Origin of the sequence: Streptomyces sp. NPDC048696 (assembly GCF_043198895.1) — a bacterium.
Classification (GTDB): domain Bacteria; phylum Actinomycetota; class Actinomycetes; order Streptomycetales; family Streptomycetaceae; genus Streptomyces.
Window position 1 is genome coordinate 519,709 of record NZ_JBICVJ010000004.1, and the last position, 47,184, is coordinate 566,892.

Here is a 47,184-nt window from a genome sequence, read left to right on the forward strand (position 1 = left end):
TTCGTTCCTTATGGCCGGATTTCTCAGAAAGCTCTCATCTGCCGACGGGGGCCGTACCCGGCGCCGCCGCGGTCAGTCCTTCAGGGTGAGGACGACCTCGTCGATCTCCGCACCCCGGGCGTTCGCGAAGCCCCGGTCACGGCCGACGATCACGAAGCCGCACTTCTCCAGGACCCGGATCGAGGCCGCGTTGTCGGCGGCAGCGCGCGCGTGGAGCGGGCGCTGCGGGGCGAGGGCGACCAGCGCGGACAGGGCCGCGCTCGCGATGCCGCGCCCCCAGTGCGCCCGGTCCACCCAGTACGTCACCTCGCGCTCGTCCGGCGGCCCGTACACCGCCGCGTGGCCCGCGACCTCGCCGTCGGCGAGCACCGTCCGTATCAGTGTGTCCGAGGTCCGGATGCGGGCCCAGTGCGCGTCGAAGCGGGCCCGGTCGGTGGGGTCCTCGGGGCCGAAGGCCGCCATCCGGACCGACTCCGGGTCGCTCATCTGCCCGAAGAACAGGGGTAGATCGCTGTCCCGCACCTCACGCAGGACGACGGCCGGCCGGGGGCGTTCGAGGTTCGTGGAAGACATGCGTCAGAGCCTACGGGTGGCCAGTGTCAGTCGGTCGCGCGCGTCGAACAGGGCGTCCTTGACCATCTGTTCATGTGCCGGGGTCAGCCGCGCGACCGGCACCGAGCAGCTGATCGCGTCGCGCGCGGGCGTCCGGTACGGGATGGCGACGCCGAAGCAGCGCAGGCCCAGCGTGTTCTCCTCGCGGTCCACCGCGTACCCCTGCTCGCGGATCTGGTGCAGCTCCTCGATGAGCTTCTCGCGGTCGGTGATGGTGTGCTCGGTCAGCTGCTGAAGGGTCTGGGGGAGCAGCTTGCGCACCTGCTCGTCGGTGTGGGTGGCCAGCAGCGCCTTGCCCAGCGAGGTGGAGTGCGCGGGCAGCCGTCGCCCCACGCGCGTGAAGGGCCGCAGGTAGTGCTGTGACTGGCGGGTGGCCAGATAGACCACGTTGGTGCCGTCGAGGCGGGCGAGGTGGATGGTCTCCGTGGTGTCGTCGGAGAGCCGGTCGAGCGTCGCGCGCGCGGCCGCGACGACCTCGTCGCCGTCGATGTAGGAGGTGCCCACGAGCAGCGCCCGCACACCGATCCCGTACCGGGTGCCGGTGGCGTCGGTCTCCACCCAGCCGAGCTCCACCAGGGTGCGCAGCAGCATGTAGAGGCTGGACTTGGGGTATCCGACCGCCTCCTGGACCGAGGCCAGGGAGTGCATTCCGGGGCGCCCCGCGAAATACTCCAGCAACTCCACCGTACGCACGGCGGACTTGACCTGGGCCCCGCCCGTCTCGGCAGTCGACATCCGACCTCGCCCCTTCTTGTCTGCGCGTCTTGCCAACGCAGAACGCCCGTCAATAGAGTCCAGCATATTCACCAGCAGGAATCTTGTTCAGAATACCGAACAAGTGGTGGTGAGCGGCAGTGTCAGCAGGGACAAACCAGCAGGACTACGGGCAGAACGCGGACGGTACGCGCGCGTGGCACGGACCAGTACGCGGACAGTACGCGGGCGGAACCGGAAGCCGGAAGGACATCGCGGTGAGCACAGCACCAGTCTGGAGTGTCGACCCCCGTACCGGGAAGCCGCGGGAGGAAGTCGCGGCGGAGGCGACGGAGGCGGAGGTCGACGAGGCGGTACGGGCCGCCTGGGCGGCGCGCGGCGCGCTCGCCGACCGGAGCCTGCGGGCCGCCCTGCTGCGGACCGCCGCCGATCTCCTCGACGGGAGCGGGGAGCACGTGGTGGAGGCCGCCGACGCCGAGACGGCCCTCGGACCCGTCCGGCTCACCGGTGAACTCGCGCGCACCACCGCCCAGTTGCGGGCCTTCGCGGACGTCGTGGACGAGGGCGCCTTCCTCGACGTACGCATCGACCACGCGGACGCGGACCGCACTCCGCCATGGCCCGATCTGCGGCGGATGAAGGTGCCGCTGGGGGTGGTCGCGGTCTACTCGGCGTCCAACTTCCCGCTCGCCTTCTCCGTCCCCGGCGGCGACACGGCGAGCGCGCTCGCGGCCGGGTGCCCGGTGGTGGTCAAGGCCCATCCGGCCCATCCGGCCACGTCCGAGCTGTGCGTGTCGCTGCTGCGGCGCGCTGCGCTGCGGGTGGGGCTGCCGGCGGACGTGATCGCGCTGGTCCACGGCTTCGACGCGGGCGTCGCGCTGGTACGTCATCCGCTGGTCGCGGCGGCCGGTTTCACCGGGTCGGTACGGGGCGGGCGCGCTCTCTTCGACGCGGCGGCGGCGCGGCCGGTGCCGATCCCCTTCCACGGCGAGCTGGGGTCGTTGAACCCGGTCGTGGTCACCGAGGCGGCGGCGCGGGAGCGGGGCGAGGAGATCGGGGCGGGTCTTGGGGCGTCGATGACGCTGGGCGTCGGCCAGTTCTGCACCAAGCCGGGGTTCGTGCTGGCTCCGGCCGGGGCGGACGGCGACGCGCTGGTGAAGGCGCTGACGGCGGCGGTCAGCGACTGTGAGGCGGGGGTGATGCTCGACCACCGGATGCGGGACGCGTTCGTGGCGGGGGTCGCGGAGCGGGCCGCGCTCGACGGGGTCGGGTCGCCGGTGACGCCGGGGGCGGGCGGGGAGCACACGGTGAGCGCGGGGTTCCTGACGGTGCCGGCGGCACTTCTGGCGTCGGCCGGGCCGCACGATCTGCTGCTGGAGGAGTGCTTCGGTCCGGTGACGGTGGTCGCGCGATATGAGCACCTGTCCGAAATCGGAGCGGTGCTCTCGCGGTTGCCGGGGAATCTGACGGCGACGCTTCAGGTGTCGGCGGGGGAGGCGGCGGGGCGCGACGGCGAGGCGGCGGACCTGCTCGCCTCGCTGTCGGGGCTGGCGGGACGGGTACTGGTGGACGGGTGGCCGACGGGGGTGGCGGTGGCGCCGGCCCAGCATCACGGCGGGCCGTACCCGGCGACGACGTCGACGTCCACGTCGGTGGGGGCGACGGCGATCGAGCGATGGCTGCGCCCGGTGACGTACCAGAGCACGCCGGAGGCGTTGCTGCCGGTGGAGTTGCGGGAGGGGGCGGTGGGAGTGCCGCGGTGGGTGGACGGTCGCTTCTCCCCCACCCCGCCCGTTTCCTGAAGCCCTGGGCGGGCGGCCGGGTGGTGGGTTGAGGTGGGGGGAAGGGGAGAGGTCGTCCCGGGGGCTCCGCCCCCGGACCCCCCGGCGGGGCCTGCGGCCCCTGCACCCCGCTTTGGGGCTGCGCCCCTGGATCCCGAGGGGGCTTTGCCCCGTCCCCCGCTGAGGCCGCCGCCTCAGCCCGCCCCTACGGGGCTCCGCCCTCGTCCCCCGGCGGGGCCTGCGGCCCCTGCACCCCGCTCAGGGGCTGCGCCCCTGGACCCCCCCACGCAGGGCTCCGCCCCTGCCTCCCCGCAGGGCTCCGCCCCTGCACCCCTGCGGGGCTCCGCCCCCGCCCGCGGGCAGGGTGGGGGCGCAGCCCGTGGGTCAGGCTCGTGCTCGCTGCCTCGTTACCGGCTCCTGGAGTTCCGTTACCCAGGCCGTCTCGTCCTCCGGGCACTCCAGCGTGACCTCCCGGGGGTACGCCGTCGACTCGTAGCCGTGGGATTCGACCCAGTGGGCCAGGGTCTGGACCGTGGGCAGGACCGTGTTCATCGCGCCGCGGTGGACGATCGTCGCCGCCTGGTCGACCGCCGGGAGGTCGTGGACGCGCAGGCCGTCCGTGTCGCTCGGCTCCGCCGCCACCTGGACGCCCGCGTGGACGGTGATCGCGCCGCCGCCCCGGGGCGCGTCCTCGTACCAGGCGATCCCCGGGCCCGTCGGGGCGATGCCCGCCGCCTTCAGGCGCTCGAACAGTTCGCCGTACAGGGGCCTGATCACCGCGGTGATGTGGTGCGGGCGAAACTCTCGGCGGTGCCGGTCAGTTCGGCCACCCGGACCGGCGGGAGGTTCTTCAGGACTACGTCGTCGGTGGGCATGTGACCCTCGCTCTCGATCGACCGGAGCCTCGCCTCGACCTGGACCAGCCGGTCCGCCGCCTCCTGCATCGCCGCCTCCAGCTCGGCCCGCCGCAGCCGCAGCATGCCGCGCAGTTCCTCCGTACTCACCCGTTCGTCCAGGATCTCCCGTACCTGGGAGAGGGTGAGTCCGAGGTCCTTCAGCGCGATGACGCGGTTCAGGCGGGCCAGTTGGGCGGCGGTGTAGAAGCGGTAGCCGGTGGCCGGGTCGACATGGGCCGGGCGCAGCAGTCCGGTGGCGTCGTAGTGACGCAGCATCCGGACCGATACGCGGCCGTGCCGGGCGAAGTCTCCGATGGTGAACATGATGTCTCCGAGTTCACGGCCTGACACGGTGTGAGGGTCAAGCCCACACGTAGAGCGCCCCGCACCTTACTTCTTTCCCATCCGCACCTTCAGCGTCACCAGCACCGTCACCGCGAACAGCCCCGCCGACACCGCCAGGCTCACCCGCATCCCGGGGACGAACCCGCCGCCACCCGCCACCAGCGCGCCCGACATCGCCACGCTCAGCGCGCCCGCGACCTGGCGGCCCGCGTTCAGCACCCCGGCCGCGAGGCCGGCCCGCTCCTGCGGCAGGGCCTCCATCATCGCGGCCGTCAGCGCCGGGACGGACAGGCCGCAGCCGAGCGCGAGGGGGATCATCAGGAAGGCGGCGAGCAGGGCGGGCGTGTGCTCGTCGGGTACGAGCAGCAGGAGCAGGCCCGCGATCGCGACCAGCTGGCCGATCAGCATCGGGCGGCGCGGCCCGTAGCGGTTGGAGAGCTTGCCCGAGAGGACGTTCGTCAGCGGGATCAGAGCCGTCATCGGCAGGAACATCAGCCCCGCCGTCAGCGCCGACTCGCCCCGGGTCCGCTGGAAGTACAGGCTGAAGACGAAGATCACGCCGTAGAACGCCACGCTCGCCGCCGCGCCCACCGACACCGCGAGCGCCACCGTCGGCGTACGGAACAGGCCGAGCGGGACCACCGGGTGGGCCGCGCGCGACTCGATCAGCAGGAACGCCACCGCCGCCACGACCGCGATCGCGCCCGCCGTCATCCGTACCGTGCCCTGCTCGATCACCGCGAAGGCGAGCGCGGCGAGCGCCACCACCGCCGTCAGCTGGCCCGGCAGGTCGAGCGGGGCGGGACGCGGGGCCGTGCGCGGGGCGCGGGCCATGAGGGCCAGGGCCGCCAGACCCAGCGGGAGGTTGATGAAGAAGATGCCCCGCCAGTCCCACACGGTGGTCAGCGCGCCGCCCGCCACCGGGCCCAGCGCCACCGCCACCGAGCCGCCCGCCGCCCACAGCGCCACCGCGCGGGCCCGCCGCGCCGGGTCCGGGTAGGCCTGGCGCACGAGGGCGAGCGAGGCGGGCAGGACCACGGCGGCCGCCGTGCCCTGGACCGTACGGGCGCCGATCAGCACGCCCAGGTTCGGGGCGAGACCGCAGGCGACGGAGGCGAGGGTGAAGACGACCGTGCCGAGCGCGTACGCCTTGGCCGAGCCGATCCGGTCGGCGAAGGCGCCGGTCGAGAGCATCAGGGCGGCGAAGGCCAGGGTGTAGGCGTCCACCACCCACTGGAGCCCGGACATCCCGCCGCCGAGGTCGGAGCCGATCGCGGGCAGGGCCACGTTCACCACGGACGCGTCGAGGGTGATCAGCGCGAAGCCGAGGAGGGCGGCGGCGAGGGTGATGCCGGGGGCGGAGGTCCGAGGGGTCTCGGGTGCCTTGTGGTGCGCCAACTCGCGGTCTGCGGGGGCGGCTTGCGGTACGACGTTGGTTGACATGCCCTCAGCTTGGCGATCGCGCCCGGGTTACAGTAGTGACCTGAATGCCATGCACCCGGAGGTTCTGGCCATGAGTGCCGCAGGTTCAGTGAGCAGCGAGAGTTCCGTGAGCAGCAAGAGTTCCGCGAGCGGCAGCGGTTCCGCGACTGCGTCGGACGGCCGGCGGCCGCATCGCCTCGTCGTCGTCGCGCCCTCCCCGGTCTCGATGTTCAACCTCGCCATTCCCGAACTGCTCTTCGCCAAGGTGGAGATCGACGGCGCTCCCGGGTACGAGCTGACGGTCTGCACCCCGGATCCGGGGCCGATCGCGACCACCGGCGGGCTCGACCTCCAGGTGAGCCGGGGCCTGGACGCCGTCGCGGACGCCGACACCGTGCTGGTCGCGGGCACCGGACAGCGGTACGTGCCCGACCCGCGCACCGTCGAGGCGGTCCGGCGCGCCGCGGCCCGGGGCCGGCGGATCACCTCCATCTGCAGCGGCGCCTTCGTGCTGGCCGAGGCGGGACTGCTCGACGGGCGCAGCGCCACCACGTACTGGGAGCTCGCCGACGAGCTGCGCCGCCGCTATCCCTCCCTCGCCCTGAAGGGTGACGTCCTCTACGTGGAGGACGGGAACGTGATGACGTCCTCCGGGTACGCGGCCGGGATCGACATGTGCCTCCACATCATCCGTACCGACTACGGCGCCGCCGTCGCCAACCAGGTCGCCAGAGCCGCGCTCGTGGCGCCGGTGCGGCCCGGCGGGCAGACCCAGTTCACCCAGACCCCGCTGCCCGCCGAGCGGGGAGTGGTCTGCGCCGACACCCGGGGCTGGGCGATGCGCAACCTGGACAAGCCGCTGACGCTCACCGATCTGGCCCGGCACGCGGGCGTGAGCGTGCGCACCCTGACCCGGCGCTTCCACGCCGAGAGCGGTGTCAGCCCGCTCCAGTGGCTGCTGCACCAGCGCGTCGAGCGGGCCAAGGAGCTCCTGGAGACCACCACGCTCGGCATGGACCAGATCGCCGAGGCCAGCGGCCTGGGCAGCGCCGACTCGCTCCGCGCGCACCTGGTCCGCCGCACCGGTCTCACCCCGAGCTCCTACCGGGCCACCTTCAACCAGTTGGAGGCCGCCCGCTGACCTGTGGGAGGCCGCCTCCTGACCTGCGGGAATGCGAAGGCGGCCGCCATGGTTGTAATACTTGAAAGTCATACAAAATCGGGGTCGGAACCGGGCCCGTGACCGAGTCGGAGAGAAGTGACATGCGCGTCGAGATCTGGAGCGACATCGCCTGCCCGTGGTGCTACATAGGCAAGGCCCGCTTCGAGAAGGGCCTGGCGGAGTTCGCCCACCGCGACGACATCGAGGTGGTGCACCGATCCTTCGAGCTCGACCCGAACCGCCCGAAGGGCGACGTCGGCCCGGTGATCCCGATGCTGGCCAAGAAGTACGGCCGTACCCTGGACGAGGCCCGGGGCATGGAGGAGCACGTCGCCTCCAACGCGCGCGCCGAAGGTCTCGGCTACCTCACCGAGGGCCGCGACCACGGCAACACCTTCGACATCCACCGCCTGCTGCACCTGGCCAAGGCGCGCGGCCGCCAGGACGCGCTGCTGGACCTGGCCTACCGGGCCAACTTCGCCGAGGAGCGCTCCGTCTTCGACGCCGAGGTCCTGGTCGAGCTCGCCGTGGAGGCGGGCCTCGACGCGGACGAGGTGCGAGCCGTGCTCGCCGACGAGAGCGCGTACGCCGACGAGGTGCGGGCGGACGAGGCCGAGGCCGCCGCTCTCGGCGCCAACGCCGTGCCGTTCTTCGTCGTCGACCGCAAGTACGGCATCTCCGGCGGCCAGCCCGCCGAGGTCTTCACCCAGGCCCTCGAACAGGCCTGGCAGGAGCACCGCCCGGTGCTCGCCACCCTGGGCTCCACGCCCGCCGAGGGCGAGGTCTGCGGCCCGGACGGCTGCGCGGTCCCCGGCGCGTGACGCGTCTGCCCGATGGGCTCATCGGGCCCAACGCGTAAGCAGCCCTTGATGGTTCCCCTCAGCCCTTGTCGATCGACATCGATTGACCCGGGGCCGAGGGGGCCGCAGGGTGGGATCATGGAAATCCTGGAGCCCCTGGCGGGCGACGCGTTCGCACCCGAGACGACCTATCTGAACACTTCCAGCACCGGGCTGCTGCCCCGGCGGGCCGTCGAGGCCGCCACCCGGCTCCTCGGCGAGAACGCGGCGGGCACCCGGCTGGGTGCGGGTGGCTTCGACGAGCTCGCCGCCGTACGGGCCTCCTTCGCCCGGCTCACCGGGGTCGGCGTCGACCGGGTCGCGCTCGGCTCGTCGGTCGCCGTCCATGTCGCACTGATCGCCCACTCGCTGCCCGCCGGATCCGAAGTCCTCGCCCCCGAGCACGAGTTCAGCTCGGTCGTCCAGCCGTTCGCGGTCCGGGGCGACCTCAAGATGCGGTACGTCCCGCTGGAGTCCCTTGCCGAGGCGGTACGGCCCAGCACCTCGCTGGTCGCCTTCTCCTCCGTCCAGTCGGCCGACGGACGGGTCGCGGACCTCGCGGCCGTACGGGAGGCGGCGGCCGCGCACGGGGCCCGTACGCTCCTCGACGCCAGCCAGTCGGCGGGCTGGCTGCCGCTGGACGCGGGCGCGTACGACTACACGGTCACCGCCGGGTTCAAGTTCCTGACGTGCCCGCGCGGCACCTCGTTCCTCACCGTCACCGAGGAGGCGCAGGAGCGGCTGGCGCCGCTGCACTCGGGGTGGTTCGCCGCCGAGGACCTGAGCGACAACTACGGCCCGGTGTCCGAACTCGCCGCCTCCGCGCGGCGGTACGACGAGCCCGGCTCCTTCCTCTCCTACCACGCGGCCGCCGAGTCCCTGGCGCTGCTCGAATCGGTGGGCATCGACGCGGTGCACGCCCACGACCTGGCCCTCGCGGACCGGCTGCGGGCGGGCCTCGCCGACCTCGGCCACCGGTCGGTCGCCGACGACTCGGCCGGCGTCGCCGTGCCGGGCCTCGGCGGCGCGCAGCCGGAGCTGCTGCGGGCCGGGGTCTACGCCTCCGCCCGCGGCGGCAATCTGCGGTTCGCGGTCCACCTGTACAACGCGTCGGCGGACGTGGACCGGGCGCTGGACGTGCTGTCCGCCCTGTGACCTCCCGCACCGGCGATAACCAGTGGTCGCGGCCGGGTCCCACGGGGGAGGATCCGGCCGTGATCACGGACAGCGAGAACGACGCACGGGTGCGCGCGGCCGCCCGGAACAACGCCGAGTGGTGCGCGGCCCTGTGCCGGGCGCACGGCATCACGGGCGAGACCGGCCCGTACGCCTGGACGAGCCCGCGCCGCACCCCGCCGCTCTATCCGGACGCGGTGACCCTCGCCCCCGACGCCTCGCCGCGCGAGATCGTCGGGCGGATCGACGCCTCGCCGGGTGCCTCGGTCAAGGACAGCTTCGCCACCCTGGACCTGACGGACGAGGGCTTCGAGGTCCTGTTCGGCGCCGAGTGGATCCACCGGGCCGCGCCCGAGGCGGCCGACCCCGGCTGGGAACAGGTGCGTACGGAAGGGGAGTTGGCGCGCTGGGAGGACGCCTGGGCGGGCGGGGAGGGCGACGGTCTTTTCCCGGCCGCGCTGCTCGCCGACGAGGACCAGCTCTTCCTCGCGGCCCGGGACGCGGACGGCGAGATCGTCGCGGGCGCGATCGCCACCCGCGGCGAATCGGTGGCCGGGATCTCCAACCTCTTCGCGGCCGACGGCGACCTGGACACGGCCTGGGCCGGGTGCCTCGCCTCACTCGCGCGGCACTGGCCCGGCCTGCCGGTCGTCGGCTACGAGAGCGGCGACGACCTGGCGGCCGCCGTCCGCGCCGGGTTCACCCCGGTCGGCGGGCTCAGGATCTGGCTGCGTCGCTGAGCGGTTCGCCGTACCAGCGCCAGGAGTCCTGGTGCGGAAGGTCCGGCAGGTCCGCCCGGCCGGTGGCCCACAGCAGCACCCGCCACCGGTCCGGATCCGTCGGCACCTCGCGGAACAGCCGCGCCAGCACCCGGTCGCACAGCCCGCCGGGCGGCGCCCAGGCCACGTCGAGGCCCTGCGCCACGTCGTACGTGTGCAGCAGGGTCTCGACGACGCCCATCGCCGCGAAGCCCTCCGGGTCCGAGATGCCGAAGACGTGGTGGGCCCGGACGTCCGGGGACGCGGTGCGGACCATCGCGGTCAGCAGTGCCCCGCTCGCCTCCAGGGTCTGGAGCAGCCCGGCGGGCCCGGCCGCGCGGTCCGCGTGCACCGCGTTGCGCGGCCCGCCGGGACGTTTCGCCTCCCACAGGTACGGCACGTCGCCGTCGAGCGGCGGCTGCTGCGGGCCGAGCTGCACGGCGTACGCGAACAGGTCGTCCGACAGATGCTCGACGGTCTCCCAGCAGTCCCAGTCCAGCGAGCCGGCCGGCACGCTCCAGTCCCCGGCGAGCCCGGCCCGCAGCGCGGTGACCGAGAGCCGCACGGAGTGTTCGACGTCGTCCGCGGTGACGGGAGTCCGGGAAGATTCATCAGCCATGGGCCGACCGTACCAACGATCACGCTCACCTCACGGGCGTGAAGTCCCTCGCCCCGATGAACTCCGGTCGCCTGATCGGGGCCGCGAAGGGCTCGACCGCCGTGTTCTCCACGCTGTTGAAGACGATGAACACATTGCTGCGCGGATACGGGGTGATGTTGTCCCCGGAGCCGTGCATGCAGTTGCAGTCGAACCAGGTCGCCGAGCCCGCGCGGCCGGTGAACAGCCGGATCCCGTGCCGGTCCGCCATCTTGGTCAGCGCCTCGTCGGACGGCGTGCCCGCGTCCTGCATCCGCAGCGACTTCTTGTAGTTGTCGCGCGGTGTGGCACCCGCGCAGCCCAGGAAGTCCCGGTGCGAGCCGGGCATGATCATGAGGCCGCCGTTGGTGTCGTGGTTCTCGGTGAGCGCGATCGACACCGAGACGGTCCGCATGTTCGCCAGGCCGTCCTCGGCGTGCCAGGTCTCGAAGTCCGAGTGCCAGTAGAAGCCCGACGCCCCGAACCCCGGCTTGACGTTGACGCGCGACTGATGGACGTACACATCGGAGCCGAGGATGCGCCGGGCGGTGCCGACCACCCGCTCGTCGCGCACCAGGCCCGCGAAGATCTCGCTGATCCGGTGCACCTCGAAGACCGACCGCACCGCCCCGGTCTGCGGCTCGGTGATCGCCCGCTCGTCCGCGCGTACCGCGGGATCGGCGATCAGGCGGTCCAACTCGCGCCGGTAGAAGGCGGTTTCGTCGTCCGAGAGCAGCTGGTCGACGGTGAGGAAGCCGTCCTGCTCATACGATTCGAGTCCGGCGGAGGGGCCCCAGACGACGGGGTCCTGGCGCGGGGTGACGACCTCGGTGGCGCCACGGGTGGGGTACAGGTCCGACATGGTTCAGGCCTCCTCGGTCAGCAGGGGGTAGACACCGTTCTCGTCGTGGTCCTCCCGTCCCGTGACGGGCGGGTTGAAGACGCAGACGCAGCGGAAGTCGGTCTTCGGGCGCAGGGTGTGCCGCTCATGGCCGTTGAGCAGGTACATCGTGCCCGGCGCGATCCAGTGGGTCTCGCCGCTCTCGTGGTCGGTGAGCTCGGCCTCGCCCTCGACGCAGAGCACGGCCTCGATGTGGTTGGCGTACCACATGGACGTCTCCGTACCGGCGTACAGGACCGTCTCGTGCAGGGAGAAGCCGACCTTCTCCTTGGCGAGCACGATCCGCTTGCTCTCCCAGGTGCCGGAGGCGGCGCGGACATGGCGGTCGGTGTTCTCGATGTCCTTCAACGAGCGGACTATCACGGTGGGTCGGCGCCTTTCTTGTGGGGGGACTTGTGGGGGGGGGGAGCGGGGTTCAGGAAGCGGTCTCGTGGACCGCGCGGGCCAGGGTGCGCAGCCCATCGTCCAGCTCTTCCGGGGTCACCGTGAGCGGCGGCAGCAGCTTGACGACCTCGCTGCGCGGGCCGGACGTCTCGATGAGCAGCCCGAGTTCGAAGGCGCGCCGCGCCACCGCCCCCGCGCGGTGCTCGTCGTGGAACTCCAGGCCCCAGACCAGGCCGTGGCCCCGGTACTCCTTGACGTCGACCAGGTTCTCCTCGGTGATCGAGATCAGCGCCTGCTCGACCTGCTCGCCGCGCGCCCGGGTCTGCTTCTCCAGCGACGACCCGTCGGTCCAGTACGCCTCAAGGGCCGCGGTCGCGGTCACGAAGGCCGGGTTGTTGCCCCGGAACGTGCCGTTGTGCTCGCCCGGCTCCCAGATGTCGAGCTCGGGCTTGAACAGGCACAGCGACATGGGCAGCCCGTACCCGCTGATCGACTTCGACAGGGTGACGATGTCCGGGGTGATGCCCGCCTCCTCGAAGGAGAAGAACGCGCCGGTGCGGCCGCAGCCCATCTGGATGTCGTCGACGATCAGGAGCATGTCGCGGCGCCGGCACAGGTCGGCGAGCGCGCGCAGCCACTCGGGCCGGGCCACGTTGATGCCGCCCTCGCCCTGCACGGTCTCGACGATGACGGCGGCGGGCTTGTTCAGGCCCGAGCCCTCGTCCTCAAGGAGTCGTTCGAACCAGAGGAAGTCCGGGGTCTGCCCGTCCAGGTAGTTGTCGAACGGCATGGGGGTGCCGTGGACCAGCGGAATGCCCGCACCGGCCCGCTTGAAGGCGTTGCCGGTGACGGCGAGCGAGCCGAGCGACATCCCGTGGAAGGCGTTGGTGAAGGAGACGACCGATTCGCGGCCCTTCACCTTCCGGACCAGCTTCAGCGCCGCCTCGACCGCGTTGGTGCCGGTCGGGCCCGGGAACATCACCTTGTACGGCAGGTCGCGCGGGCGCAGGATCACGTTCTGGAAGGTCTCCAGGAACGTGCGTTTGGCGGTGGTCGCCATGTCCAGGCCGTGGGTGATGCCGTCGCGTTCGAGATGGTCGAGCAGGGCGCGTTTCAACACCGGGTTGTTGTGGCCGTAGTTGAGTGATCCGGCCCCGGCGAAGAAGTCGAGGTACTCATGGCCGTCCTCGTCGGTGAGCCGGGCGCCCCGGGCCCGGTCGAAGACGGCGGGCCAGCCTCGGCAGTAGCTGCGCACCTCCGACTCCAGGGTCTCGAAGACGCTCAGGGCGGGCGGGGTGATGGTCACAGTCGTACTCCCAGGTCGATCCGGTAGAGGACTTCGGGCTGATGGCCGTCCTCGGGGAACAGCACGCGCTCGAAGAGGACTTCGCGGTGCGGCGCGGTGCCGCGCCGCTCGGCGAACGCGGTGAACAGCCGGTCGGACGCGGTGTTGTCGGGGGTGACGGTCGTCTCGACCAGACGCACCCCGTGCGAGTCGGCGACCTTCGAGGCCAGCGCTTCGAGCAGGGTGCCCGCGAGGCCGCGGCCGCGCTGCTCGCGGTCGACGGCGACCTGCCAGACCACGAGGGTCTGCGGGCGCTCCGGCCTGATGTATCCGGTGACGAAGGCGACCGGTTCACCGGCGCCGTCGCGCGCCACCAGGGAGGTGGCGGCGAAGTCGCGGCACCAGAGCAGATAGCTGTACGAGGAGTTGAGGTCCAGTACCTCCGAGTCGCGGGCGATACGCCAGATCGCGGCGCCGTCCTCGACGCGTGGGGTGTCGATATGGATGACGGTCTGTGCGGCGGTCATGCGGAAGGAATTTACCCAGCGGAAATCGAAATCGCATTAGCGGAGGGTGGTGCGTCGGGGAGTTCCTTGTGTTATCACGCGGATGTGCGCGCGAGGCGTTTTGTCCGGTAATTCCGGTACAAAAAGACACCTTTGTGGAGTCGATCACATGTGCATGACCGCCCGGAAATCTTGTTGAAAACTTGGTGTTTGAGATCAACAAGTCCGGGCAGAAGAAAACGGGAAGCTACTCGGAATAAGTAGCTTCCCGTTATGTTAATTCAACTTGAATTTATGTGAGGAAAAGGTGTTGGAGGGGCGGGTGGCCGCCGTTTTATCGGGTACTTGTGATTCACCAGGCCCGCGACACGGCTCGGCGGGCGGCCTCCAGGTCGACCGGGCGGCCGCCCTCGCCGAGCGCCGCGCCCAGTGCGGCGAGCGAGGACTGCACCGCGCCCCGCGTGGCGTCGACGCCGTAGTGGTTGACCCGGATCATCTCCTTCGCCAGTGCCCCGCCGCCCGCGATCAGCGGCAGCGCCGGATCGGCCGCGAGCGCCTTCGCGACCAGCTCGGACGCGTCGACTCCCGCCGGGGTGCGCAGCGTCGTGGCCACCGGGGCCGCGTCCCGCGCGTCGTGGACGTACGGAGCGAGGCCGCCGCCCAGCGCCGAGGCGCCCGCCCGGGTCGCGGCGGCCGCCGAGGCGTGCCGGGCCGTCACCGCGTCCAGGCCCTCCGCCTCGATCCGCTCCACACACGCCTCCAGGGCCAGCATCTCCAACTGGGCCGGGGCGTGCAGGAGGGCCTTGCGGCCGCCGTCGATCCAGCGCTCCTTCCAGTCGAGCAAGGAGAGGTAGGAGCGGCGCGGGGCGCGCGGGTTGGCGGCGATCCTGGCCCAGGCGCGCTCGCTCACCGACACCGCCGAGACACCGGCGGGGCCGCCCATCGCCTTCTGCGCGCCGATCACGCACAGGTCCACGCCCCACACGTCCGGCAGCAGCGGCTCGGCGGCCACCGAGGCGACCGCGTCCAGCATGAACAGGGCGCCGTGGCGGCGGACCACCTCGCCGATCTCCGCGACCGGGTTGGTGTTCCCGGTCGCCGCCTCCGCGTGCACCAGCGAGACGAAGTCGATCTCCGGGTGCTCGGTGAGCGCCCGGTCGACGTCCTCGGCGGTGACCGCCGTGTGGAACGGGACCTCCAGGTCGACCACGCTCGCGCCGCAGTCCCGCAGCCAGTTGCCGAAGGTCTGGCCGTACGGGCCGGTCACCACGTTCAGCGCGGTGGAGCCCGGGTGCGCGGCGCCCCGGATGCACCCCTCCAGCGGCAGCAGCGCCTCGCCCTGCATGATGACCACGTCCTGCTCGGTGGCGAGCAGCGCGGCCACCCGCCGCTCGATGGCCGCGAAACGGGCGGCGGACAGCGGGGCCAGGTCGAGCAGGGGGTGAGTCACGGTGCCTTCTTCGGTCGTCTGCGCTTGCGTTCACGGGCCCGGCGCCGAAGTGCCGAGCCTCTCGGTCGAGGGTACCCAGGCCCTCGTACAGTGCTGGTCATGAGCGATCACGCGGTGGTGCATGTCCGGGGGCGGGTGCTTGCGGGTCCCGAGGACGTACGGGACGAACTGTGGGCGGTGGACGGCCGGATCACCTATGAACGCCCGCCGGGCGCGGCCTACGCCGTCACGGTCACCGGCTGGGCGCTGCCCGGACTCGTCGACGCGCACTGCCACGTGGGGCTCGACCGGCACGGCCCGGTCGACGACCAGACCAGCGAGAAGCAGGCGCTCACCGACCGGGAGGCGGGCGTCCTGCTGCTGCGGGACGCGGGCTCGCCCTCCGACACCCGCTGGATCGACGACCGCGACGACCTGCCGAGGATCATCCGGGCGGGCCGCCACATCGCCCGCACCCGCCGCTACATCCGCAACTACGCCCATGAGATCGAGCCCGGCGACCTCGTCGCGTACGTCGCCCGGGAGGCGCGGCGCGGCGACGGCTGGGTCAAGCTGGTGGGCGACTGGATCGACCGCGAGGTGGGGGACCTGTCGGCGTGCTGGCCGCGCGGCGAGGTCGAGGCGGCGATCACCGAGGCGCACCGGCTCGGCGCGCGCGTGACGGCCCACTGCTTCGCCGAGGACTCGCTGCGCGACCTGGTCGAGGCGGGCATCGACTGCATCGAGCACGCGACGGGGCTCACCGAGGACACCATTCCGCTCTTCGCCGAGCGGGGGGTCGCGATCGTGCCGACGCTGGTGAACATCGCCACGTTCCCGCATCTCGCGGACGGCGGCGAGGCCAAGTTCCCGGTCTGGTCGGCCCATATGCGCCGGCTGCACGCGCGCCGCTACGACACGGTCCGCTCGGCGTACGACGCCGGCATCCCGGTCTTCGTCGGCACCGACGCGGGCGGCTCCATGGCCCACGGCCTGGTCGCGGCCGAGGTCGCCGAACTGGTCAAGGCGGGCATCCCGCCGCTCGACGCCCTCTCCGCGACCGCCTGGCACGCCCGCACCTGGCTCGGCCGCCCGCTCCTGGAGGAGGGCGCCCCCGCGGACCTCGTGGTGTACGAGCAGGACCCGCGGGCGGACGTACGGGTACTGGCGGCGCCGAGCCGGATACTGCTGCGCGGGCGGATCGTGGGCTGACGCGGGGCGGGCGCGGTGCTGACGCGGAGGGTGACGGTCCGGGTCGCTGGGTCGTTGTAGTTCTTCACGCTTTCCCGGGGTGCGCCGGTGCGGGTCAACCGGCGTACGCCGAGAGTCAGTCGTGAGGGGTGCTTATGGGGAACGCGCGCACGGGCGCGATCGAATACGCGACCGCTGTCGCCTCGTTCGGGTGAACTAACCCCAGGTGTCTATCGGTTCACTCTCCGTGCGTAAAAGATTCCGGTGTCTCAAGTCACCGGCACGCCCCTGGCTCTCGCGAGCCCCACGAGTCCCCGTGGGGAGGGCGGACGGGTGACGGTTCATGTCTCCTGTGGGGGTTCCACCACCTTGAACACCATCAACTTCCGCCTGCCCGCGCGTACTTCGGCCTCCGTGGCGCTCACGCTCGGCTCGCTGGCCCTGGCCGCGTCCGTACCGGCGTACGCCACGGGCGGCGGCCAGAGCGCCGGTCACGGCGCCGCCGGTCGGGGCGGAAAGGCGAGCGCCGTAGTGCTCCGCACCGGCCTGGACGTCTCGCTGCTCAACAAGACGGTCGACGTGCCCCTGAAGGTCACCCTCAACGAGGTGCAGGCGCCCGCGAGTTCGCAGAAGACGGCGCTGGAGGTGAAGCTGGACGGAGTGGCCAAGGGGAAGCCGTTCAGCGTGCTCGACGCGGATGTCGCCAAGGCTGACGCGACGGTCGAGGGGGCCCGCGCCCAGGGCTACACGCACCTGGTCCACGCCCGTCTGCACGTCCCCGGCCTGCCGCTGCTCTCTCTGATCGAGGTCCAGGACGTGACCTCGAAGGCGGTGTGCGAGGCGGGTGCGCGCCCGGTGGCGTCGTCGAACCTGCTCGGTGCGGTGACGGTCCTGGGCAAGAAGGTGACCCTGTCGACGGCCGGTACGACGCGGATCGCGGTGCCCGGGGTCGGCGAGGTCACCCTCGACCTGTCCTCGACCCGCACGACGTCCCGCACGGCGGCGGCGACGGCCCTGCGGCTGCGGGTCTCGGTGAACCCGCTTCAGCTGAATGTGGCGGAGGTGACGGGGGAGGTGACGCTGGCGGAGGCCACGTGCGAATCCCCCGAGGTCCGGGCGGACCTCGCGTCCAGCACGGCGATGAAGCCCCAGGCGGTGGGGGATCCGAAGCTGGCGGAAACGGGTGGGAGCGGGGTGACCCCGTATGTGGCGGGCGGGGCGGTGGGGTTGTTGGTGCTCGGGGGAGCGGCGTTGGTGGTGGCGCGGCGGCGGTCCTGACGGGGCGGGGGGTTTGGGCTGCGCTTTCGTCTGCGGGTCGGTGGGGGCTGACGCCGGTCTTCCCCCACCCCGCCCCTTCCCGGCTGTGACATTTTGCGGCTCCGCCGCGTGGCTCCGGCGGTGGTCGTTTCGTGTGCGGGTGGGTGGGGGCTGGTCGCGCAGTTCCCCGCGCCCCTTGATGGGCCCTTCGGGCCCTCCTTCAGGGGCGCGGGGCTGTGACATTTGCGGCTCCGCCGCGGTGGGGGTCCCCCCTGTTCGAGCGGAGTCGAGAACTTGGGGGAGCGAGCAACCCAGCACGGTCCGCAGACGAACGCGGCCAGAGCGGGGTGCAGGGGCGCAGCCTCGCTACCCACCCACCCCACCGGGGGGCCGGAGGCGGAGCCCCGTAGCGGGGTGCAGGGGGCGCAGCCCCCGCTCAGGGGTCCGGGGGCGTAGCCCCCGGGAGAGCCACCTCAACCCCCACCCACCCCCGGAGGGTTCAGGGAAGGGGCGGGGTGGGGCTCGTCAGCGTGAGGGCCTGGTCCAGCGCCTGGAGGAAGCGGTTCGTCGTCGGGCGGTCGCGGACCGCCACCCGCAGCCACTCCGGGCCCAGGCCCGGGAACGTGTCGCCGCGCCGCACGGCGAAGCCGAGCCCGCGCAACCGCTCCCGCACCTCCCCGCCTCCCACCACCCGCACCAGCACGAACGGCCCCTCCGCAGCCGCCACCACCCGTACCTCCTCGAACTCCGCGAGCCCGGCGAGCAGATGCGCCCGGTCGACCACCAGCCGCCGCGCCGCCTCGTCCGCCTCCGCCAGCGCCCGCGCGGACACACACGCCTGCGCCGCCACCAGCGCGGGCGTGGACACCGGCCACAGCGGCTGCGCCCGCTCCAGAGCCGCCACCACGGACGGCTCGGCCAGCACATAGCCGATGCGCAGGCCCGCGAGCCCCCACGTCTTGGTGAGGCTGCGCAGCACCACCAGACCGGGCACGTCCGTCCGGCCCGCCAGCGCCTCCCGCTCGCCCGGCACCGCGTCCATGAACGCCTCGTCGACGACCAACGTCCGCCCGGGCCGCGCGAGTTGAGCCAGCACCCCGCCCGGATGCAGCACCGACGTCGGGTTCGTCGGGTTGCCCACCACGACCAGGTCCGCCTCGGCCGGGACCGACGCGGGGTCGAGCCGGAAGCCGTCCCGCGCACGCAGCAGCACCCGCTCCACCGAGTGCCCCGCGTCCCGCAGCGCCGCCTCCGGCTCGGTGAACTGCGGGTGCACCACCACGGCATGACGGAACGTCAGAGCCCGTGCGAGCAGCACGAACGCCTCCGCCGCCCCCGCCGTGAGCAGTACCCGCTCCACCGGCAGCCCGTGCCGCGCCGCGACCGCCGCCCGCGCCGCCCGCCCGTCGGGGTAGGCGGCGAGGCCGGTCAGGGACGCCGCGATCTTCTCCCGCAGCCAGTCCGGGGGAGTGCCCGCCCGGACGTTGACCGCGAGATCGGTGAGGGCGACGCCGACGTCACGGACCTCGGCGTCGCCGTGGTGGCGCAGATCGTGCTCAGTGGTGTGCGTGCGCATGGCTGCCATGGTGGTGATGATGGTGGCCGTCGTCGTCCGGGTGGAAGTGGGGCTGCTGGGGCAGTCCCACCTTGTCCTCGAAGCCGGGCAGCGCGATCCGGTAGACGCAGGAGTCGCAGTTCATCCGCAGATCGCCCTTGACGGCCTCCCGGTAGCGCTCCATGACCAGCTCGTGCAGCTCCTCGGTGGCGCCGATGACGTCGGCCGAGCGCACGTCAAGCTCCGGGTGCGCGGCTGCCCACTCCTCGGTCTGCTGCCGCACCCGGTCCGGCAGGATGCCGGTGAACAGGAAGTACGGCAGGACCACGATCCGCCGGGCGCCCAGCTTCTCGCAGCGGTCGAGACCCGAGGGCACGTCGGGCGCCGCGAGCGACACGAACCCCGTCTCCACGCCCGCGTAACCGCGCCCCTCCCAGAACAGCCGGGCCGCCTTGTGCACCTCGGAGTTGGCGTCCGGGTCGGTGGAGCCCCGGCCGACGAGCAGCACCGTGACCTCGGACCGGTCGAGGTCGCCGATGACCTCGTCGACCCGCCGCTCCAGGACCGCGAGCAGCGACGGGTGCGGGCCGAGCGGTCGCCCGTAGGTGTAGGAGATACCGGGGTGGCGCTCCTTCTCGCGGGTGAGCGCGGCCGGTATGTCGCCCTTGGCGTGGCCCGCCGACACCAGCATCAGCGGTACCGCCGCGAACTTCTTGACCCCCCGCTCCACCAGGGCGGTGACGGCCTCGCCCAGCGGCGGCGGGGAGAGCTCGATGAACCCGCCGGCGACGGGCAGTTCGGGGTTGCGGCGGCCCAGCTCCTCGACGAACGAGCGGAACGCCTCGGCCCCCGCGTCGTCCCGGGTGCCGTGCCCGGCGATGAGCAGTGCGGGCTGGGTTTGGGGGGTGGTCACGGGTTCTCCTTGCCGAAGGGGTGGTACAGAAGGGCGTTGAGGGCGGCGGAGGCCACGGCCGAGCCGCCCTTCTCGGAAACATTGCTGATGGCCGGAAGGCCGCTCTCGCGCAGCGCCTGCTTGGACTCGACTGCCCCGACGAACCCGACGGGCAGGCCGATGACCAGCGCGGGCGCGGCGTCCAGGGTGAGGAGCTCTTCGAGCGCGGTGGGCGCGTTGCCGATCACCCAGAGCGCGCCGGGGCCCACCTCCTCGTACGCGAGCCGGATGGCGTGGGCCGAACGGGTAAGGCCCGGGCCGGACTTGGCGTCCCGCAGGCGGCAGACCGTCTCGCGCCGGGTGATTCCGGCCGCGACCATCTCGACGTCGGTGACGACGGGCGCCCCGCCGTGCAGCGCCGCGTGCGCCGCGCCCAGCGTCTGCTCGTCGCAGACCAGATCGGTCGCGTAGTCCAGGTCGGCGGCGGAGTGGACGACCCGCTCCACCACGGCCCGGGTCAGCGGCGCGAAGTGCGAGGTGTCCAGGCGGGCGCGCAGCCGCCGGTACGACTCCACCTCGATCGGATGGACCGTACGCTCCCAGGGCCTGCTCACTTGGCCTCCCCGGTGGCGGACTGCCAGCGGTAGCCGCGCGGTGTGACCATACGGCCGGCGATCTCGCGGGTGGCGGTGTTGCCGACGGTCACCACGGTCATCATGTCCACCGTCGCCGGATCGAGGGCGCCGAGCGTGCTCAGACGGCTGCTCTCGTCGGGGCGCGAGGCGTTGCGCACGACACCGACGGGGGTGTGCGGGGCGCGGTGGGTGGCGAGGATGCCGAGCGCCTTCGGCAGCTGCCAGTCACGGCCCCGGCTGCGCGGGTTGTAGAAGGTGACCACGATGTCCGCCTCGGCGGCCGCCCGCACCCGGCGCTCGATCACCTCCCACGGCGTGTGCAGATCCGACAGGCTGATCGAGACGTGGTCGTGCCCCAGCGGCGCGCCCAGGATCGCGGCGGCGGCCAGCGCGGCAGTCACGCCCGGCACGCCGACCACGTCGATGTCGTCGGCGGCCTCGGCGAGCGCGGGCGAGGCCATCGCGTACACCCCCGCGTCCCCCGAGCCGATCAGCGCGACCGCGTGCCCCTCGCGCGCCTCGGCGACGGCGGTACGAGCCCGCTCCTCCTCGGCGCCGAGCCCCGACTCCAGGACCGTGGTGCCCGGCCGCAGCAGATCGCGGATCTGGTCCACGTACTGGTCGAGCCCGACGAGCACCGAGGCGCGGCGCAGCTCGTCCTTGGCGCGCGGGGTGAGCAGATCGCGCGCGCCCGGGCCGAGCCCGACGACCGCGAGCCGGCCGCGCGGGGCCCGCCGTACGATCGCGCAGGTGGCCATCGCCGCCCGGCCCTCGGGCGCGGACTTCCGCTTGGGCACCACGAGTTCACCCCCACCGGCCAGGGCCGCGGCCTCCGCCACCGAAGGCGTCCCCACGGCGGCCAGCGGCGCGTCGGAGGGGTTCGGCACACTGACGGAGGCCAGTTCCTGGGAGGCGTACGTGGTGAGGGGCACCCCGAGCCGGGACGCGGCCCCGACGATGCCGGGCTCCTGCGCCTTCGCGTCCACGGTGGCCAGTTCGGCCACGCTCAGCGGGCTCAGGCCCGCGTCGGCGAGCGCGTCCTCGATCAGGCCCAGGACCTCCTCGACGGGCGCGTCCTTGGAGGCGCCGACGCCGACGACCAGGGACTTGGGGCGCAACACCGCGTCGCGGGGGCCGAGTTCCAGGAGGCGGTCGGTGAGGTGGAGGGTGACGTCGCACGCGTCCGGCGCGTCCGTGACGTTCGGCGGGAAGGCGGGCAGCGGCCACCGCGCGTCCGCCCGCAGCGCCACCGGCTCCCCGTCCAGGATCGCGCGCCCGACGGCGGCGACCGCCCCCTCGACCGGCAGGCCCAGGGTGTCCAGACCCGGCACGGACACCGCGTCCGTCGCCGTGGTCACCACCGGCGTACAGCCCAGTACGTCGGCTACCTCCTCGGTCAGCGCGTTCGCGCCGCCGCCGTGGCCGCCGAGGAGCGAGACCGCGAAGCGGACGCCCTCGTCGACGCAGACGACACCCGGGTCGGACGCCTTGTCCGCCAGGAGCGGGGCGAGCAGTCGGACGGTGGCGCCGGTGGCGAGGAAGCACACCAGGGCGTCGCACTCCGCGAAGGCCCGCTCCACGGCCTCCCGCACGGGTCCTTCGTACACCCGGACCCGGCCGGGCCAGGCCGCGGCGAGGCGGTCGCGGGCGGTGGCGCCCGCCGCCGTGGCGGAGATCAGGCCGATCACTGAACAGCTCCTTCGAGAACAGATGTCGCGGGGCGGTCGCCCCACAGCAGGAAGACGGGGTTGGTGGCCGCGAGCCGGGTCACGTCCCCGGGCAGCGGCGCCAGGCGCGAGGACTGGAGCAGCACACCGCCGGTGACCAGACCGGCCCCGGTGAGCGCCGCCCGTACCGCCGGCACCCGGTCGAGCGCGGCCAGCGCCACCACCACCGAGCGCCGGGCCCGGCGGGCGCAGGCGGTCACTATGGCGGGCAGCTCACGGCCGCCGCCGCCGATGAACACCGCGTCCGGATCGGTGAGATCGGACAGGACCGTGGGCGCCGCGCCGTGCACCACCCGGACGTCCACACCGTGCGCGGCCGCGTTGGCCCGGATGTGCTCGCAGCCCTCGGCGGTCTTCTCCACCGCGACCGCCGCCGCCCCGAACCGGGCGCACTCCACGGCGACCGAGCCCGACCCGGCCCCCACGTCCCAGACCAGATCGCCGAGCCGGGGCCCGAGCCGGGCCAGCGCGAGCGCCCGTACCTCGGCCTTGGTGATCATCGAGTCGCGGTGCGCGAACTCGCTCTCGTCCAGCGCCCACCGCTCGGGCGTGGCCCGGCCGCCCGCGACCGTCCGCACCGGCGACAGAGCCTTCTCCTCGTCCAGGCAGACGATCACGCTGACCGCGTCCCACTCCCGGGCCGCCGCCTCGGCAGGGGTCACCCGGACCAGTTGCTCCCGCTCCGGGTCGCCGAGGGCCGAGGCGACCACGAGCAGCCGGTCGGGCGCGCGGCGGGCGAGCTCGGCGCCCAGTTCGGCGGGCCCGGCGCCGGGGCCGGTGAGCACGGCGGTCTTCGGGTGCGCCCGGCACACATTGGCGGCCGTGCGCAGGTCCCGGCCGTGCGCGCTGACCACCAGCGCGTCGTCCCAGGGCAGCCCGAGCCGGGCGAACGCGACCGCGACCGCGGCGACCCCGGGCCGTACGTCGAGCGCCTGCGCCCCGAACCGCTCGGCCAGCGACCGCACGATCCCGAAGAAGCCTGGATCCCCGGAGGCCAGCACGACGACCCGGCCGCCCTCCTCGCGGTGCTTGGCGATGACGTCGAGCGCGGGCGCGAGCGGGCCGAGCACCAACCGCCGTGCGTCCGGCGGCAGTTCGGCCGCGTCCAGATGGCGGGCGGCGCCGGTGACCAGGGTGGCCCGGGCGAGCGCGGCCAGGGCGTCCGGTGCCAGCGGCGCGCCCGTCCCCGTACCGATGACGGTGATCATGACGGGGTGCGCTCCGCCTTCTCGGCCTTCAGGGCGCGGCGGGCGGCCGGGTCGGCGCGGCGGAAACCGTGGAAGTGGCCGGGGTGGTAGAGGTGCGAGCGAGTGCCGGAGGCCGACAGGGCGGGGCCCACCAGGAAGAGCGTGTGCTTCCAGAGCTTGTGCTCCTTCACCGTCTCCTCCAGGGTCTCGATGGTGCAGCGCAGCACCAGCTCCTCGGGCCAGGTCGCCTGGTACGCGATGACGATCGGGGTCGACGTCGGGTAGCCGCCCTCCAGCAGCTCCTGGACCAGCTGCCCGGAGCGGGCGGCGGACAGGAAGATCGCCATCGTGGTGCCGTGCCGGGCGAACTCGCGCACCTCCTCGCCCGGCGGCATCGGCGTCTTGCCGCCGCCCAGGCGCGTGAGGATGACGGACTGGGCGACCTCGGGGATGGTCAGCTCGCGCTGGGCTATCGCCGCGACCGCCGAGAACGACGAGACACCGGGGATGATCTCGACATCCAGGCCCAGCCCCGCCACCCGGTCCAGCTGCTCCTGGGTGCCGCCCCATAGGGCCGGGTCGCCGGAGTGGATCCTGGCCACCTTCAGCCCCTCGCGGGCGGCCCGCTCGTACACCCCGACGACGTCCTCCAGGGACATCGCCGCCGAGTCCAGGATCTCGGCGCCCTCGCGCGCGTGGTCCAGGACCTCGGCCTGCACCAGGCTCGCGGCCCAGATCACCACGTCGGCGTCGGCGATGGCCCGCGCGGCCCGGAATGTCAGCAGATCGGCGGCGCCGGGGCCGGCGCCGACGATCGTCACCTTGCCGGTGGTGGCATCGGCCATGGGAGGAGTCCTCTCGTACGTCACACAGTCGTCAAGCGAAATGCGCGGTGGTGGGTCAGTCGGTTAGCAAGGGCACATGGTGGTGGCCGTCGCGCTCGGCGCGTTCCTGATGACACTGGTCGGTGGCTGGACCGCCCAGCGCGTCACCGACCGGCGCCATCTGGTGCTGGGCCTCGCGGGCGGGCTGATGCTCGGCGTGGTCGGCCTGGACCTGCTGCCGGAGGCGCTGGACGCGGCGGGCGACGACGTCTTCGGCGTACCGGCCGCGCTGCTCCTGTTCGTGGGCGGCTTTCTCCTCGCCCACTTGGTGGAACGCCTGCTCGCGGTGCGCAGCGCGGCGCACGGAGCCGAATTCAACGGGGCAGCGCGCAGCGCTTCGATGAGGGGTGGTGGTCGGGAGACGGGAGGGCGCGCGCCGCAGGTGGGTCTGACGGCGGCCGCCGCGATGGTCGGGCACAGTCTGATGGACGGCGTCGCGATCGGTGCGGCGTTCCAGGTCGGCGCGGGCATGGGCGCGGCCGTGGCGATCGCCGTGATCACCCACGACTTCGCCGACGGCTTCAACACGTACACGATCACCAGCCTGTACGGGAACGAGAAGCGCAAGGCCGTCGCGATGCTGGTCGCGGACGCCTTCGCGCCGATGATCGGCGCCGCTTCCACGCTCCTGTTCACCCTTCCGGCCGAACTGCTCGGCGGGTATCTGGGCTTCTTCGGCGGGGTGCTGCTGTACCTGGCCGCCGCCGAGATCCTGCCCGAGGCCCACCATGAGCACCCCGCCCGCTCGACGCTGCTGTTCACCGTCGGGGGCGTGGCCTTCATCTGGCTGGTGGTGGGCCTCGCGCAGTGAACCCGGCGCCGGCGCGGTCACAGCTTGCCGCCGCGTCCGCCGTCGCGCCGGGCGGGCGCGATGAGCGTCGACAGATACGGCAGCGGGCCGCCGTCGAGATCGGCGGCCGGGCTGATGGACTCCTCGTCCAGGCCCAGCGCCGAGCCCCACACGGCGTCGTCGATCCGCCCGGTCGCCCGCAGCGCCGCCGCGACTTCGGCGGCCTGGCGCCCGAACTTGTACGCCACCACCGTGCCCGGCCCCTCAAGGGCGTCCTTGAGCACGGCGGATCCGGCGGTGACGGGGACGAGGGTCAGCGGCTCCGTCCCCTCCGTGAGCACCGCGCCGGAGCGGGCGGCGAGGTCCTGCATCGCGGTGATCCCGGGCACGGTCGCGATCTCGGTGCCCGGCACCAGCTCGCCGATGGTCTGGGCGAGATACGTGAACGTCGAGTACACATTGGGGTCGCCGATGGTCGCGAAGGCGACGCGCTCGTGCGCGCGCAGCAGCTTCGCGACCGTCTCGCCCGCCGCGTCCCAGGCCGCCTCGCGGCGCCCCCGGTCGGTGCGCTCGTTGAGCGCGAACACGACCCGTACGACCTTGTCCGCGTCCACGTAGTGGAGCACGGTCGCCTCGGCGCGGCCGCGCTCCCCGGTGTCCATGACGGGCACGACGACCACATCGGCACCCTGGAGCGCCTTGACGCCCTTCACGGTCACCAGCTCCGGGTCCCCGGGCCCCACTCCGACTCCGACCAGCCTGCTCATCCGGCACACCTCTCCACGAACCGACGGGCGACGGTGGGCCGGGCGGCCCAGTGCGTATGCAGATAGCTCGCGTGCACGCCCTGTTGTACGAACCCTTCGACCCGGCGCTCCGGGTGCACCAGACCCCACGCGGGCGCGGGCCCCGCCCCCGGGTCGAGGACGGTCCGGTGGAACTCGTGCCCGCGCAGCCGCGTTCCGGCCTCGGCCAGGCAACTGTCGCCCACGGCCACGGCCTCCCGGTACCCGAGTGTCAGCCGCTGCGACATCCGCGCTTCGGCGTCCAGGACGCCGCACATCGGCTGTCCGTCGAGCGAGCGCGCCAGATAGAGCAGCCCGGCGCACTCGGCGGCGACGGGCGCCCCGGACCGCGCCAGCTCGCCGACGGCCTTGCGCAGCGGCTCATTGGCGCTGAGCTCCGCCGCGTACACCTCGGGGAACCCGCCGCCGATCACCAATCCGGCGGTTTCGGCGGGCAGTTGCTCGTCCCTGAGCGGATCGAACACGACGACCTCCGCCCCGGCGGCGGCCAGCAGCTCCGCATGCTCGGCATAGGAGAAGCTGAAGGCGGCGCCACCGGCGAGGGCGACGACGGGGCCTGCGGCCCCTGTTCCCCCCGGCTCCTCGTAGCCCGGAGGAACCGGACCCCCTGGGGACGCGGGGAACCGCGTGAGCAACCCGGCACGGTCTGCGGACGAAGCCCTCGCCGCCTCCCACGGCTCGCAGTCGAGCCCCGGCGCCGACCGGGCCAGCGCGAGGAGCGCGGCCAGGTCGCAGCCCTGTCGTACCTGTTCCGCCATCGCCGCGATCGCGGCCACCGCGTCCGGGCGGCGCTCGGCGACCGGGACGAGGCCGAGGTGCCGCGACGGCGTCGCCACCGGCGCGGCGCGCCGCAGGGCGCCAAGCACGGGCACCCCCGACTCCTCCAGCGCCTCCCGCAGCACCGTCTCGTGCCGGTCCGAACCGACCTTGTTCAGGATCACGCCGCCGATCCGCACCTCGGGATCCCACGACGCGAACCCGTGCACGAGCGCCGCCACCGACCGCGACTGCGACGACGCGTCCACGACCAGCACCACCGGCGCCCGCAGCAGCTTCGCCACGTGGGCGGTGGAGGCCAGCTCGCCGTGGCCCGACGCCCCGTCGTACAGGCCCATCACGCCCTCGACCACGGCGACGTCACAGCCCCGCGCCCCGTGCGCGAACAGCGGAGCCATCAATTCCGCACCGCACATGTACGCGTCGAGGTTGCGCCCCGGGCGCCCTGTGGCCAGGGCGTGGTAGCCGGGGTCGATGTAGTCCGGCCCCACCTTGTGCGGGGAAACGGCGAGCCCGGTCGCGGCGAACGCGGCCATCAGGCCCGTCGCGACCGTGGTCTTCCCGCTGCCCGACGACGGCGCGGCGATGACGAGACGTGCTACCACTCGATACCCCGCTGCCCCTTCTGACCGGCGTCCATCGGATGCTTGACCTTGGACATGTCGGTCACCAGGTCCGCGAAGTCCACCAGCTTCTCGGGTGCGTTGCGGCCCGTGATCACCACGTGCTGGGTCCCCGGACGGTCGCGCAGCACCGCGATCACCTCGTCGGTGTCGATCCAGCCCCAGTGCATCGGGTAGGCGAACTCGTCGAGCACGTACAGCTTGTACGTCTCGGCCGCCAGGTCCCGCTTGACCTGTTCCCAGCCCTCGCGGGCCTTCTCCTCGTTCTCCTCGTTGGACGGCTCGCCCTGCGAGGGGGCGCGCTGGATCCACGACCAGCCCTCGCCCATCTTGTGCCAGGCGACGCTCCCGCCCTCGCCGGAGGCGCCGAGCACCTTCAGCGCGTTCTCCTCGCCGACCTTCCACTTCGCCGACTTGACGAACTGGAACACCCCGATCGGCCACCCCTGGTTCCAGGCCCGCAGCGCGAGCCCGAAGGCCGCCGTCGACTTGCCCTTGCCGATGCCCGTGTGCACCACGACCAGCGGCCGGTTCCGCCGCTGACGGGTCGTCAGACCGTCCTGCGGCACCATGCTCGGCTGTCCCTGCGGCATCAGGCGGCCCTCCTGTTCGTCCCCTGTACGTCCTTGACCAGACCGGCGATCGAGTCGGCCCGCAGCTCGTCGAGCGTGACCGCCGGACCGCCGAGCTCGCGCGCCAGCTCCGCCGCGAGACCCAGGCGCACCGGGCCCGACTCGCAGTCCACGACCACCGACGCGGTGCCCTCGGCCGCGAGCAGCCGGGCCGACCGGCCCGCGAGCGCCACCGGGTCGACGCCGCCGGTGGCGCGCCCGTCCGTCACCACCACGAGAAGCGGCCGCCGCGACGGATCCCGCATGCGCTCGACCCGCAGCACGTCGTGCGCCTTGAGCAGCCCGGCCGCGAGCGGGGTGCGCCCGCCCGTCGGCAGCGACTCCAGGCGCACCGCCGCCGCGTCCACCGACGACGTCGGCGGCAGCGCCACCTCCGCGTCCTTGCCCCGGAAGGTGACCAGGCCGACCTTGTCCCGCCGCTGGTAGGCGTCGAGGAGCAGCGAGAGCACCGCGCCCTTGACCGCGCCCATCCGCTGCCGGGCCGCCATCGACCCGGACGCGTCGACGACGAAGAGCACGAGGTTGCCCTCGCGGCCCTCCCGCGTCGCCTGCCGCAGATCGTCGCGCCGCACGACAAGGCCCCGGCCCGAACGCCCGCGCGCCCGCTGGTGCGGCGCGGCCGCCTGCACGGTCGCCGCCAAGTGCAGCTTGGTGAGCGCGCCCTGGGGACGGCGGGCGCCCGTGGTCCGGCCGTGTGCCGTGCGCGCCCGCGACCGGCGCCCGGCCGTGCCCTCGCCGAGCCCCGGCACGCTCAGCATCTTCGTACGGAACGGCTCACCGGCCCGTACGGCCTGCTGCTCGCCCGCTCCGGAAGGCTGCGGCTCGCCGCCCTCGGCCGCCTCGGGGCGCGCGGGGGTGTCCCCGGCGCCGCCGTCCTGCGACGGCCCGTCGTTCTGCGGCGGCTGCCCGCCGCCACCGCCCGGACCGTCCGGATCCGGGTCGTCGTCCCCGTCCGGCTCCCCGAACTCCTGCAGGGTGTCGTCGAGTTTGTCCTCGTCGAGGCCCGGCGCGTCGAACGGGTTGCGGCGCCTGCGGTGCGGCAGCGCGAGCAGCGCCGCCTGCCGGACGTCCTCGGCGAGCACATCCGTACGCCCCGCCCACGCGGCCAGCGCGGTCGCGGTGCGGGCCATCACGATGTCGGCCCGCATGCCGTCGACCTCGAAGGCCGCGCAGGTGGCCGCGATCTGCCGCAACGCGCCGTCGCCGAGCCGGACTTCGGGCAGCAGCGCCCGCGCCGCGACGATCCGCGCCCGCACGGCCGCTTCCTCGTCGGCCCAGCGCGCCGCGAAGGCGGCCGGGTCGTCGTCGTACGCGAGCCGCCTGCGGACCACTTCGACCCGCTGGTCCGGCTCCCGGGAGGCCGCGACCTCGACGGTCAGCCCGAACCGGTCGAGGAGCTGGGGCCTGAGCTCCCCCTCCTCCGGGTTCATGGTCCCGACCAGCAGGAAGCGCGCCGCGTGCCGTACGGAGACGCCCTCGCGCTCCACATACGAGGCGCCCATGGCGGCGGCGTCGAGGAGCAGGTCGACCAGGTGGTCGTGGAGGAGGTTGACCTCGTCCACGTACAGGATCCCGCGGTGGGCGTGGGCGAGCAGCCCGGGCTCGAAGGCCTTCACGCCGTCCGCGAGCGCCCGCTCGATGTCGAGCGCGCCGACCAGGCGGTCCTCGGAGGCGCCGACCGGCAGCTCCACCATCCGCGCGGCCCGCGCCGCCCCGGTCCCGGCCTCGTGCGGCCCGTCCGGGCAGGCCGGATCGGGGCCGGCGGGGTCGCAGGAGAACCGGCATCCCGCTATCACGTCGACCTCGGGCAGCAGCGCCGAAAGCGCCCGCACGGCGGTCGACTTGGCGGTGCCCTTCTCGCCGCGTACGAGGACTCCGCCGACCGCCGGGGACACGGCGTTCAGCAGCAGTCCGAGCCGCAGATCGTCCTGCCCGACGATCGCGCTGAACGGATAAGGCGTGCTCATGCGTCGTCACCCTCCAGGTCGCCCTCAAGCTGCAGATAGGTCGCGCGCAGCTGCTCCAGCGTCTGTGCGTCCGGCTCGGCCCACAGCCCCCGGTCCGCCGCCTCCAGCAGCCGTTCCGTGATGCCGCGCAGCGCCCAGGGGTTGGACTTGCGCATGAACTCCTGGTTCTCCTCGGAGAACACGTACTCCGCCGACAACTTCTCGTACATCCAGTCGTCGACCACCCCCGCCGTCGCGTCGTACCCGAACAGGTAGTCCACGGTCGCGGCCATCTCGAAGGCGCCCTTGTAGCCGTGGCGCCGCATCGCCGCCATCCAGCGCGGGTTGACCACGCGCGCGCGGAAGACGCGGTGGGTCTCCTCGCCCAGGGTGCGGGTCTTGATCTGGTCCGGTGTCGCCGAGTCGCCCACATACGCCTCGGGCGACTCACCCGTCAGATGCCGCACCATGGCGACCATGCCGCCGTGGTACTGGAAGTAGTCGTCCGCGTCGACCAGGTCGTGCTCGCGCGTGTCGACGTTCTTCGCGGCCACCGCGATCCGGCGGAACGCCGTCTCCATGTCGCCCCGGGCCGCCCGGCCGTCGAGCCCGCGACCGTAGGCGTAGCCGCCCCAGACCGCGTACACCTCGGCGAGGTCCGCGTCGCTGCGCCAGTTGCGCGCGTCGATCAGCGGCAGCAGGCCCGCCCCGTACGCGCCCGGCTTGGAGCCGAAGATACGGGCCGTGGCGCGGCGGCGGTCGCCGTGCTCGGCCGTGTCCTCGTCGGCGTGCGCCCGGACGTAGTTGGACTCGGCCGGCTCGTCGAGCTCGGCCACCGTCCGTACCGCGTCGTCGATCAGGCCCACCACATGCGGGAACGCGTCCCGGAAGAAGCCCGAGATGCGGACCGTGACATCGATGCGCGGGCGGCCCAGCTCCGCGACCGGCACCACCTCGAAGCCGGTCACGCGGCGCGACGCGTCGTCCCACACCGGGCGACAGCCGAGCAGCGCCAGGATCTCGGCGATGTCGTCGCCCTGGGTGCGCATCGCGGAGGTGCCCCAGACGGTGAGGCCCACCGACTTCGGGTACGCCCCGGTGTCCGCGAGGTAGCGCGCGATCAGCGAGTCGGCCAGCGCCTGGCCGACCTCCCACGACAGCCGGGACGGGATCGCCTTGGGGTCGACCGAGTAGAAGTTCCGGCCGGTCGGCAGCACGTTGACCAGGCCCCGGGTGGGGGAGCCGGACGGGCCCGCCGGGACGTAACCGCCGTCAAGCGCGCGCAGGATGTGGGTGATCTCGTCCGTCGTACGGGCCAGGCGCGGCACCACCTCGCGGCAGGCGAACTCCAGGACCGCGACCGCGTCCGGGAGCTCCGTACCCAGCACGTCGCCGACCAGCGCCCCGCACGCGGACGCGTCCCAGGAGCGCTCCTCCATGCCCTGTGCCAAGCGGCGGCACAGCTGCTCCAGGAGGTCGATCGCGTCGGCCGCCGTACGGGCCGGGCCGTCGACCAGGTCGCTGAGCTCGACCGGGACCTTCACCGGCGTTCCCGGCTCGGCGAGCAGCTCCTTCTCCACGAGGCCGAAGTGCTCGGCCAGCGAGGCGCGCAGACCGGGCAGCGCGTTGGCCTGGCCGCCCCAGACCTGGGAGGCGCGCAGCACCGCGAGCACCAGGTTGACCCGGGGCTCGGCCTCCGGGCCGCCGCCCAGGATGTGCAGGCCGTCGCGGATCTGGACGTCCTTGATCTCGCAGAGATAGCCGTCGATGTGCATGACGAACTCGTCGAAGTCGCCGTCGTCCGGCTGCTCGTCGACATGCAGGTCGTGGTGGAGCTCGGCGGCCTTCACCAGCGTCCAGATCTGCGCCCGCACCGCCGGGGCCTTCGTCGGGTCGAGGTCGCTGACCAGCGCGTACTCATCGAGCAGCTGCTCCAGCTTGGCCAGGTCGCCATAGGTGTCGGCGCGGGCCATCGGCGGCACCAGGTGGTCCACGACGGTGGCGTGGCCGCGCCGCTTGGCCTGGGTGCCCTCGCCCGGGTCGTTGACGATGAACGGGTAGACGAGCGGGAGGTCGCCCAGGACCGCGTCCGGGCCGCAGCCCGACGACAGGCCGAGGCCCTTGCCCGGCAGCCACTCCATCGTGCCGTGCTTGCCCATGTGGACGATCGCGTCGGCGCCGAAGCTGTTCTCCAGCCAGCGGTACGCCGCCATGTAGTGGTGCGAGGGCGGCATGTCCGGGTCGTGGTAGATCGCGATCGGGTTCTCGCCGAAGCCGCGCGGCGGCTGGATCATCACGACGACGTTGCCGAACTGGAGGGAGGCCAGCACGATGTCGTCGCCGTCCACATACAGTTGGCCCGGCGGCTCGCCCCAGTGCTCCAGCATGCTGTCGCGCAGCTCGGGCTCCAGCTTCTCGAACCAGGCTCGGTAGTCGGCGAGCGGCACGCGCGCGGGGGCGGCGGCCAGCTGCTCCTCGGTCAGCCACTCCACGTCGTGGCCACCGGCGTTGATCAGCCGGTGGATCAGCTCGTCGCCGTTGTCCGGGTGGCCCTCGACCCCGTACCCCGCGTCCCGCAGCGCGTCCAGGACGCGGACGGCGGAGGCGGGGGTGTCCAGGCCCACCGCGTTGCCGACGCGCGAGTGCTTGGTGGGGTAGGCGGTGAAGACGAGCGCCAGCTTCTTCTCGGCGTTCGGCTTGTGCTTCAACTTGGCGTGCCGTACGGCGATTCCGGCGACGCGCGCGGCCCGCTCGGGGTCGGCGACGTAGACCGGGACGTCGTCCGGGCCCTGCTCCTTGAAGGAGAACGGGACCGTGATCAGCCGTCCGTCGAACTCGGGGATGGCGACCTGCATCGCGGCGTCCATGGGGGAGACGGCGGCGTCCGACGCCTCCCAGGCGGCCTTGGACGAGGTGAGGCAGAGCCCCTGCAGCACGGGGACGTTCAGGTCGGCCAGGGCGCCGATGTCCCACGCCTCCTCGTCGCCGCCCGCGCTCGCCTGGGAGGCGGTGGTGCCGCCCGCGGCGAGGACGGTGGCGATCAGCGCGTCCGCCTTGGCCAGCTCTTCGTAGAGCGCGTCCTCGGCGCCGCGCAGTGAACTCACGTACACCGCGAGGGCGTTGGCGCCCCGGTCCTCGATCCTCTCGCAGAGCACATCGACGAACGAGGTGTTCCCGGAGAGCTCATGGGCGCGGTAGAAGAGCACGCCCACGGTGGGGCGACCCGGCACGTACGCGCGCGTGCCGTGCACGCCCCACTCCGGCATCTTCTGCGGCTCCGCGAAGCCGACGCCCGTGAGCAGCACGGTGTCGGAGAGGAACCGGGCCAGCTCCACGAGGTTGCCGGGGCCGCCCTCGACCAGATAGCGCAGGGCCTCCGCGACCACACCGGCCGGGACCGACGACTCGGCCATCAGCTCCGCGTCCGGCACGGACTCACCGCCGAGCAGCACGGTCGGGATCCCGGACGCCTTGAGCGCCGCGAGCCCGTCCTCCCAGGCGCGTTTGCCGCCCAGCAGGCGCACGACGGCCACGGACGCGCCCTCGATCAGCGCGGGCAGCTCCTCGGCCACGTCGATACGGGTCGGGTTGCCGATCCGGTAGGGCGCCCCGGAGGCCCGGGCCGCCAGCAGATCCGTGTCGGCGGTCGACAACAACAGCACAGTGCTCATGCGGGTGCTCCAGGTGCGATGAAGGGAAGTCCTGCGGGCGCGCCCTGCTCGATGAGGCGCATCAGCGCGTCCGTGTCCGCGTGTTCTTCGATGAGGTCGCCGAGGCGGTCCAGCTGCTCTTCGCGCAGCGCGCCGAACGACGTGTCCGGGGCGGGCACGAAACGCCGGCCTGCGGCGCTCGCGACCCGCTCCAGGAACCGTCGCCTGAATCCGTCGCTCTCAAGTGACCCGTGCCAGTGCGTCCCCCAGACCGCACCGACCCGGCATCCGTCCAAGAAGGCTTCCCCGCCAAACACTTCCGCGACGCCGTGGTGGATCTCGTATCCGTCCACGCGCTCGCCCAGCGCCTCGCCGGTCGGCCGTGCAAGTGTCTTCTCGGCCGCGAACCGCACCCGCACGGGCAGCAGTCCGAGACCCGTCACGGAACCCGCCCGTGACTCGACCTCGTCATCGATGTGCTCACCGAGCACCTGGAACCCGCCGCAGATCCCCAGCACCGGACGCCCCTCGGCCGCCCTGCGCGCCAGCTCCCGCGCCAGCCCCCGCTCCCTCAGCCATTCCAACGCCCGGACCGTGCCCCGGGTTCCCGGCACGACGACCAGATCCGCGTCGGCCAGTTCCTCGGGCCGGTCCACGAACCGTACGACCACGCCGGGTTCGGCGGCGAGCGCGTCGACGTCGGTGAAGTTGGACATCAGCGGGATCGCGCAGACCGCGACCCGCAGCACGTCCTCGCCCACCGGCGGCGCGACGACCGACTCGCGCACGGCGCCGCGCAGGGAGACCCGCAGGCCGTCCTCCTCGTCGATGCCGAGCCCGTGCGCGTACGGCAGGATCCCGTACGTGTGCCGCCCGGTGAGGCCGCGCAGCATGTCGATGCCGGGCTGGAGCAACGAGACGTCGCCGCGGAACTTGTTGACGATGTACCCGGCGACCAGCGCCTGGTCCTCGGGGCTCAGCAGCGCCGTCGTACCGAAGAACGAGGCGAAGACCCCGCCCCGGTCGATGTCGCCGACCACGACCACCGGGAGCCTCGCGGCGCGCGCGATGCCCATGTTGACGATGTCGGTACGCCGCAGGTTGATCTCGGCCGGACTGCCCGCCCCCTCGCAGATCACGGCGTCATATGTGCCCCGCAGCCGCTCCAGACAGTCCACGACGGTCCCGAGAAGCGCTTCCTGGCGCCCGCCGTGGTAGCCGCTGGCGCTCAGTTCGCCCACCGGCTTGCCCATCAGTACGACCTGGCTCGACCGGTCGCTCCCCGGCTTGAGCAGCACGGGGTTCATCAGCGCCGACGGCTCCACGCGCGCGGCCTGGGCCTGCATGGCCTGGGCGCGCCCGATCTCGGCGCCCTCGCGCGTGACGAAGGAGTTGAGGGACATGTTCTGTCCCTTGAAGGGCGCCACTTTGACGCCCTGGCGCACCAGCCACCGGCAGATCCCGGCGGTGACGACGCTCTTCCCGGCGTCGGACGTGGTGCCCGCGACCAGCAGTCCGCCCCTCATGTACGTACCTTCCTCACCGCGATCGCCACTCCCAGCGCCAGCCAGCCCACCCGCCGCGACAGCCTCACCGCCCGCTCGATGTCCGGAACTTCCACGGCCCGCCCGCCGTTGTTGAGCACGGGACGGTGCTCGACCCTGCCGCCGTAGGAGAGGGTGCCGCCGAGGCGTACGCCGAGGGCGCCCGCGAACGACGCCTCGACGGGGCCGGCGTTGGGGCTCGGGTGCTTGCGGGCGTCGGCCCGCCACGCGCGCGCGGCGGCGCGCGGCGCGCCCCCGGCGGCCACGGCGAGCGCGGCGGTGAGCCGGGCGCCGGGCCAGCCCGCCACGTCGTCCAGGCGTGCCGAGGCCCACCCGTAGCGCAGATGGCGCGGCGAACGGTGACCGACCATCGCGTCCAGGGTGTTGACCGCCCGGAACGCCACCAGGCCGGGCACCCCCGCGAGCGCGCCCCACACCAGCGCGCCGACCACGGCGTCGGAGGTGTTCTCGGCGACGGACTCGACGACCGCGCGCGCGATGCCCGGCGCGTCCAGGGACTGCGGGTCGCGCCCGCACAGATGCGGCAGCCGCGCGCGGGCGGCCTCGGTGTCCCCGGCTTCGAGCGCCGCGCCGATCGCGCGCGCCTCCCGGCCCAGCGAAGTGCCGCCCACGACGGCCCAGGTGGCGGCGGCGGTCAGCGCGACGGACGCGGCGGGACGGCCGCGCGTCGCGCGCGTGGCGAGCAGCGCGGCGCTCGCGGCGCCGCCGGCGCACACGGCGGTGTGCAGTGCGCCCCAGCCCCGGTGGTCGCGCCACAGCGCGCGCTCGACGGCGGCCGCGGCGCGGCCGAACGCGGCGACCGGGTGCCCCCGGCGCGGATCGCCCAGGAGCAGGTCGCCGAGGAGCCCGGCGGTGGCGCCGTACGCGAAAGTGCGATCGGCACGCATGGGGTCAGTCCGCCGCGATGCCGCGGAGAGCTCCGGTACTTCTGGGGGGTGCCGGCAACAGGCAGGCGCGCATGGCGGTATGTCCTCACTCAGGGTGTCCGCGCCCTGGTACGACGTCGACCGGCGGTGAGAGTTCCTGGCTCACGGGGTTCATTCCCCGATGACAGTGGCGGGACCGCGCCGGATTCGCACCGGCTTCCTCTTCTGCCGCCGTAAATGGCTCGGGCAGTCCACCACGCCCGGCAACGCCCGTCAACTCGCTGCTGACCTGCGACGGGAGAGTGTGCCGAGGCACACAGCGAACCGCCCTCCGCAGGGAGCGGAGGGCGGTTCGGGAGACGCGTGGGACGTCGCCGCTACTTGGCGACGATCAGGTTGATGCCGTACGCGACGGCCGCCGCGCAGAGCGCGAAGCAGGCGTAGGCGGTGGTGCGGGCCAGGGCGACGTTGCCCTTGCCGGACGCGGCCGACTGCTGCTTGCTGAGGCCGACGATCCCGACGGTGAACAGGCCCACCAGGCCGACGGTGACGATGAGGCTGACACCGAAGACGGTGCCGAGAGCTGCCCAGTCGATGTGCATGACGATTCCTTAGAGGGTGCGCGGCCGGGTCAGACGGCGGCCGGGCGGGCCGGGTCGGCGGGGGCCACTGGGGCCGGGGCCGGGATGGTGGCCGTCAGATCGGCGGCCACGGCGGCGACGGTCGGGGGCGGGGTGACCGCGGCGATCGCGGTGGTGACGACACCCGCGGGCTCGGCCGGGGCCTCGGTCACGGCGTCGGCCGGGGTGTTGGTGACGTCGGCGTGCGAGACCGGCTCGCGGCGCGACAGCTTCCAGATGAAGCCGGAGCCACCGACCAGCAGGATCGCCACCAGGACGATGCCCCAGGTGCCCTGGCCGGTCAGGAACTCGGCGCCGGCGCCGACCAGACCCGCGGCCGGCAGGGTCAGGCCCCACGCGACGAACATCCGGGTCGCGGTGGACCAGCGGACCACACCGCCCTTGCGGCCGAGGCCGGCGCCCATCACGGAGCCGGAGCAGACCTGGGTGGTGGAGAGCGAGAAGCCGAGGTGCGAGGAGGCCAGGATGACGGTCGCGGCACCGGACTGGGCGGCGAAGCCCTGCGGCGGCGCGAGCTCGGTCAGGCCCTTGCCCATGGTGCGGATGATGCGCCAGCCGCCGAGGTAGGTGCCCATGGCGATGGCCATGCCGGCCGAGACGATGACCCACATCGGGGGGTTGGCGCCCGGGTGCAGCACACCGCCGGTGACCAGGGCGAGCGTGATGATGCCCATGGTCTTCTGCGCGTCGTTGGTGCCGTGGGCGAGCGAGACGAGACCGGCGGAGGCGATCTGGCCCGCCCGGTAGCCCTTGGCGGTGGCCTTCTCGGCAGCCGGGTCGACGTTTCGGTTGATCCGGTACGTCAGCCGCGTGGCCAGCATCGAGGCGACGCCCGCGACGATCGGCGCGGCGACGGCGGGCAGCAGCACCTTGGTGACGACGGTGGAGCCGTTGACCGAGGACCAGCCGGCCGACATCACGGCCGCGCCGATCAGACCGCCGAACAGGGCGTGCGAGGAGCTGGACGGCAGGCCGAGCAGCCAGGTCACCAGGTTCCAGAGGATGGCGCCGACGAGCGCCGCGAAGATCACCTCGGTCCTGATGCCCTTTTCGTTGATGATCCCGCCGGAGATCGTCTTGGCGACCTCCACCGACAGGAACGCGCCGACCAGATTGAGCGCCGCGGACATGGCCACGGCGGCTTTGGGCTTCAGGGCGCCGGTCGAGATGGTCGTGGCCATCGCGTTGGCGGTGTCATGGAAACCGTTCGTGAAATCGAACACTAGAGCTGTCACGACCACAATGGCGAGCAGCAGCGTGATGTGTTCCATTTACCCAGGCAATCGTTCGACGTCAGTGGCTGGACGAACGTAAGTAACCTGGATGAACGGAAGGTGAACTGGACCGGGCTTCATGGTGTCTCTGACCGGTTTTTGCTGGGGTCAGGCTCTGACAAACCCCGTGAACAGGCCAAACAGCCCATAGAAGAGATTCTGCTCACTCCCCGGCACGGCGTCCGGGAGCTGCGAGGATCGCGTCCATGGGAGAGACGGACCACCACGAACCGACCGCCGCCGCCTGGGCCGAGCTGACCGCGGCCGCGTGCCGGACCGCGGCGGAAGGCCTGGTCGTGGGCACCTCGGGCAATGTCTCCGTACGGGTCGGGGACCTGGTCCTCGTCACCCCCACCGGGGTCCCCTTCGACCGGCTCGGCCCGGACGACACCGTCGCCGTCGACCTCTCGGGCCGCCAGGTCATCGGCACGCTGCGGCCGACCAGCGAGCTGCCCATGCACCTCGCCGTCTACCGCGACACCGACGCCCGGGCCGTGGTGCACACCCACGCCGTGCACGCCACCGCCGTCTCCACGCTGGTCACCGAGCTCCCGCCGGTCCACTACATGACCGCCACGCTGGGCGGCCCGGTCCGGGTCGCGCCCTACGCGCTGTACGGAACCGAGGAACTGGCCGAGAACATGCTCCGCGCCCTTCAGGGCCGCACCGGATGCCTCCTCCAGAACCACGGAACCGTCACCTGTGGAACGACCCTTTCCCAGGCGTACGACCGGACCGCCCAGCTGGAGTGGATGTGCCGGCTCTGGCTCGCCGCGTCCTCCGTGCCCGGCCGCACCCCGTCCCTGCTCTCCGACGCCGACCTGGAGCGGGCCGCCGAGCAGTTCCGGGGGTACGGGCAGCGGTGACGGGTGGCGGGTCGCATGTGGCGGACGGGTCGCGTGTGACGGGCGGGGACGGGGGCGTGCCCCGGTAGGCCCTCGCCCACTGGCCGTACCGCCGGGGGCTGCCGACACTGGAGCGGTGCGCCCGGCTACAGCGACGGCAGCGGCCGTCACCACACTCATCGGCGTCGGCGCGGCCGCGGTGGCCGCCGGACGGTACGCGAGCGACGCGGCTCTCAAGGCGCCGCCCGGCCGCCCGCTGCCCACCGATCCCGAGCTCACCGTGCACTCCACGGCCCCCGGGCGGATCGCCCTGACCCGCTGCCTCGCGGCGCTGCGCCCCGGTGTGTACGGCATCGAGGGGTCCGGCATCCACGCGGTGGTCGGCGAGGTCGTCGATCACGCGCGGCATCCCGCGGACACCGTGGTGCGCCGCCTGGAGCGGGTCACCCGGGGCAGCCCGGAGCCGGGGGACCGGGTGCGGATGACCCCGCAGATCCACCGGGGCACCCCGGCCGAGGCGCTCGGGCTCGATCACCAGGACGTCGAGATCCCCTCCGAACTCGGTGTGCTGCCCGCCTGGCTCGTCGAAGGCGCCCGGAACACCTGGGTGATCGCCGTGCACGGCCTGGGCACCACCCGCGAGCACACGCTGAACACCATGGCGTTCCTGCACCGCCACAAGCTCCCGGTGCTCGCCCTCGCCTACCGGGGCGACGAGGGCGCCCCCCGGTCCCCGGACGGCCTCGCCCACCTCGGCGACTCGGAGTGGCGCGACCTGGACGCCGCGATCCGGTACGCCGTACGCAGCGGGGCCGAGCGCGTCATCCTGCACGGCTGGTCCACCGGCGCCACCATGGCGCTGCGTGCCGCCACCGACTCCGCGCTGCGCGACCGCGTCCGGGGCGTCGTGCTCGACTCGCCTGTCCTCGACTGGGAGGGCACCGTGCGCGCCCTCGCCGTCGCCAACGGCGCCCCGAGCGCCCTGCTCCCGCTCGCGGTCCGGGCCGCCCAGGGCCGCACCGGCCCGCACGGCGACCATCTGCGCGAAGCGGCCGACCCGCGTGTCCTGCGCGTCCCGGCGCTGGTCTTCCACGGCCCCGACGACACCCTGGCGTCCTGGCAGCGAACCCGCGAACTGGCCGCCCGCCGACCGGAACTGGTGACCCTGCACACGGTCCAGCACGCCCCGCACGCCGCGATGTGGAACGCCGACCCGGCGCGCTACGAGGAGGCGCTGCGACGCTTCCTGACGCCGCTGATGTGACGGACGGGGCCGAAGCCCCCGAAGTGCTGCCCCGGAACCAAGACATCCCATTCCGTTTGGGCTTTCGGGCTGTCAGCGGGCTGTGCTTACCCGGGGACAACCCCCGGACCCCCGGCCCCGGGGAAATCCGGGCATGCGTCATTCCGTTTGGGCTTTCGGGCTGTCAGCGGGAAGACTGCACCTGTGACGTCCCGGAAGCCTGAAGAGAAGTTGCCGCGCGACTCCAGACTGCGGCTTGTCCGCGCCCCGCACGCGAAGGAAGCACGTCCCCTCGCCACCGCCCGCCGCGCCGTGACGGACCGGCGCGCCCGCCCGGGCTCCCGGCCGCCGGAGGGCACCCCGGCCGCCGCCGAACTGGCCCGCCAGGCCAGAGTGGTCCTCGCCGACGCCGTACGGGTCGCCCGCTGGGCCGACGCCGAGCGCGCCCGGGGCAACCCCCCGCGCCCCGCGCCGACGGGCGCCCTGACCGGCCCGGCCGCCGAACAGGCCGCCGCCGCACTGCGGTTGACGCCCGCCCAGGTGCGCGCCGACTGGGACCGGGCCCGGCTCGCCGGACTCGTCGAGCTGCACGGCGGCACCGCACGCCCGGGCTGGCGGCTGCGCGCCTGGGACCGCGACGACGCCGCCGTGCTGCGCGGCTGGGTCGCCCTCTTCGACGCCTGGTCGATCGTCCACCCCGCCCCGGCCGCCATCGCGCCCGGCGCCGTGGCCGAGGTCGTCGAAGCCGTCCCCCAAGTGCTCTCCCTCCTTCAGCTGTCGGCCGGCCCCGTCCTCGTACCGGCCCTGCTCGATCTGCTCGGCCAGCGCGTCGCGGAACTGCGCGACGAGCGCTGCGAAGTGCCGCGCGACGCCGAGGCGGACGGCGCCGGGGGCGAGCGCCCCGCCGCGCTCGCCTTCCTCTCGCTCCTGCTCGACTGGGTCCTGGCCGGGCTCGCCGCCGTCGGCGCGCTCACCCTCGCCGAGGGCCAGGCCACCCTCACCCCGCTCGGCAGCTGGGCGGTGTGGGTCAAGCTGGAACAGATCTGCGTCGCCGCGCAGAGCCCCGCCGGCAACATCGAGCAGTCCGCCGAGGACATGCTGCGCGGCTGCGCGCGGCTGACCCCCGGCCCGGCCCGCGCCGAGTACCGCGCCTGGCTCGCGGCCCGGCCCGTCGGCAGCGCCGTCACCGAACTCCTCGACGCCGCCCGCGGCGAGGACGCCCTGGTGCGCGGCCTCGCCTTCGAGGCGCTGCGTGTGGTCGGCGCCCCGGCCGAGCCCGAGGTGCGCGCGGCCACCGACGAGATCTTCCTGCGTCCGTACGCCCTGCTCTGGCTCGCCGAGCACGAGGGGGGCGACCCCGAGGACGCCACCAGCGTCCTCACCCGCGAGGAGTCCACCTGGCTCTGGGTGGACACCGCGGCGGCCGTCGCGGACCACGGCGAGGTCGAGTTGATGGTGCGTCACCTCGACTCGGCCGTGCAGGGCACCGTGCCCGCCCTGCTCGACGAGGTCAGGGTCGTCGGCCACCCGCGCACGGTCCAGGTCCTGGTCGCGCTTGCCGCCGCCCACCCGGACCCGGCGCTCGCCAAGGCTGTGCGCCGCGCGGCGTTCCAGGTCCACACCGGCGGGGTGTGACCCGGGACGCCGGGCGCTCGCGGCTACCGCTCAGTTGCTCGCGCCGGGGGCGTACGTACCGAAGCTCCACACGTTGCCCTCGGCGTCGCGCGCCATGTAGTCGCGCGATCCGTAGTCCTGGTCGGTGGGCTCCATCAGGATCTCCACGCCGTGTTCCACCGCCCGTTTGTGGTGCGCGTCCACGTCGTCCACCACCACGTACACACCCGCCGGGCCCGCGTCGCGCATAGTGTCGGCGAAGAGGCCGCCGCGGTTCTTCGAACCCAGCATCACCACGCCGGTCCCACTGGCCAGTTCGGCGTGGAGCACCGTGCCGTCCTCGGCCTCGTACACACTCACCTCGCTGAACCCGAAGGCGTCCTTCAGCAGGCTGATCGCGGCCTTCGCGTCCGCGTACAGAATCGTCGGACACACACTCATCCCGATCTCCCTTCCGAGCACCCGGACCCGTCCCCGGGCCCGCGTCATGCCGCCGATGTGATCTGCGACTCAGTCTGGCACCGGGCACTGACAACGGCCGGTCCGGCGGTGCGCGGGCGGTGCGGTGGCGGTGCGCGGTCAGCGCGCGAAGGTGTCGCACCGGCCCATGTCGCCGGTGCGGAAGCCGGTGGCGAACCACTGCTGGCGCTGCTGGGCCGAGCCGTGCGTCCAGGACTCGGGGGTGACCCGGCCCTGGAACTTCTCCTGGATCCGGTCGTCGCCGACGGCGGCCGCCGCGTCCAGGCCGTCCCGGATGTCCTGCTCGGTGAGCCTGGTCAGCAGCGGCCGGCCGGTCCGCCTGTCCGGGGTCGTGGTGGCGTGGTGCGCCCACACGCCCGCGTAGCAGTCGGCCTGGAGCTCGACCTTCACGGCGTTGCTGCCCGCGCCCTGGCGGCCGTCCTGGGAGCGGCCGAGGGTGCCCATCAGGTTCTGGATGTGGTGCCCGTACTCGTGCGCCACCACGTACGCCTGGGCGAACGGGCCGCCGGTGGAGCCGAACTTGGTGCGCAGCTCGTCGAAGAAGCCGAGGTCCAGATAGACCTGACGGTCGCCCGGGCAGTAGAACGGCCCGACCGCCGAGGTCGCCGCCCCGCACGCGGTGGAGACCCGGCCGGTGAAGAACACCGTCTGCGCGGAGGAGTAAGTGCCGCCCCGGCGCGGGAACTCCTGGCGCCAGTAGTCCTGCACGCTGTTGACGACCGCGAGGACGCGGCAGTCCTCCTTGGTGTTGGCGTCCCGCCCCTTGAGGCAGCTCTGCTGCACCTGCCCCTGCGCGGACACCGAGGTCGCCGGTGCCGAGTCGCCGGAGGAGAGCCCCAGTTGCTCGGGGCCCACGCCGAACAGCAGCCCCAGCACCAGGGCGATGAGTCCGACGATCCCGCCGCCGATGGTGGCCCGGCCGCCCGGGACGCGGCTGCCCCGGACGTCCTTGACCTCGGACGTGTCCAGATCGGCGTCGTCGTCGAACTGCACGGGCGCACCACCCTCTGTTCAGCCTCTGTCACTCTGAGTACGGCCGAGTATGGCATTGAGTATCAAACAGTTCATTGCGTTACGCCCTTTTTGTTGTGGTGGCCGATACGCTCGGCGCCTCATGGACCGGAACCGTCTCGCGCTGGCCGCTGTCGCCGCCGTCCTGGCCCTGCCCCTGGTCACCGCCGCGCACCACGTCCGGCCCGCCCCCTACGGCGACCGCCTCACGGTGCCGCCCGCCGCCCCGGCCCGTCCGGCGGTGCGTGTACGGGGCGCGGCCGTCGAGGCGTACGACCCGAGGAGCGGGGCGCGCGGTTGGACGTACCGCCGCGAGGGGCGGCGCCCGCTCGCCGTGCGCACCGCGCCCGGGCACGCCTTCGCGGTGTGGAGCGACGGGCTGGTCACCGACACCGCGCGCGTGCTCTCGGTCGACGCGGTCCGCTGGCACCGGGCGGTGCCGGGCCTCGCGGAGTGGCTCGCCGACCGGCCCCGGCGGGCGTCGGGGGTCCTCCAGGAGCTCGGCCCGGCCGCGGGGGCCGGTGCGATGCTCGCGGTCGTCACCCCCGAGCGCATCACCGCCTATCGCGGCGCCGACGGCGATCTGCGCTGGACGCTGCCCGCGCGGCGCTCCTGCGCCTTCGATCCCGGCCGCGTCGCGCGCGTGGACAGCGTCCTGCTGGTCGCCCAGCCCTGCCGCGACCGGGACGTCTGGAGCCAGGAGCTGGTGGCGGTGGACTCGCTCGGGCGCGTCACCCCGGGCCGCACCCCGCTCGGCAACGAGCTCCCCGCGCGCGTGGGCGCCGCCCGGGGTGCGTGAGGCGGGCCGGGGTGCCCGCGAGGGGGCCGGACCGGTCGGACCGGCGTTCGTATCACCGCACGTAAAAGCAGTTGCACACCCCCGCTAGAATTGGCCCATGGCAATTCTCCTCGCGCATTAGACGGCGGCGACGCTCCGCGACCCCCGTCCACCCCGCCGTCCCACCCGCCCTGGAGTATTTCCGTGATCACCGCCACTGGCGTAGAGCTGCGCGCCGGCGCCCGCGTCCTCATCGAGTCCGCCTCCTTCCGTGTCGCCAAGGGCGACCGCATCGGCCTGGTCGGCCGCAACGGAGCCGGCAAGACCACCCTCACCAAGTGCCTGGCCGGCGAAGGCATGCCGGCCGCCGGCACCATCACGCGCTCCGGCGAGGTCGGCTATCTGCCGCAGGACCCCCGGACCGGCGACCTCGACGTCCTCGCGCGCGACCGGGTGCTCTCCGCGCGCGGCCTCGACGAGGTGCTGCGCAAGATGCGCGAGAACGAGGACCGCATGGCGAACGGCAAGGGCGCCACGCGCGAGAAGGCGATGAAGAAGTACGAGCGCCTGGAGACCGAGTTCCTCACCAAGGGCGGGTACGCCGCCGAGGCGGAGGCCGCCACCATCGCGGCCGCGCTCGGCCTGCCCGACCGGGTGCTCGGCCAGCCGCTCCACACGCTCTCCGGCGGTCAGCGCCGTCGCGTCGAGCTCGCCCGCATCCTCTTCTCGGACGCCGACACCCTGCTCCTCGACGAGCCGACCAACCACCTCGACGCGGACTCCATCGTCTGGCTGCGCGACTACCTGAAGACGTACCGGGGCGGCTTCATCGTGATCTCCCACGATGTCGACCTGGTCGAGACGGTCGTCAACAAGGTGTTCTACCTGGACGCCAACCGCTCCCAGATCGATGTCTACAACATGGGCTGGAAGCTCTACCAGCAGCAGCGCGAGGCCGACGAGAAGCGCCGCAAGCGCGAGCGCCAGAACGCCGAGAAGAAGGCCGCGGCCCTCAACTCGCAGGCCGACAAGATGCGCGCCAAGGCGACCAAGACGGTGGCCGCGCAGAACATGGCCAAGCGCGCCGAGCGGCTGCTCTCCGGCCTCGAAGCGGTCCGCGTCTCCGACAAGGTCGCCAAGCTGCGCTTCCCGGACCCGGCGCCCTGCGGCAAGACCCCGCTGACCGCCGAGGGCCTGTCGAAGTCGTACGGTTCGCTGGAGATCTTCACCGACGTCGACCTGGCCATCGACAAGGGGTCGAGGGTCGTCATCCTCGGTCTGAACGGTGCCGGCAAGACGACTCTGCTGCGGCTGCTCGCGGGCGCCGAGAAGGCGGACACCGGCGAGGTCACCCCGGGCCACGGCCTCAAGCTCGGCTACTACGCCCAGGAGCACGAGACGCTCGACCCGGACCGCACGGTCCTGGAGAACATGCGCTCCTCGGCCCCCGACCTGGACCTGGTCGCCGTCCGCAAGACGCTGGGCTCGTTCCTCTTCTCCGGCGACGACGTGGACAAGCCGGCCGGTGTGCTCTCCGGCGGCGAGAAGACCCGCCTCGCCCTGGCCACGCTCGTGGTCTCGTCCGCCAACGTCCTGCTCCTCGACGAGCCGACCAACAACCTCGACCCGGCCAGCCGCGAGGAGATCCTGGGCGCGCTGCGCACGTACAAGGGCGCGGTCGTCCTGGTCACCCACGACGAGGGCGCGGTCGAGGCACTGCAGCCGGAGCGCATCATTCTGCTGCCCGACGGAGTCGAGGACCTGTGGGGTCCGGACTACGCGGATCTGGTCGCTCTCGCCTGACGCAGCGCTACTGATCCACTCCATATGGATCATTCGGCTTACGCGTGATCCTCAATCTGAGTGAGTGCGTCTCGTACCCCGGCGTGTCATGCACGGGATCAAGATCCGGTACGTACAGGACGGGCCTGTTCCGGCCTGTGACCCGAAACACACCTCTGACCAGCCACTTCGTGGCGGGCCGAGCTCAGAGGCTGCTTCGGGGCCGACCGGAAGTTCGAGTTCCGGTCGTGTCCGGCTCGGGTGTGCGCCGAAACCCGCTGGGACGGACCTTGCCGAATGGGTGGCCAGGAAGCCCGAGAGGGGTGATCATGAGAAGTCCAGAGCGCACTTCCCATGAGGAGGCACGGGTGGCCGAGACTCTGAAGAAGGGCAGCCGGGTGACCGGCGCCGCGCGCGACAAGCTCGCGGCAGACCTGAAGAAGAAGTACGACTCCGGTGCGAGCATCCGGGCGCTGGCCGAAGAGACCGGCCGCTCCTATGGATTCGTGCACCGGATGCTCAGCGAGTCCGGGGTCGTACTCCGCGGACGCGGCGGAGCGACACGCGGCAAGAAGACCGCGACGGCCTGACCGGAGCCGGGCGGGCCACGGCCCGCCGGGTCGGGTGGCCACCCGGTCGACCGCGTGGTCGGCCGGGTGGTTACTGTGCAGTCACTTGTTGACCGCACCTGACCCGGAGGCGCCCCATGGCTTCGCCCGACCCCGTACTCGACAAGGACGGCGTACGGCTCACCGTCGACGACGCGGTCGCCACGGTGACCCTGACCAATCCGGCCAAGCGCAACGCCCAGTCTCCCGCTCTGTGGCGGGCGTTGGCGGCGGCCGGACAGGAACTGCCCGGCACCGTCCGGGTCGTGGTGCTGCGGGGAGAGGGCAAGTCCTTCTCCGCCGGGCTCGACCGTCAGGCCTTCACTCCCGAGGGCTTCGACGGTGAGCCGTCCTTCCTCGACCTCGCGCGCGGCTCCGACGCGGAGCTCGACGGGGTCATCGCCGAGTACCAGGAGGCGTTCACCTGGTGGCGCCGCAACGACATCGTGTCGATCGCGGCGGTCCAGGGGCATGCGATCGGTGCGGGGTTCCAGCTCGCGCTCGCCTGTGACCTGCGCGTCGTCGCCGACGACGTGCAGTTCGCCATGCGCGAGACGAGTCTGGGTCTGGTGCCGGACCTGACGGGCACGCATCCGCTGGTCGCTCTGGTGGGCTATGCCCGCGCGCTGGAGATCTGCGCGACGGGACGCTTCGTCGGCGCGGCGGAGGCGGAGCGGGTCGGGCTCGCGAACCTGTCGGTGCCGGGTTCCGAACTGGACGCGGCGGTACGGGACTTGGTGGGCGCGCTGGTGGCCGCGCCCCGGGATGCGGTGATCGAGACGAAGGCGCTGCTGCGGGGGGCGGGTGGGCGCACGTACGAGGACCAGCGGGTCGCGGAGCGCGCGGCGCAGGCCCGCCGTCTCCGCGACCTGGCGGGCCTCGCGGAGTAATCCCCGGGGGCTACGCCCCCAGACCCCGAGCGGGGCTGCGCCCCCGCACCCCGCCGCGGGGTGGTTCGGCTGCGGACCGTGCTGGGTTGCTCGCGCCCACGCGGCGGAGCCGCAAATCGACACAGCCCCGCGCCCCTACAGGAGGGCCCGAAGGGCCCATCAAGGGGCGCGGGGCTGTGACATTTGCG

Annotated in this window: 41 protein-coding genes, 1 pseudogene and 1 riboswitch; of the genes and pseudogenes, 15 read left to right on the forward strand and 27 right to left on the reverse strand. The window is 73.0% G+C overall.

Annotated elements, in window-relative coordinates; all coding sequences use genetic code 11:
- Positions 1–72 precede the first annotated feature (72 nt).
- Together ACGFRG_RS11470 and ACGFRG_RS11475 are read right to left on the reverse strand one after the other, a co-directional pair.
- A complete protein-coding gene (locus ACGFRG_RS11470) occupies positions 73–573 on the reverse strand; it encodes a GNAT family N-acetyltransferase (protein ID WP_393263253.1) in 501 nt (166 codons plus the stop codon).
- Positions 574–576: 3 nt separating this feature from the next.
- Positions 577–1,347 (reverse strand): IclR family transcriptional regulator, encoded by a 771-nt coding sequence (locus tag ACGFRG_RS11475; protein WP_361429099.1) that lies wholly within the window; start codon positions 1,345–1,347, stop codon positions 577–579.
- 236 nt (positions 1,348–1,583) lie between these two features.
- Here ACGFRG_RS11475 and ACGFRG_RS11480 point away from each other — a divergent pair, with 236 nt between their 5' ends.
- Entirely contained in the window at positions 1,584–3,128 is a 1,545-nt protein-coding gene (locus tag ACGFRG_RS11480) for an aldehyde dehydrogenase (NADP(+)) (RefSeq protein ID WP_361429101.1), read from the forward strand.
- Between the two features lie 363 nt (positions 3,129–3,491).
- Here the strand turns inward: ACGFRG_RS11480 and ACGFRG_RS11485 are convergent.
- Positions 3,492–4,327: pseudogene (locus ACGFRG_RS11485) on the reverse strand (MerR family transcriptional regulator).
- A gap of 66 nt (positions 4,328–4,393) precedes the next feature.
- Entirely contained in the window at positions 4,394–5,791 is a 1,398-nt protein-coding gene (locus tag ACGFRG_RS11490; protein WP_393263256.1) for an MFS transporter, read from the reverse strand.
- Positions 5,792–5,996: 205 nt separating this feature from the next.
- Between ACGFRG_RS11490 and ACGFRG_RS11495 the strand changes: the two genes are divergently transcribed.
- The 4 genes from ACGFRG_RS11495 to ACGFRG_RS11510 all read left to right on the forward strand — a co-directional run bounded on the left by ACGFRG_RS11495 (position 5,997) and on the right by ACGFRG_RS11510 (position 9,687).
- Complete coding sequence (locus tag ACGFRG_RS11495) at positions 5,997–6,911, forward strand: helix-turn-helix domain-containing protein (RefSeq protein WP_361429181.1); 915 nt, start codon at positions 5,997–5,999, stop codon at positions 6,909–6,911.
- Between the two features lie 122 nt (positions 6,912–7,033).
- On the forward strand, positions 7,034–7,753 hold the full coding sequence (locus ACGFRG_RS11500) for a DsbA family oxidoreductase (protein WP_393263258.1): 720 nt from the start codon (positions 7,034–7,036) through the stop codon (positions 7,751–7,753).
- Between the two features lie 117 nt (positions 7,754–7,870).
- Positions 7,871–8,926: an aminotransferase class V-fold PLP-dependent enzyme gene (locus tag ACGFRG_RS11505; protein WP_393263260.1), complete on the forward strand. Its 1,056-nt coding sequence runs from the start codon at positions 7,871–7,873 to the stop codon at positions 8,924–8,926.
- Between the two features lie 59 nt (positions 8,927–8,985).
- Positions 8,986–9,687 carry a hypothetical protein gene (locus ACGFRG_RS11510; RefSeq protein WP_393263262.1) on the forward strand — a complete coding sequence of 234 codons (702 nt, stop codon included), beginning with the start codon at positions 8,986–8,988 and terminating at the stop codon, positions 9,685–9,687.
- Here ACGFRG_RS11510 and ACGFRG_RS11515 read toward each other — a convergent pair.
- The 6 genes from ACGFRG_RS11515 to ACGFRG_RS11540 form a co-directional block, all read right to left on the reverse strand.
- Positions 9,665–10,324, reverse strand: a complete 660-nt coding sequence (locus tag ACGFRG_RS11515) for a hypothetical protein (RefSeq protein WP_361429111.1) — start codon at positions 10,322–10,324, stop codon at positions 9,665–9,667. The two genes, ACGFRG_RS11510 and ACGFRG_RS11515, sit on opposite strands and share 23 nt — an antisense overlap.
- A 25-nt stretch (positions 10,325–10,349) precedes the next feature.
- Positions 10,350–11,204 carry an ectoine hydroxylase gene (gene thpD / locus ACGFRG_RS11520; RefSeq protein ID WP_393263264.1) on the reverse strand — a complete coding sequence of 285 codons (855 nt, stop codon included), beginning with the start codon at positions 11,202–11,204 and terminating at the stop codon, positions 10,350–10,352.
- Between the two features lie 3 nt (positions 11,205–11,207).
- Positions 11,208–11,606, reverse strand: coding sequence for an ectoine synthase (locus tag ACGFRG_RS11525; RefSeq protein ID WP_361429115.1), 399 nt, complete (start codon positions 11,604–11,606; stop codon positions 11,208–11,210).
- Positions 11,607–11,658: 52 nt separating this feature from the next.
- On the reverse strand, positions 11,659–12,933 hold the full coding sequence (gene ectB / locus ACGFRG_RS11530; RefSeq protein WP_393263266.1) for a diaminobutyrate--2-oxoglutarate transaminase: 1,275 nt from the start codon (positions 12,931–12,933) through the stop codon (positions 11,659–11,661).
- Positions 12,930–13,439 carry a diaminobutyrate acetyltransferase gene (gene ectA / locus ACGFRG_RS11535; protein WP_361429119.1) on the reverse strand — a complete coding sequence of 170 codons (510 nt, stop codon included), beginning with the start codon at positions 13,437–13,439 and terminating at the stop codon, positions 12,930–12,932. Before ectA ends, ectB begins: the two co-directional genes overlap by 4 nt.
- A gap of 331 nt (positions 13,440–13,770) precedes the next feature.
- The gene (locus tag ACGFRG_RS11540; protein WP_393263268.1) at positions 13,771–14,868 is read right to left on the reverse strand and encodes a pyridoxal-phosphate-dependent aminotransferase family protein; all 1,098 of its coding nucleotides are present in this window, start codon (positions 14,866–14,868) and stop codon (positions 13,771–13,773) included.
- A gap of 99 nt (positions 14,869–14,967) precedes the next feature.
- On the opposite strand from ACGFRG_RS11540, the gene ACGFRG_RS11545 reads away from it, so the two are divergent.
- Together ACGFRG_RS11545 and ACGFRG_RS11550 are read left to right on the forward strand one after the other, a co-directional pair.
- Entirely contained in the window at positions 14,968–16,059 is a 1,092-nt protein-coding gene (locus tag ACGFRG_RS11545) for an amidohydrolase family protein (protein ID WP_393263270.1), read from the forward strand.
- A 348-nt stretch (positions 16,060–16,407) separates the two neighbouring features.
- Complete coding sequence (locus ACGFRG_RS11550; RefSeq protein WP_393263272.1) at positions 16,408–17,316, forward strand: SCO1860 family LAETG-anchored protein; 909 nt, start codon at positions 16,408–16,410, stop codon at positions 17,314–17,316.
- Positions 17,317–17,794: 478 nt separating this feature from the next.
- Here the strand turns inward: ACGFRG_RS11550 and cobC are convergent, their stop codons facing one another.
- The 6 genes from cobC to cobM are packed head-to-tail and all read right to left on the reverse strand — an operon-like array spanning position 17,795 to position 24,136.
- The gene (gene cobC, locus ACGFRG_RS11555; protein ID WP_393263274.1) at positions 17,795–18,880 is read right to left on the reverse strand and encodes an Rv2231c family pyridoxal phosphate-dependent protein CobC; all 1,086 of its coding nucleotides are present in this window, start codon (positions 18,878–18,880) and stop codon (positions 17,795–17,797) included.
- On the reverse strand, positions 18,852–19,763 hold the full coding sequence (locus ACGFRG_RS11560; protein WP_393263276.1) for a sirohydrochlorin chelatase: 912 nt from the start codon (positions 19,761–19,763) through the stop codon (positions 18,852–18,854). The genes cobC and ACGFRG_RS11560 overlap by 29 nt, the downstream gene beginning before the upstream one ends.
- Positions 19,760–20,356, reverse strand: a complete 597-nt coding sequence (locus ACGFRG_RS11565; protein WP_393263278.1) for a precorrin-8X methylmutase — start codon at positions 20,354–20,356, stop codon at positions 19,760–19,762. The genes ACGFRG_RS11560 and ACGFRG_RS11565 overlap by 4 nt, the downstream gene beginning before the upstream one ends.
- Positions 20,353–22,065 carry a precorrin-3B C(17)-methyltransferase gene (cobJ, locus tag ACGFRG_RS11570; RefSeq protein WP_361429132.1) on the reverse strand — a complete coding sequence of 571 codons (1,713 nt, stop codon included), beginning with the start codon at positions 22,063–22,065 and terminating at the stop codon, positions 20,353–20,355. Before cobJ ends, ACGFRG_RS11565 begins: the two co-directional genes overlap by 4 nt.
- Entirely contained in the window at positions 22,062–23,312 is a 1,251-nt protein-coding gene (gene cbiE, locus ACGFRG_RS11575; RefSeq protein ID WP_393263280.1) for a precorrin-6y C5,15-methyltransferase (decarboxylating) subunit CbiE, read from the reverse strand. Before cbiE ends, cobJ begins: the two co-directional genes overlap by 4 nt.
- On the reverse strand, positions 23,309–24,136 hold the full coding sequence (gene cobM, locus ACGFRG_RS11580; RefSeq protein WP_361429136.1) for a precorrin-4 C(11)-methyltransferase: 828 nt from the start codon (positions 24,134–24,136) through the stop codon (positions 23,309–23,311). Before cobM ends, cbiE begins: the two co-directional genes overlap by 4 nt.
- 76 nt (positions 24,137–24,212) lie before the next feature.
- On the opposite strand from cobM, the gene ACGFRG_RS11585 reads away from it, so the two are divergent.
- A complete protein-coding gene (locus tag ACGFRG_RS11585) occupies positions 24,213–24,986 on the forward strand; it encodes a ZIP family metal transporter (protein WP_393263282.1) in 774 nt (257 codons plus the stop codon).
- 17 nt (positions 24,987–25,003) lie between these two features.
- On the opposite strand, the gene cobI is transcribed toward ACGFRG_RS11585, so the two are convergent.
- From cobI to ACGFRG_RS11630, 9 genes are all read right to left on the reverse strand, one after another.
- Positions 25,004–25,732 carry a precorrin-2 C(20)-methyltransferase gene (cobI, locus tag ACGFRG_RS11590; protein WP_361429140.1) on the reverse strand — a complete coding sequence of 243 codons (729 nt, stop codon included), beginning with the start codon at positions 25,730–25,732 and terminating at the stop codon, positions 25,004–25,006.
- Positions 25,729–27,153: a cobyrinate a,c-diamide synthase gene (locus ACGFRG_RS11595; RefSeq protein ID WP_393263284.1), complete on the reverse strand. Its 1,425-nt coding sequence runs from the start codon at positions 27,151–27,153 to the stop codon at positions 25,729–25,731. The genes cobI and ACGFRG_RS11595 overlap by 4 nt, the downstream gene beginning before the upstream one ends.
- On the reverse strand, positions 27,147–27,764 hold the full coding sequence (gene cobO / locus ACGFRG_RS11600) for a cob(I)yrinic acid a,c-diamide adenosyltransferase (protein ID WP_361429144.1): 618 nt from the start codon (positions 27,762–27,764) through the stop codon (positions 27,147–27,149). The genes ACGFRG_RS11595 and cobO overlap by 7 nt, the downstream gene beginning before the upstream one ends.
- Positions 27,764–29,770, reverse strand: coding sequence for a putative cobaltochelatase (locus ACGFRG_RS11605; RefSeq protein WP_393263286.1), 2,007 nt, complete (start codon positions 29,768–29,770; stop codon positions 27,764–27,766). The genes cobO and ACGFRG_RS11605 overlap by 1 nt, the downstream gene beginning before the upstream one ends.
- Positions 29,767–33,420, reverse strand: coding sequence for a cobaltochelatase subunit CobN (gene cobN, locus ACGFRG_RS11610; RefSeq protein ID WP_393263288.1), 3,654 nt, complete (start codon positions 33,418–33,420; stop codon positions 29,767–29,769). The genes ACGFRG_RS11605 and cobN overlap by 4 nt, the downstream gene beginning before the upstream one ends.
- Complete coding sequence (locus ACGFRG_RS11615) at positions 33,417–34,925, reverse strand: cobyric acid synthase (RefSeq protein WP_393263290.1); 1,509 nt, start codon at positions 34,923–34,925, stop codon at positions 33,417–33,419. Before ACGFRG_RS11615 ends, cobN begins: the two co-directional genes overlap by 4 nt.
- On the reverse strand, positions 34,922–35,851 hold the full coding sequence (locus ACGFRG_RS11620; RefSeq protein ID WP_361429152.1) for a cobalamin biosynthesis protein: 930 nt from the start codon (positions 35,849–35,851) through the stop codon (positions 34,922–34,924). Before ACGFRG_RS11620 ends, ACGFRG_RS11615 begins: the two co-directional genes overlap by 4 nt.
- Positions 35,852–35,958: 107 nt before the next feature.
- Positions 35,959–36,101: riboswitch (cobalamin riboswitch) on the reverse strand.
- A gap of 106 nt (positions 36,102–36,207) precedes the next feature.
- Complete coding sequence (locus ACGFRG_RS11625; RefSeq protein WP_188274514.1) at positions 36,208–36,432, reverse strand: hypothetical protein; 225 nt, start codon at positions 36,430–36,432, stop codon at positions 36,208–36,210.
- Between the two features lie 29 nt (positions 36,433–36,461).
- Entirely contained in the window at positions 36,462–37,742 is a 1,281-nt protein-coding gene (locus ACGFRG_RS11630; protein WP_393263293.1) for an anion permease, read from the reverse strand.
- Positions 37,743–37,951: 209 nt separating this feature from the next.
- Between ACGFRG_RS11630 and ACGFRG_RS11635 the strand changes: the two genes are divergently transcribed.
- The 3 genes from ACGFRG_RS11635 (at position 37,952) to ACGFRG_RS11645 (ending at position 41,468) form a co-directional block, all read left to right on the forward strand.
- On the forward strand, positions 37,952–38,611 hold the full coding sequence (locus ACGFRG_RS11635) for a class II aldolase/adducin family protein (protein ID WP_393263295.1): 660 nt from the start codon (positions 37,952–37,954) through the stop codon (positions 38,609–38,611).
- Between the two features lie 115 nt (positions 38,612–38,726).
- Positions 38,727–39,854, forward strand: a complete 1,128-nt coding sequence (locus ACGFRG_RS11640) for a serine aminopeptidase domain-containing protein (protein WP_361429158.1) — start codon at positions 38,727–38,729, stop codon at positions 39,852–39,854.
- 183 nt (positions 39,855–40,037) lie between these two features.
- Entirely contained in the window at positions 40,038–41,468 is a 1,431-nt protein-coding gene (locus tag ACGFRG_RS11645) for a hypothetical protein (RefSeq protein ID WP_393263297.1), read from the forward strand.
- A 30-nt stretch (positions 41,469–41,498) separates the two neighbouring features.
- On the opposite strand, the gene ACGFRG_RS11650 is transcribed toward ACGFRG_RS11645, so the two are convergent.
- On the reverse strand, positions 41,499–41,888 hold the full coding sequence (locus tag ACGFRG_RS11650) for a VOC family protein (RefSeq protein WP_393263299.1): 390 nt from the start codon (positions 41,886–41,888) through the stop codon (positions 41,499–41,501).
- Between the two features lie 138 nt (positions 41,889–42,026).
- A complete protein-coding gene (locus tag ACGFRG_RS11655; protein WP_361429164.1) occupies positions 42,027–42,920 on the reverse strand; it encodes a neutral zinc metallopeptidase in 894 nt (297 codons plus the stop codon).
- Between the two features lie 121 nt (positions 42,921–43,041).
- On the opposite strand from ACGFRG_RS11655, the gene ACGFRG_RS11660 reads away from it, so the two are divergent.
- The 4 genes from ACGFRG_RS11660 to ACGFRG_RS11675 all read left to right on the forward strand — a co-directional run bounded on the left by ACGFRG_RS11660 (position 43,042) and on the right by ACGFRG_RS11675 (position 46,996).
- A complete protein-coding gene (locus tag ACGFRG_RS11660) occupies positions 43,042–43,737 on the forward strand; it encodes a hypothetical protein (protein WP_361429166.1) in 696 nt (231 codons plus the stop codon).
- 183 nt (positions 43,738–43,920) lie between these two features.
- Positions 43,921–45,519 (forward strand): ABC-F family ATP-binding cassette domain-containing protein, encoded by a 1,599-nt coding sequence (locus ACGFRG_RS11665; RefSeq protein ID WP_361429168.1) that lies wholly within the window; start codon positions 43,921–43,923, stop codon positions 45,517–45,519.
- 347 nt (positions 45,520–45,866) lie between these two features.
- Entirely contained in the window at positions 45,867–46,088 is a 222-nt protein-coding gene (locus tag ACGFRG_RS11670; protein WP_188274522.1) for a helix-turn-helix domain-containing protein, read from the forward strand.
- A 116-nt stretch (positions 46,089–46,204) separates the two neighbouring features.
- Entirely contained in the window at positions 46,205–46,996 is a 792-nt protein-coding gene (locus tag ACGFRG_RS11675) for an enoyl-CoA hydratase/isomerase family protein (RefSeq protein WP_361429170.1), read from the forward strand.
- The last annotated feature ends 188 nt before the right edge of the window (positions 46,997–47,184 follow it).

Coding starts and splice junctions, on each gene's coding strand:
- ACGFRG_RS11625 (WP_188274514.1), bottom strand. CDS start 36,432: ATGCACATCGACTGGGCAGCTCTCGGCACCGTCTTCGGTGTCAGCCTC.
- ACGFRG_RS11620 (WP_361429152.1), bottom strand. CDS start 35,851: ATGCGTGCCGATCGCACTTTCGCGTACGGCGCCACCGCCGGGCTCCTC.
- ACGFRG_RS11495 (WP_361429181.1), top strand. CDS start 5,997: ATGTTCAACCTCGCCATTCCCGAACTGCTCTTCGCCAAGGTGGAGATC.
- ACGFRG_RS11585 (WP_393263282.1), top strand. CDS start 24,213: ATGGTGGTGGCCGTCGCGCTCGGCGCGTTCCTGATGACACTGGTCGGT.
- thpD (WP_393263264.1), bottom strand. CDS start 11,204: ATGTCGGACCTGTACCCCACCCGTGGCGCCACCGAGGTCGTCACCCCG.
- ACGFRG_RS11660 (WP_361429166.1), top strand. CDS start 43,042: ATGGACCGGAACCGTCTCGCGCTGGCCGCTGTCGCCGCCGTCCTGGCC.
- ACGFRG_RS11500 (WP_393263258.1), top strand. CDS start 7,034: ATGCGCGTCGAGATCTGGAGCGACATCGCCTGCCCGTGGTGCTACATA.
- ACGFRG_RS11545 (WP_393263270.1), top strand. CDS start 14,968: ATGAGCGATCACGCGGTGGTGCATGTCCGGGGGCGGGTGCTTGCGGGT.
- ACGFRG_RS11475 (WP_361429099.1), bottom strand. CDS start 1,347: ATGTCGACTGCCGAGACGGGCGGGGCCCAGGTCAAGTCCGCCGTGCGT.
- ACGFRG_RS11630 (WP_393263293.1), bottom strand. CDS start 37,742: ATGGAACACATCACGCTGCTGCTCGCCATTGTGGTCGTGACAGCTCTA.
- cobM (WP_361429136.1), bottom strand. CDS start 24,136: ATGGCCGATGCCACCACCGGCAAGGTGACGATCGTCGGCGCCGGCCCC.
- ACGFRG_RS11605 (WP_393263286.1), bottom strand. CDS start 29,770: ATGAGCACGCCTTATCCGTTCAGCGCGATCGTCGGGCAGGACGATCTG.
- ACGFRG_RS11650 (WP_393263299.1), bottom strand. CDS start 41,888: ATGAGTGTGTGTCCGACGATTCTGTACGCGGACGCGAAGGCCGCGATC.
- ACGFRG_RS11675 (WP_361429170.1), top strand. CDS start 46,205: ATGGCTTCGCCCGACCCCGTACTCGACAAGGACGGCGTACGGCTCACC.
- ACGFRG_RS11505 (WP_393263260.1), top strand. CDS start 7,871: ATGGAAATCCTGGAGCCCCTGGCGGGCGACGCGTTCGCACCCGAGACG.
- ACGFRG_RS11515 (WP_361429111.1), bottom strand. CDS start 10,324: ATGGCTGATGAATCTTCCCGGACTCCCGTCACCGCGGACGACGTCGAA.
- ACGFRG_RS11635 (WP_393263295.1), top strand. CDS start 37,952: ATGGGAGAGACGGACCACCACGAACCGACCGCCGCCGCCTGGGCCGAG.
- ACGFRG_RS11615 (WP_393263290.1), bottom strand. CDS start 34,925: ATGAGGGGCGGACTGCTGGTCGCGGGCACCACGTCCGACGCCGGGAAG.
- ACGFRG_RS11490 (WP_393263256.1), bottom strand. CDS start 5,791: ATGTCAACCAACGTCGTACCGCAAGCCGCCCCCGCAGACCGCGAGTTG.
- cobN (WP_393263288.1), bottom strand. CDS start 33,420: ATGAGCACTGTGCTGTTGTTGTCGACCGCCGACACGGATCTGCTGGCG.
- cbiE (WP_393263280.1), bottom strand. CDS start 23,312: ATGATCACCGTCATCGGTACGGGGACGGGCGCGCCGCTGGCACCGGAC.
- ACGFRG_RS11470 (WP_393263253.1), bottom strand. CDS start 573: ATGTCTTCCACGAACCTCGAACGCCCCCGGCCGGCCGTCGTCCTGCGT.
- ectA (WP_361429119.1), bottom strand. CDS start 13,439: ATGACCGCCGCACAGACCGTCATCCATATCGACACCCCACGCGTCGAG.
- cobO (WP_361429144.1), bottom strand. CDS start 27,764: ATGCCGCAGGGACAGCCGAGCATGGTGCCGCAGGACGGTCTGACGACC.
- cobC (WP_393263274.1), bottom strand. CDS start 18,880: ATGGCAGCCATGCGCACGCACACCACTGAGCACGATCTGCGCCACCAC.
- cobI (WP_361429140.1), bottom strand. CDS start 25,732: ATGAGCAGGCTGGTCGGAGTCGGAGTGGGGCCCGGGGACCCGGAGCTG.